This window comes from Vibrio sp. Y20_XG_PY13 (assembly GCF_024181925.1).
Taxonomy (GTDB): Bacteria; Pseudomonadota; Gammaproteobacteria; order Enterobacterales; family Vibrionaceae; genus Vibrio; species Vibrio parahaemolyticus.
In genome coordinates this window covers 114,302-171,972 of record NZ_JAMZAL010000003.1, presented here as the reverse complement: position 1 = coordinate 171,972, position 57,671 = coordinate 114,302, and the positions used below count along the sequence as shown (strand labels likewise).

The 57,671-nt window shown below is 46.5% G+C and carries 49 protein-coding genes (2 of these 49 running past the window's edge); 30 read left to right on the top strand and 19 right to left on the bottom strand.

What is annotated here, in order from left to right:
* Positions 1–144, top strand: partial view of a GNAT family N-acetyltransferase gene (locus NL646_RS09770; protein ID WP_253664152.1) — the 3' end only. It extends 390 nt beyond the left edge of the window; 144 of the gene's 534 nt are visible here — the last part of the coding sequence; its start codon lies off the left edge, out of view; it ends in the stop codon at positions 142–144.
* An 18-nt stretch (positions 145–162) separates the two neighbouring features.
* The gene (locus NL646_RS09765) at positions 163–597 is read left to right on the top strand and encodes a hypothetical protein (RefSeq protein WP_025520431.1); all 435 of its coding nucleotides are present in this window, start codon (positions 163–165) and stop codon (positions 595–597) included.
* Between the two features lie 90 nt (positions 598–687).
* Here NL646_RS09765 and NL646_RS09760 read toward each other — a convergent pair whose 3' ends face one another.
* A complete protein-coding gene (locus NL646_RS09760; protein WP_005466432.1) occupies positions 688–927 on the bottom strand; it encodes an RNA-binding protein in 240 nt (79 codons plus the stop codon).
* Positions 928–1,075: 148 nt separating this feature from the next.
* On the opposite strand from NL646_RS09760, the gene NL646_RS09755 reads away from it, so the two are divergent.
* Complete coding sequence (locus NL646_RS09755; protein WP_005477406.1) at positions 1,076–1,606, top strand: GNAT family N-acetyltransferase; 531 nt, start codon at positions 1,076–1,078, stop codon at positions 1,604–1,606.
* Between the two features lie 75 nt (positions 1,607–1,681).
* On the opposite strand, the gene putP is transcribed toward NL646_RS09755, so the two are convergent.
* The 4 genes from putP to NL646_RS09735 form a co-directional block, all read right to left on the bottom strand.
* Positions 1,682–3,175, bottom strand: a complete 1,494-nt coding sequence (gene putP / locus NL646_RS09750; protein ID WP_005484781.1) for a sodium/proline symporter PutP — start codon at positions 3,173–3,175, stop codon at positions 1,682–1,684.
* Positions 3,176–3,311: 136 nt separating this feature from the next.
* Positions 3,312–4,019 carry a 1-pyrroline-5-carboxylate dehydrogenase gene (locus NL646_RS09745; RefSeq protein WP_005467523.1) on the bottom strand — a complete coding sequence of 236 codons (708 nt, stop codon included), beginning with the start codon at positions 4,017–4,019 and terminating at the stop codon, positions 3,312–3,314.
* An 11-nt stretch (positions 4,020–4,030) separates the two neighbouring features.
* Positions 4,031–7,162 carry a bifunctional proline dehydrogenase/L-glutamate gamma-semialdehyde dehydrogenase PutA gene (gene putA, locus NL646_RS09740; RefSeq protein ID WP_005477456.1) on the bottom strand — a complete coding sequence of 1,044 codons (3,132 nt, stop codon included), beginning with the start codon at positions 7,160–7,162 and terminating at the stop codon, positions 4,031–4,033.
* A gap of 387 nt (positions 7,163–7,549) precedes the next feature.
* Positions 7,550–8,362 carry an AraC family transcriptional regulator gene (locus NL646_RS09735; protein ID WP_005468852.1) on the bottom strand — a complete coding sequence of 271 codons (813 nt, stop codon included), beginning with the start codon at positions 8,360–8,362 and terminating at the stop codon, positions 7,550–7,552.
* Positions 8,363–9,200: 838 nt separating this feature from the next.
* Here NL646_RS09735 and NL646_RS09730 point away from each other — a divergent pair.
* Positions 9,201–9,920, top strand: coding sequence for a PAS domain-containing protein (locus tag NL646_RS09730; RefSeq protein ID WP_025500833.1), 720 nt, complete (start codon positions 9,201–9,203; stop codon positions 9,918–9,920).
* A 76-nt stretch (positions 9,921–9,996) separates the two neighbouring features.
* Here the strand turns inward: NL646_RS09730 and pdxH are convergent, their stop codons facing one another.
* Complete coding sequence (gene pdxH / locus NL646_RS09725) at positions 9,997–10,632, bottom strand: pyridoxamine 5'-phosphate oxidase (protein WP_005464858.1); 636 nt, start codon at positions 10,630–10,632, stop codon at positions 9,997–9,999.
* Between the two features lie 459 nt (positions 10,633–11,091).
* Here pdxH and NL646_RS09720 point away from each other — a divergent pair, with 459 nt between their 5' ends.
* The 8 genes from NL646_RS09720 (at position 11,092) to NL646_RS09685 (ending at position 22,389) form a co-directional block, all read left to right on the top strand.
* Positions 11,092–12,942 carry an ATP-binding protein gene (locus NL646_RS09720; protein ID WP_253664151.1) on the top strand — a complete coding sequence of 617 codons (1,851 nt, stop codon included), beginning with the start codon at positions 11,092–11,094 and terminating at the stop codon, positions 12,940–12,942.
* Positions 12,935–14,161 (top strand): sigma-54 dependent transcriptional regulator, encoded by a 1,227-nt coding sequence (locus NL646_RS09715; protein ID WP_005500159.1) that lies wholly within the window; start codon positions 12,935–12,937, stop codon positions 14,159–14,161. The genes NL646_RS09720 and NL646_RS09715 overlap by 8 nt, the downstream gene beginning before the upstream one ends.
* 169 nt (positions 14,162–14,330) lie before the next feature.
* On the top strand, positions 14,331–15,722 hold the full coding sequence (locus NL646_RS09710; RefSeq protein WP_005464847.1) for an HlyD family type I secretion periplasmic adaptor subunit: 1,392 nt from the start codon (positions 14,331–14,333) through the stop codon (positions 15,720–15,722).
* Between the two features lie 114 nt (positions 15,723–15,836).
* Positions 15,837–16,520 (top strand): transglutaminase-like cysteine peptidase, encoded by a 684-nt coding sequence (locus tag NL646_RS09705; protein ID WP_005464869.1) that lies wholly within the window; start codon positions 15,837–15,839, stop codon positions 16,518–16,520.
* 5 nt (positions 16,521–16,525) lie between these two features.
* A complete protein-coding gene (locus tag NL646_RS09700) occupies positions 16,526–18,439 on the top strand; it encodes an EAL domain-containing protein (protein ID WP_005500162.1) in 1,914 nt (637 codons plus the stop codon).
* A 15-nt stretch (positions 18,440–18,454) separates the two neighbouring features.
* On the top strand, positions 18,455–20,569 hold the full coding sequence (locus tag NL646_RS09695) for a type I secretion system permease/ATPase (protein ID WP_253664150.1): 2,115 nt from the start codon (positions 18,455–18,457) through the stop codon (positions 20,567–20,569).
* A 505-nt stretch (positions 20,570–21,074) separates the two neighbouring features.
* Complete coding sequence (locus tag NL646_RS09690; protein WP_253664149.1) at positions 21,075–21,668, top strand: mechanosensitive ion channel family protein; 594 nt, start codon at positions 21,075–21,077, stop codon at positions 21,666–21,668.
* A gap of 136 nt (positions 21,669–21,804) precedes the next feature.
* Positions 21,805–22,389, top strand: a complete 585-nt coding sequence (locus NL646_RS09685; RefSeq protein ID WP_253664148.1) for a flavodoxin family protein — start codon at positions 21,805–21,807, stop codon at positions 22,387–22,389.
* A gap of 63 nt (positions 22,390–22,452) precedes the next feature.
* Here NL646_RS09685 and NL646_RS09680 read toward each other — a convergent pair whose 3' ends face one another.
* On the bottom strand, positions 22,453–24,078 hold the full coding sequence (locus tag NL646_RS09680) for an ABC transporter substrate-binding protein (RefSeq protein ID WP_253664147.1): 1,626 nt from the start codon (positions 24,076–24,078) through the stop codon (positions 22,453–22,455).
* A gap of 141 nt (positions 24,079–24,219) precedes the next feature.
* On the opposite strand from NL646_RS09680, the gene mpaA reads away from it, so the two are divergent.
* On the top strand, positions 24,220–24,930 hold the full coding sequence (mpaA, locus tag NL646_RS09675) for a murein tripeptide amidase MpaA (RefSeq protein WP_253664146.1): 711 nt from the start codon (positions 24,220–24,222) through the stop codon (positions 24,928–24,930).
* A 19-nt stretch (positions 24,931–24,949) separates the two neighbouring features.
* Here mpaA and NL646_RS09670 read toward each other — a convergent pair whose 3' ends face one another.
* On the bottom strand, positions 24,950–25,801 hold the full coding sequence (locus NL646_RS09670) for an SIS domain-containing protein (protein ID WP_025540278.1): 852 nt from the start codon (positions 25,799–25,801) through the stop codon (positions 24,950–24,952).
* 243 nt (positions 25,802–26,044) lie between these two features.
* On the opposite strand from NL646_RS09670, the gene murQ reads away from it, so the two are divergent.
* From murQ to NL646_RS09655, 3 genes are all read left to right on the top strand, one after another.
* Positions 26,045–26,947 (top strand): N-acetylmuramic acid 6-phosphate etherase, encoded by a 903-nt coding sequence (gene murQ, locus NL646_RS09665; RefSeq protein WP_253664145.1) that lies wholly within the window; start codon positions 26,045–26,047, stop codon positions 26,945–26,947.
* 28 nt (positions 26,948–26,975) lie between these two features.
* On the top strand, positions 26,976–28,430 hold the full coding sequence (gene murP / locus NL646_RS09660) for a PTS N-acetylmuramic acid transporter subunit IIBC (RefSeq protein ID WP_005500182.1): 1,455 nt from the start codon (positions 26,976–26,978) through the stop codon (positions 28,428–28,430).
* A 146-nt stretch (positions 28,431–28,576) separates the two neighbouring features.
* Positions 28,577–29,632, top strand: coding sequence for a porin (locus NL646_RS09655; protein WP_006740897.1), 1,056 nt, complete (start codon positions 28,577–28,579; stop codon positions 29,630–29,632).
* Positions 29,633–29,721: 89 nt separating this feature from the next.
* Here NL646_RS09655 and NL646_RS09650 read toward each other — a convergent pair whose 3' ends face one another.
* Both NL646_RS09650 and NL646_RS09645 read right to left on the bottom strand, forming a co-directional pair.
* A complete protein-coding gene (locus tag NL646_RS09650; RefSeq protein ID WP_025552528.1) occupies positions 29,722–30,387 on the bottom strand; it encodes a peptidase E in 666 nt (221 codons plus the stop codon).
* Between the two features lie 37 nt (positions 30,388–30,424).
* Positions 30,425–31,336 (bottom strand): LysR family transcriptional regulator, encoded by a 912-nt coding sequence (locus NL646_RS09645; RefSeq protein WP_253664144.1) that lies wholly within the window; start codon positions 31,334–31,336, stop codon positions 30,425–30,427.
* Positions 31,337–31,424: 88 nt separating this feature from the next.
* On the opposite strand from NL646_RS09645, the gene catC reads away from it, so the two are divergent.
* Complete coding sequence (gene catC, locus NL646_RS09640) at positions 31,425–32,084, top strand: type C chloramphenicol O-acetyltransferase (RefSeq protein ID WP_253664143.1); 660 nt, start codon at positions 31,425–31,427, stop codon at positions 32,082–32,084.
* A gap of 56 nt (positions 32,085–32,140) precedes the next feature.
* Here catC and NL646_RS09635 read toward each other — a convergent pair whose 3' ends face one another.
* From NL646_RS09635 to NL646_RS09620, 4 genes are all read right to left on the bottom strand, one after another.
* Entirely contained in the window at positions 32,141–33,820 is a 1,680-nt protein-coding gene (locus NL646_RS09635) for a DUF342 domain-containing protein (protein WP_020838336.1), read from the bottom strand.
* Between the two features lie 426 nt (positions 33,821–34,246).
* Positions 34,247–36,268, bottom strand: coding sequence for a tRNA(Met) cytidine acetyltransferase TmcA (locus tag NL646_RS09630; protein ID WP_253664142.1), 2,022 nt, complete (start codon positions 36,266–36,268; stop codon positions 34,247–34,249).
* Positions 36,269–36,392: 124 nt separating this feature from the next.
* Positions 36,393–37,367: a ParB/RepB/Spo0J family partition protein gene (locus tag NL646_RS09625; RefSeq protein ID WP_005464865.1), complete on the bottom strand. Its 975-nt coding sequence runs from the start codon at positions 37,365–37,367 to the stop codon at positions 36,393–36,395.
* Positions 37,368–37,374: 7 nt separating this feature from the next.
* Positions 37,375–38,592 carry an AAA family ATPase gene (locus tag NL646_RS09620; protein ID WP_005500197.1) on the bottom strand — a complete coding sequence of 406 codons (1,218 nt, stop codon included), beginning with the start codon at positions 38,590–38,592 and terminating at the stop codon, positions 37,375–37,377.
* 1,252 nt (positions 38,593–39,844) lie between these two features.
* Here NL646_RS09620 and NL646_RS09615 point away from each other — a divergent pair.
* Positions 39,845–41,815: a replication initiator protein RctB domain-containing protein gene (locus tag NL646_RS09615; protein WP_005477480.1), complete on the top strand. Its 1,971-nt coding sequence runs from the start codon at positions 39,845–39,847 to the stop codon at positions 41,813–41,815.
* 288 nt (positions 41,816–42,103) lie between these two features.
* Here NL646_RS09615 and NL646_RS09610 read toward each other — a convergent pair whose 3' ends face one another.
* From NL646_RS09610 to NL646_RS09600, 3 genes are read right to left on the bottom strand one after another with little or no spacing between them, the layout of a single operon-like run.
* Positions 42,104–42,571 (bottom strand): hypothetical protein, encoded by a 468-nt coding sequence (locus tag NL646_RS09610; protein WP_024700820.1) that lies wholly within the window; start codon positions 42,569–42,571, stop codon positions 42,104–42,106.
* Positions 42,571–43,503 carry an ATP-binding cassette domain-containing protein gene (locus tag NL646_RS09605; protein WP_005464829.1) on the bottom strand — a complete coding sequence of 311 codons (933 nt, stop codon included), beginning with the start codon at positions 43,501–43,503 and terminating at the stop codon, positions 42,571–42,573. The genes NL646_RS09610 and NL646_RS09605 overlap by 1 nt, the downstream gene beginning before the upstream one ends.
* A complete protein-coding gene (locus tag NL646_RS09600; protein WP_025535048.1) occupies positions 43,500–44,354 on the bottom strand; it encodes an ABC transporter ATP-binding protein in 855 nt (284 codons plus the stop codon). Before NL646_RS09600 ends, NL646_RS09605 begins: the two co-directional genes overlap by 4 nt.
* 362 nt (positions 44,355–44,716) lie before the next feature.
* On the opposite strand from NL646_RS09600, the gene NL646_RS09595 reads away from it, so the two are divergent.
* Together NL646_RS09595 and ribA are read left to right on the top strand one after the other, a co-directional pair.
* Positions 44,717–44,917: a PA3496 family putative envelope integrity protein gene (locus NL646_RS09595; protein ID WP_005477395.1), complete on the top strand. Its 201-nt coding sequence runs from the start codon at positions 44,717–44,719 to the stop codon at positions 44,915–44,917.
* Positions 44,918–45,161: 244 nt separating this feature from the next.
* Entirely contained in the window at positions 45,162–46,223 is a 1,062-nt protein-coding gene (gene ribA / locus NL646_RS09590) for a GTP cyclohydrolase II (RefSeq protein WP_253664141.1), read from the top strand.
* A 105-nt stretch (positions 46,224–46,328) separates the two neighbouring features.
* Here ribA and NL646_RS09585 read toward each other — a convergent pair whose 3' ends face one another.
* Complete coding sequence (locus NL646_RS09585) at positions 46,329–47,084, bottom strand: ABC transporter substrate-binding protein (protein WP_253664140.1); 756 nt, start codon at positions 47,082–47,084, stop codon at positions 46,329–46,331.
* Between the two features lie 68 nt (positions 47,085–47,152).
* Between NL646_RS09585 and NL646_RS09580 the strand changes: the two genes are divergently transcribed.
* From NL646_RS09580 to NL646_RS09570, 3 genes are all read left to right on the top strand, one after another.
* A complete protein-coding gene (locus tag NL646_RS09580) occupies positions 47,153–49,051 on the top strand; it encodes an ATP-binding protein (protein ID WP_253664139.1) in 1,899 nt (632 codons plus the stop codon).
* 100 nt (positions 49,052–49,151) lie between these two features.
* Entirely contained in the window at positions 49,152–49,361 is a 210-nt protein-coding gene (locus NL646_RS09575) for a DUF3283 family protein (RefSeq protein ID WP_005464888.1), read from the top strand.
* 134 nt (positions 49,362–49,495) lie between these two features.
* Entirely contained in the window at positions 49,496–50,212 is a 717-nt protein-coding gene (locus tag NL646_RS09570; RefSeq protein ID WP_005464874.1) for a YebC/PmpR family DNA-binding transcriptional regulator, read from the top strand.
* 76 nt (positions 50,213–50,288) lie between these two features.
* Here NL646_RS09570 and rodA read toward each other — a convergent pair whose 3' ends face one another.
* Complete coding sequence (gene rodA, locus NL646_RS09565) at positions 50,289–51,371, bottom strand: rod shape-determining protein RodA (RefSeq protein WP_005481706.1); 1,083 nt, start codon at positions 51,369–51,371, stop codon at positions 50,289–50,291.
* A 457-nt stretch (positions 51,372–51,828) separates the two neighbouring features.
* On the opposite strand from rodA, the gene NL646_RS09560 reads away from it, so the two are divergent.
* The 7 genes from NL646_RS09560 to NL646_RS09530 all read left to right on the top strand — a co-directional run.
* Positions 51,829–52,497 carry a hypothetical protein gene (locus NL646_RS09560; protein ID WP_253664138.1) on the top strand — a complete coding sequence of 223 codons (669 nt, stop codon included), beginning with the start codon at positions 51,829–51,831 and terminating at the stop codon, positions 52,495–52,497.
* Between the two features lie 9 nt (positions 52,498–52,506).
* The gene (locus NL646_RS09555; RefSeq protein ID WP_253664137.1) at positions 52,507–53,205 is read left to right on the top strand and encodes an ABC transporter ATP-binding protein; all 699 of its coding nucleotides are present in this window, start codon (positions 52,507–52,509) and stop codon (positions 53,203–53,205) included.
* A complete protein-coding gene (locus tag NL646_RS09550; protein ID WP_253664136.1) occupies positions 53,193–54,461 on the top strand; it encodes an ABC transporter permease in 1,269 nt (422 codons plus the stop codon). The genes NL646_RS09555 and NL646_RS09550 overlap by 13 nt, the downstream gene beginning before the upstream one ends.
* The gene (locus NL646_RS09545; RefSeq protein WP_253664135.1) at positions 54,454–55,227 is read left to right on the top strand and encodes an outer membrane lipoprotein-sorting protein; all 774 of its coding nucleotides are present in this window, start codon (positions 54,454–54,456) and stop codon (positions 55,225–55,227) included. The genes NL646_RS09550 and NL646_RS09545 overlap by 8 nt, the downstream gene beginning before the upstream one ends.
* Before the next feature lie 107 nt (positions 55,228–55,334).
* Positions 55,335–56,600 carry a hypothetical protein gene (locus NL646_RS09540; protein WP_253664244.1) on the top strand — a complete coding sequence of 422 codons (1,266 nt, stop codon included), beginning with the start codon at positions 55,335–55,337 and terminating at the stop codon, positions 56,598–56,600.
* Entirely contained in the window at positions 56,601–57,632 is a 1,032-nt protein-coding gene (locus NL646_RS09535) for a sensor histidine kinase (RefSeq protein WP_029833154.1), read from the top strand. It begins immediately after the preceding gene.
* Position 57,633: 1 nt separating this feature from the next.
* A protein-coding gene (locus NL646_RS09530) for a LytTR family DNA-binding domain-containing protein (protein WP_069489142.1) crosses the window boundary here: on the top strand, positions 57,634–57,671 show its start. It continues 754 nt past the right edge of the window; only the first 38 of its 792 coding nucleotides appear in the window; it begins with the start codon at positions 57,634–57,636; the stop codon falls past the right edge of the window.

The window sequence follows — 57,671 nt, the reverse complement described above, 5'->3', positions numbered from 1 at the left end:
GTGATGCATTTGGTGGACAATCTGCGTTCTAAATCGGTGATCCAAAAACTAAAGATCCCTTACGTCGGTGACAAAACATTGCGCATGCAAGGCAAAGAACGAAAGGTGTGTATCTACCAACTCACGTTCGTCGCTTCTGAATAAAGTCGAGGGATATGTCGGATGATCATCCATGAAACTTCACAAAATCTGCCCAAGAACAACCCTTTATTGCTGGGAACGGTATCGTTGTCGCTGTTCTATTTTTCCTACCTAGCAGACAAGCTCGTCGAGTTTGGACTCTTAGCACTCACGATAGTAGGATTTAAACTGATCTCAACGTACTTCACGCGCCGCGCGTTCAATCCTAAAACGCTATATATCGATGCAAGCACTAGCGCCTTGAAGTACAGCCAGGGCTCAACGGTTTACTTCCGTCTACCTCTTGATGACATTGTCAGAGTCCAAATACAGAAAGAGTCCTTCTCCAGCCAAAGTTTGATGATCTACACAGTCAACGACTCTTACCAAGTGCCGAATTCTGACAATTTCGATTCTCTGCAGTTAAAGGATTTAATGAAACAACTTGAAAAGAGGATTGATGATCAACGTCGTTAAAGCAAAAAAAGAAGATATTCCAGAAGTTTCCAATTTGGTCTCTAAATAGAAAGACAAAAAAGCCAGCAATTACGCTGGCTTTTCTCTGTGTTAGTCTTGTGCGACTTTCACGCGAATTTTGCTTTTTTCTACGTTCGTCAAATTCAGTGCTTCAAGAGCAGAAATTGCTTCTGCTTCGTCCGGCATGATGACAAAACCGAAGCCTTTCGACAAACCCGTTTCTTGATCAAGCACTAGCGAACACAGTTCTACTTTGCCGTACGCTGAGAATAATTTGCGGATATCTTGCTCGGTCATGTGACGAGCCAAGTTTCTTACTAAAAGTTTCATAATGAACCTAGTTGGTTTGATAACGGTTCGATTCTCTCAGTTTCTCTCTGGCAAACCAAGTGAATAATATGACGGCGGTGACTAGATCATTCTAAGTACATCTGTTTAAATGATTTTCCGTTCATTTTTCACCCATAGGATAGCCAGCATGGAAACGAAACGTCTCAAACTCATCCCCGCTTGTTTAGAACGAGCCGAAGAGGCGCATCAAGCTGTCGTTCGCAGCCAAAAGACTCTCGAAGTCTATCTGCCGTGGGTGCCTCATGTGCTGACATTAGAAGCGATGATAGAAGGGACAGAGAAAGCCATCGCAAACTTTGAAAACTTCGAAGAAGAGCTGCGTTACTACATCATTGAAAAGGAAAGCGATCGCTTACTGGGTGCGGTCGGTTTGATGATTCGAGATCCCGACGTACCATCCTTTGAGATAGGTTATTGGTTAGATGATGCAGCCGTTGGCAATGGTTATGTTGCCGAGGCTGTGCTCGAAGTTGAGCGCTATGCGTTTGATGATTTGGGTGCCAAGAGAATCGCAATTCATGCTGATAGCACCAACCAAAAGAGCCGTGCTGTAGCCGAGCGCTGTGGTTATGAGTTTGAAGGCGAACTCAGAAACGAACGTCTTACCACATCGGGAGAGCTGAGTAACACCGTGATTTACTCAAAAATCCGCGAGTAAGCCGCTTAGCTAAACCGATTTGAATACAATAAAAAAGCCCGCGATATTCGCGGGCTTTTGTCATCTTTGCAGTGGTTAGTCTAGATCAACCAACTTCTGCTTGTACTCTTGGTGTTGGTCTAGAACTTCTTGACCTGCACCGCCAGTCATCTTGCTAACCAACACGATAGCCAGTGTTGAGAAGATGATGCCCGGTACGATTTCGTAAACGTCGAACCAACCGCCAGTTAGCTGTTTCCAAACTACGATGGTCACGCCACCCACTAGGATGCCCGCTAGTGCGCCGTTACGGTTCATACCGCTCCAGTACAGGCTAAGTACTACTGCAGGGCCAAATGCCGCGCCGAAGCCCGCCCAAGCGTAAGATACAAGGCCTAGCACAGAGCTATCTGGTGTCATTGCTAGGAACAATGCAATCAAAGAAATCACGATAACGCCCACACGGCCAATCATCACCACTTCTTCTGAAGAAGCATCAGGTTTGATCACTTGCTTGTAGAAGTCTTCTGCTAGTGCAGACGAAGATACCAGAAGCTGTGAATCCGCTGTACTCATTACTGCCGCTAGGATTGCTGCTAGTAGGATACCAGCAACCACTGGGTGGAATACGGTGTTCACAAGCAACATAAAGATTTTCTCACCATCTTCTAGTTGCGTACCAGGGTGGCCAGTCACCCATACCAGACCAACAAGACCCACTAGCATTGCACCTGCCATTGAAAGCGCAGTCCAACCCACAGCGATACGACGCGCTGTAGTTAGGTCTTTGTTTGAACGTGATGCTTTGAAACGCGCTAGGATGTGTGGCTGACCAAAGTAGCCAAGACCCCATGCCGCTAGCGAGATAATCGCGATAGCTGACAGAGGCTCACCTTTCACATCGTTCCACAACGTCAGTAGTTCTGGGTTGATGTTGTGCATGTCTGAAGACAGTTGGCCAAAACCACCGTCCATAACAGCAATCGGAACGATCATCAGTGCTGCTGCCATCAATAGGCCTTGCACTAAGTCAGTCCAAGATACCGCTAAGAAACCACCGAACAGTGTGTAAGAAACCACACAAACTGTACCAATAACTACTGCAATGCTGTAATCAAGGCCGAATACGGTTTCAAACAGTTTGCCCCCTGCAACCAAACCTGAGCTGGTGTAGAAAAGGAAGAATAGAAGAATGAAAAACGCAGAGATGGTCTGAATCAGTTTTGATTTGTCGTTGAAACGACGTGACAGGAACTCTGGCAATGTTAACGCGTCAGTTTGGATGCTGTAAGTACGCAGACGTTTTGCACTGATGAACCAGTTAGCCCATGTACCAGCAAGTAGACCGCCTGCTAGCCAAAATGCCTCGATACCGGCTGCATACGCGTAACCTGGCAAACCTAGTAGAAGCCAGCCACTCATGTCTGATGCACCTGCAGATAATGCAGCAGGCCACGGACCTAGGCTACGGCCACCTAGGAAGTAGTCAGATGAATTGGAAGTCCTCTTATACGCGTAAACGCCAATGGCAACCATAATTATTAAATACGCCACAAAAGTGGACGTGATAGCAAAGCTATTTTCTATCATTTGATAGTCCTCGTTATAATTATTTCCTTCCTTGTCTTCTCTGACATTTTGCCATCGCAGCAATACGTCAAAGCAAGAGACACCAATCTGAACAAGCTCTCAGGCTGGTTATTTCAAATTGGTGTCACAAGTCAGGTTAGTGAGTTTCGTTCCCCAACTCGAGTAGAGTCGCGTTACCACCCACCGCTGTAATATTTATCGTTCGAGTACGCTCAGTAATAAAGCGCAACGAGAGATGCGGATCGTGAGCCAGTTTTGGTGACTCCAAATCCGTTTCAGAAACTAAGCCAACGATAGCACCATCGCGCTTAGCCAATTGAAGATTGAGCGCATGCTCAACCTGAGAATGCCCAACATAACCCACACTACGTACATCGCTTTCTAGCAACGGGGCAGACGCATCGTACGCAACTACTTGGACTAAGTTAGATGGGAAGTTTGTTGACGATACCGCTTGCTCAACCAGTCGGTTTAGCTCGGCATTGTCGCTGCAAATCACAACACTGTTACCTGCGATGAGGGCACAGGTGATCATTGCAAAAGTGCTGTACAGCGCGTTTTCAGTGTTTTCGATGTTGTTTTCACAAATCACCAAAGCCACACCACGACCAGCCGCGTACAGCTCGTTAGTTTCTCCCGTAGGGCCCACTAACTGATGAGGTTCTGCAAGCAGTGCAGACGCTTGTTGCAAGTGGTAAGACACTACTTTTGCCACAACAGCATTCTGCCCTTCTAGTGCAGATTTTAATGCCAACACATGTTCGCATTTGTAATCAAAATCGGTCAGATTCCACTGCTCCCAAGCAGAGAATGCATCTTTAAAATATGTGATCTGATGAACCATAATGCGACTCCTTATGCGTTCTCTGCTTGAGCAAGAAGATGTTGAGTAAAGCGGTACAAGTAGTGAGGACCACCAGCTTTTGGACCTGTACCAGACAAGCCTTGACCACCAAATGGCTGAACGCCAACAACCGCACCAACTTGATCTCGGTTGATGTAGCAGTTGCCCACGCGAGCGTGCTTTTCAATCCAGCGATAAGTGGTTTCGTTACGGCTGTGAATGCCCATTGTTAGACCAAAACCTGTTTGGTTGATCTGCTCTACCACGTTTGGCAGTTCAGACGCTTTAAAGCGAACAATGTGCAAGATAGGACCAAATTGCTCTTCTTTCAGAACATCAATGCCTGAGATTTCAAACGCACTTGGCGCAACAAAATCGCCATACTGACACGCTTCTTCCAGTTGCAGCTGCGCAACTTTCTTCTGCGTGCTGCTCATCTGTTCTAGGTGAGCAAGGAGTTTTTGCTTCGCATTGCGGTCAATAACCGGACCCACATCGGTTTTGTGCAAGTAAGGCAAGCCAACGTGTAGCTCTTTCATCGCGCCTTGGATAAGGGTGATGATGCGATCCGCAACGTCTTCTTGAACAAACAGCACACGAAGCGCAGAACAGCGTTGACCCGCCGATGCAAACGCAGAGCGAATCACATCACGAACCACCTGCTCTGGCAGTGCAGTACTGTCGACGATCATGGCGTTTTGGCCGCCAGTTTCCGCGATAAACGGTACTGGCTTCGCGGTACGCTCTGCCAACGTTACGTTGATGCGCTGTGCCGTTGCCGTAGAGCCCGTAAATGCGACACCTGCGATGGCGTCGTGAGAGGTTAGTGCATGACCAATCTCACCACCGCGACCAGGAAGTAATTGAATTACGCCAGCTGGGAAGCCAGCTTCCAGCATCAAATCAATCGCGCGAGCAGCAATCAAGCTGGTTTGTTCAGCCGGTTTAGCAACCACTGTGTTACCCGCAACAAGCGCCGCGGTTACTTGACCAAGGAAAATCGCCAGAGGGAAGTTCCAAGGGCTAATACAAACGAACACACCGAGACCTTCACGGCTAGAAATGCGTTTCACACCATCGAAACCTTCCAGTTCAAATGGTTGTAGGTTTTGCGCTTGTTTTGCGTAGTAACGACAGAAATCAACCGCTTCACGAACTTCATCAATGCTGTCGTGAATGGTTTTACCCGCTTCTTGATGACAAATCGCCACCAACTCCGCCAAGTTTGCTTCCATCAGGTCAGCAAGTGTTTCTAAACACTTCGCTTTTTGCTCAATCGCAGTGCCTTTCCATTCTGGGAATGCCGCTTGCGCCGCTTCAATCGCAGCGGAAACATGATCAAGAGTTGCAAAAGCGACTTGACCCACTTCAACACGACGATCGTAAGGCGCGGTAATGATCTCAGCGAGGTTTTCCTTGATCATGCTTTCGGCAAAACGTTCACCGTTGATCACAGGGCCCGCAACCCACTTATTGTTTAGGAAGCTTTCAACTTGCGCTTCAAATGGTTTTGCTTCGCTTTCGATATCGATGTTGACGCCGTAAGAGTTTTTACGCTCAGGGAAAATACCTGAAGGCATTGGGATCTTATCGTTATTCAGCGTCGCAAAACTGGTTAGCGCATCCACAGGGTGATGTGTCAGTTCAGAAATTGGGCAACGCGCGTCAACCAAACGGTGTACAAACGAGCTGTTTGCGCCATTTTCTAGCAAACGACGAACAAGGTAAGGCAGTAGATCCGCGTGGCTACCAACAGGAGCGTAAATACGAACAGGTTGACCGTATTTCTCCATCACGTGGTTGTAGAGCGAATCTCCCATGCCGTGTAGGCGTTGGAATTCAAAATCCTTATGCTGCGCCATCACTGCAATCGCAGTAACTGTGTGCGCATTGTGGCTGGCAAATTGCGGGAAGATATTGCCACGTACGCCTTCGCTTAATAGGAAACGCGCACATGCAAGGTAAGCAACATCGGTCGCTTCTTTGCGTGTGTACACAGGGTAGTTTTCGTAGCCCGCTTGTTGTGACCATTTGATTTCGCTATCCCAGTACGCGCCTTTTACCAAGCGAAGTGGGATCAAGTCACCTTGTTCTTTCGCAAGGGCATTGAGCCAAACCAATACTGGTAGAGCACGCTTCGAGTACGCTTGCACAACAAGACCAAACTTGCCCCAACCTTTGACGAGGTCACTGCGGTAAATCTTCTCGAACAGCTTTAGAGACAGCTCAAGGCGATCAGCTTCTTCTGCATCAATCGTGATCGCAACGTCGACTTCAATCGCGCGTTTTAGTAGTTGCATGAGCGTTTCGTACAGCTCAGTCATAACACGCTCTTCGTTCGCCACTTCGTAGCGAGGGTGCAATGCTGAAAGTTTGATAGAAACCGAAGGCGCAGGGCTGGTGTCGTTACCGTAAGTCTCGCGACCCACCGCTTCGATCGCCATTAGGTAATCTTTGAAGTATTTATTTGCATCCGCTGTTGTTAGCGCCGCTTCACCCAACATATCAAATGAGTAAGTGAAACCTTTGTCGCGCATCGGGCGACCATTTTTCTGCGCTTCTTCAATCGTGCGGCCGCGAACAAACTGGTGACCCATGATCTTCATTGCCTGATACATGGCTTTACGAATCACAGGTTCAGAGAATTTGTTAACCAGACGGTTTACAGCCTGACTTGGGCTCTGGGTGCCTTGCTCACCAAGACCGACCACTTTACCTGTCAGCATTAGACCCCATGTAGACGCGTTAACGAAAACAGAGTCTGAGTTTTTCAGGTGAGATTTCCAGTCCGCAACGCTTAACTTGTCTTTAATCAGCGCGTCTGCGGTTGCCGCATCCGGGATGCGCATTAATGCTTCTGCGAGACACATCAGCAAGATACCTTCTTGAGTATCGAGACTGTATTCCAGCAAAAGTGCATCAATCATCTGGATTGACTTCTTATCGGCACGAATGGCTTCAATAAGTTTGGTCGTTTGGTTAGTGATCGCCGATTTTTCTTCCGTTGTCGGCGTCGCTAGTGGCAATAATTGCTCTAGCCATTGAGACTCGTCCACCATATACAATGGCGAGATCAGTGACCACAACTTATCAAGCGGCTGCCCGATAAATTCCGGTGTCAACACGTTCGTAGCTGTAAACATGTGTGTTCCTCAATCTCACTCCTCGAAAACCGCTTCGAGGATCATCAATGGCTGGCAGTGTATTTTGAGGCCGATAATAATACTTGTCAAAAACTACGATATTTTTGCAAAAAACTCGCTTTTATAACAAAACATCCACATAGTCACATTCAAATAGATAATATTTTGTGTTGTAAATTTTAATTTTTGCATTTTAATCACAACAAAATATTAGGAATATCAATAAGATTATTCTTATAGCAACACCTTCTTTTGAGCATTGGAGGCCGTAACGCTCAATAAACCGTCAATTTGGCCTCAAATCTATAAAATTGAGAAATAGATCACAGGTAAAAAAGTACAAAAAAACCATGCAAAGAGCATGGTTTTGTCTTTTTCTGGGTAAATTTACCCAACCTGTTTCTTATACTGAGAGGGAGAAAGTCCCTGCAATCGAGTGAAGGTATGAGTAAAAGTGCTTTGACTTGAGAAGCCGGTAAACTCGGCGATTTGCCCTAAAGAGAGGTGACCTTGCTCGATTAGCTCACGAGCCATATCAATGCGCTTACCTAATACGTATTGATGCGGAGTAATCCCCATCTGATCTTTAAACAAGCTGTGGAATTGGCTTTCACCCAAGAAAACGCGCCCCGCAAGCTGAGCAACGCTGATCTTATGGCTGAGATGTTGTTCGATGTAGCGGTCTATTGCTTCTAGATCAAAGCGCGAATCTTTGCGGCTGGTTTCAAATGCAGAGATATGGCGCTGCATCAATGCAATCACGGTGTCATTACACGCGCGACTAAGCAGCAGATCGTCAGGATGGTTACGCATTTCCTGTACCAGCATCTGAATCAGCTTCTGAATTTGACCATCGAGTTGAAAGTAAAGGTGGGAACGTTCTAGGTTATTGATCTTCTGAAGCATCTCAGGGTCATCATTGGTCGGCTTCGGCATATTCAGCACTAAAATATCCGATTGATGAATCACGCCGCCGAAAGCATGATCAGAGCATGCTGTTACCACACAACCTTGCCCAGGACCGACTAAATTACCCTGCCCACGGACTTCGAATTCCGCTTGACCTTTCAACCCAATCACGATCTGCGTGTAAGCATGATCATGGCAATCCATATAAGATGGCAATGTGATCAGTTCTGCTGGTTTTGGCAGCATACTTTCTTTATATGGTGGGGCTTTCGGGTTATCTGAGTCACTCATTTCACGCGGTCATCTTAAGCGTTCGGCTTACATCGAGGCATGATATACCTTCTCGGTTGCCTTGCAAATCTCCACGGAGCCAATCGCGCAAGATCAAACCAACAAGATCAACTCCAACCACATGATCATAGTTCCGGAACGATGATCATGCGAGATTAACTTACGGTCAATGTACAACCAACTTTCTTAACAAAAACGGGCAGATAGAAAAGGCGGGCATTGGCAACAAGCTAAGTTCCTAAAGATCTTCACTACAAAAGTCTCGTATTTTTCTATGTATTCCTGCCGCGAATGGCTAAAAACGCATTAATCGATTGAATATAAACCACATAGAGGGATTTCCCCCCTTACTAATATGCCCCTGATTCAATACATTAGACCTCGAGCTCTAGGATGCATACGACCCTGAGCTCTCGGTATCTGATTGATACCTCTAACTTACTTAGCAGACCCTCGCTATGTAATTTAGAACCTCTTCTACACGTCGACAAGATTATATCTTGTGTTGCCAGCCCGTCTTCAGGCTGGCTTTTTTTTGTATCTCAAAAATGAAAACAATGGCATAAGCTGATATTATATCGGCCATCTCACCGTATCCTTACGTCAATCACCACGCTGAGTACTCTTGATCCATTTTTCTCCGCTCCCAGTGCCATCTGGTGCTATTTACCGAAAGCATGATCAAGGAATAACACCGCGTAGATGACGAAAGAATCCATGAAGTGAGCATACTGACCTGCATAAAGCAGGCAATGTATCCAAGTCATGTCTGAATGCTGGTGTAAACACAGCTTATGGAGAGATGGCTTGGGGCTAAATAGCAGTAGTGAGTCCTCTTGTGAATATTCCAGTCAATACCATAGAACAGTCGCTCCTCCGACAGCTACCGGGTTGTTGGGGATGCAAAGATAAAGATTCGGTATTCCGTTATGTGAATCAGGAATACGCCGAATTATTGGGCCATGCCTCACCAGAAGAGTGCATTGGTAAAACTGACTTCGAGATGTCGAGCCCAACCACTGAATGCGCACAAGAATTTCAACGCCAAGATAAACATGTGATCGAAACGGGTGAATCGTTGAAGATCCTTGATATTCATCCTTACCCTGACGGGCGTTGGCGCGCACATATTTTCACGAAAACCCCTTGGCGAGATGAACAAGGCAACATCCTCGGCACCATTTTTTATGGCCGAGAGTTAACCGACACCGCCGTGATCGAAGTGGGCTACTGGGTGTGTCGAGCCATCGGTACAGACATAAACCATCAATCCATTTTCCGTTTTTCGAATCTGAACCCGAAGCCAGAAAAGCTCACATGCCGCGAGCAAGAAACGCTATTTTTACTGCTTTACGGCAAAAAACCTCAGTTTATTTCTCAAGTGATGGGCATCTCCACAAAAACGGTAGAAGGGCACGTCGCACGTCTAAGAAACAAGTTTGAAGCGAATAGTAAGAACGAGCTGATCGATAAAGCAATGGAGGCAGGCTATGGATCTGTTGTACCCAAAACGCTGCTTAAACATCAGCTTTCTGTTGTTTTGAATGGAGAGCGCTAACGCCACGCCGCTTTATCTTTATAAACACAAACACCGCCTTAAAGGCGGTGTTTTGTTAGGCGTTAAATAAGATGCCCTATGGCGCGAGACGGTCGATATCCCATTCACCATCGTGTTGAGAGAATAGGAAACGGTCATGCAGACGATGCTCACCGCCTTGCCAAAACTCAATGCTTTGCGGTTTAACTCTAAAGCCGCCCCAAAATGTTGGCATTGGAATTTCACCTTTGGCAAATTTCTGTTTGAGCTCAAGGAACTTACCTTCCAGCACTCCACGAGCAGAAATACGGCTACTTTGCTTACTCGCAATGGCCGCCAACTGGCTATCTTTAGGGCGGGAAGTAAAATACTTCATGTTTTCCATCGCAGTCAGCTTTTCAGCCACACCAGTAATGTGAACTTGGCGCTCTAATGGATGCCAAGGGAAATGCAGGCTGATGTTGCTGTTATGTTCAAGATGCTGCGCTTTGCGACTACCTAAGTTGGTGTAAAACACGAAGCCATCTTTATCGACGTTTTTCAATAAAACGATTCGTTGAAATGGCATGCCGTTTTCATCCACGGTCGCCACTGTCATCGCAGTAGGATCAGTCAACCCCGCCTTAATCGCTTGCTCCAACCAAAGGTTGAATTGATCAATTGGATCAGCTTTCAAATCTTTACGACGTAGGCCACCTTTCGTGTACTCACGACGAATATCAGCAAGTTCCATCTTTACTCCTTCACTCGTTTTTGTCGATTGTGCTCCCGAAGCTACTGAAATACAAGGACAGCAAACATAGATGTTGAAAAACCGATGGTAACCTCTAGGTTCAGGCAAAAAGCGAGGCCCGGCAACACTTCTAACGAGACCAAAGACCAACGGCAGGGCAAGTTTTTCCACCCAAATGATAAGATTGAAGCGACGAAAAGTAACATGAAGTCATCCAAAATAACTTCGCTTCGTTTGCTCTCCAACAGGACAAGATTGACTATTTGACCTCAAGTGAGCATAAACTGACCGCTATGTCACACAACGAACCAATCGCTTACTTGGCAAACAACCGTTACGTATTTATTAGTACGGAATACTACTTCTAAAATGCAGTTCGATTCCTAGTTAACGTTACCGCTCACAGCATCGTTTAATACCTTTTGATAACATGGCATTAAAAACTCCGGTGAGCTAATTGTGAACTTACTCAATCCCAAAGCCCTGCGCCATTTTCTATTGCTGTTGTTTGTTATCGGCATTCTAGGGCTTGCTCTTACGCATCACTACGCAACTCGCTATCAACACGATCAATGGCAACAAAAACTCAAAAGCCAAGCGGCTCAAGTCTCACAAGAAGTCGACTACGAACTGGCGAAGTTTGAACAAATTCCCAATTTGCTTAGCCATGACCCACGCTTGCTTGAAGCCGTTGAGAAAGGTGCACCGTCGACAGAACTGAACTTACTGTTGGCGCAATGGCTGAAGCAAAGTTTGGCCGATACCATTTATGTCCATGATAAAACAGGCTTGGTTATCGCTTCGAGTAACTATCAACAGGCGGATACGTTTGTCGGTTCGAGTTTTAGTTATCGCCCTTACTTTAAAAATGCCCGTCGTGGTGAGCCAGCACAATACGTGGGGTTAGGAGTACGCTCTAACAAACGGGGTTACTTCTTTTCCTCTCCACTATGGTTGAACGGCGATGTCATCGGCGTCATCACGGTAAAAGTGAATTTGGAGCAGTTGGAACAGCGCCTTGCACAAAGTGGCGCAGACGTTTTGGTGACCGACAAACACAACGTAGTGTTTATGAGCAACCTACCCGATTGGCGCTATCGCGCACTGTTTCCACTCTCACCAACGGCCATCAATGAACTGACTGAAACTCGCCAATACGGTGACACGTTGCCCGAATATTACGGCGAACTTACCGCGCAAAGTGACGAAAGTGAGTTTGCGGATAACCAATTATTGCTGTCACCAAACTACCTCGCGTACGCGACACATTTGTTGGATAAAGGTTTTCGCGTTGTAGCGTTAATCAATCACCACACCGTACTGACGGCAGTATTGCAAGCAGATGTAGTCTATTTGATTTTATACGCGCTGATTGCCCTGATCGCATTGGCATGGTTTCAGATGCTGGTAAACAAGGCACGCCTTGCCAATCTCAATGTGAGCTTGGAAGAAAAAGTCATGCAACGCACGCTTGTACTAAGTGAAGCAAACCACAAGTTGCAGCAAACGGTTCGTCAGTATGAACAAAGCCAGCAAGAGCTAAGACAAACTCAGCAAGAGCTGACTCAAGCCGCCAAACTTGCTTTGCTGGGAGAGTTGTCTGCCAGTATCAACCACGAGATAAACCAACCACTTGCCGCGCTGAGAACTTACACCGAAAACTCCCAGCGCTTGTTGTCGATGGAACGCTACCCGATGGTAGCAGACAACTTAAGCAAAATGCTCTCGCTGAATGAAACCATTGCCGAGGTCATTGCTAGGCTAAAAGTCTTCACCCGTAAAACTTCTCATGAATCTCATAATGAAGTGTCGATACTCCACGATGCGGTGCACAATGCCACCAGCATATTGAGCAATAAATTGATCAAGCAAGGCGTCACGCTCAAAGTACCGACGATCGACCACGAGGTAAGACTCGCCATTCACAGCGTTGAACTAGAACAAGTGCTCATCAATCTGTTCCACAACGCTGCGCAAGCGATGGATGGCTATTGTATTGATCCACAAATTTCCATCGCGATTCAATGCCACGATTCGAGCTGCGATATTCTGGTGTCAGATAACGGCCCGGGGATGTCTGACGAGGCACTGGCGAAAATCTTTGACCCGTTTTTTACCACCAAACCAGAAGGGCTCGGACTGGGTTTGACCATTTCAAAACGTATTTTAGAAAGCTATCACGGAGCGCTCAGCGCCTATAACCACCAAGGGACGCAATCGGGTGAGTCAGGCGGCATGACCTTTGTGGTCACCGTTCCGATGGCAAACACCAGTACCACCAAACCAGTAACGGAAAACGACCATGCATAACGCAGTTATCTTTGTTGATGACGAACCACACATTCGTGATGCCGTTTCACAAGCACTACTTATCGAGGGCATTGAAGTCACTTGCTTTCCCAATGCCGTTGAAGCACTCAGAGTTATCGATGCCAATTCTCCAGCCATCATCATTACGGATATTCACATGCCGGTCATGGATGGCTTAGAGTTTATGCGTACGCTGCTGAGCAAAAATCACCACTTTCAATTCATCGTTCTAACTGGGCATGGCGACGTTAAAACGGCGGTCGAAGCAATGAAAAGCGGCGCGTACGACTTTCTGGAAAAACCATTTTCAACCGATCAACTGATGAAATCACTGAACAACGCCAGCGATAAGCTGAACTTGTTGCAAGAAAACATCTGGCTAAAGAAAGAGCTCGACATGCAAACCCATGTCGGCCCAAAAATGATTGGTCACAGTAAAGTCATGGTGAGTATTCGCCGAGCCTTAATCAGCGCACCGACGAACCAACCTCTGATTTTCGTGGGACAAGACGGCACTGGCCGCCGATTAGCTGCGCAATTTGCTCACGATATTCACGCCACACCAGACAGCGAGCTGATTGCAGCATCAGGTGAAGACCTTTACGAACTGTCGCTAGATGCACTCGACAAAGCCATTGAACACCTGACGGAAGACTCAAATCGTTGCAGTTTGTACCTGCACAGCGCAGAACATATCTCGCTCGCACAGTGGCAATGCCTGTTTAACCACCCGAAATTGGAGCGCGTATTTGGTGCGACGACCAAGGTTGATGCCGATGTTAAAACGTTCGCAACGCTCATCCACTTACCAACGCTGGATGAACGCAAAGAAGATATTGGCCCACTTTACAAACACTTCGTACGTCATGCAGCAAGCCGTTATCAGCTGCAACCACCGCACATCAGTTTGGACGAAGTACGCCGAATTACAGAGCTTTCTTGGCCAGAAAACGTTAAACAACTGCGCCAATTTGCGGAGCTGCGCGCTCTCAAACCTGAGACTTTTCGCATGGAAGATTGGGACAGTGAAAAGAGCATCGAAATTCAGAGCATGACTCAACGCACAGAACACTTTGAATACTGTCTGTTATTTGATGCATTGCAGCGACACAGAGGCAGACTTAAAGAGGTTCAACTAGAATTACAGGTGTCACGCAAGACCTTGTACGACAAACTAAAAAAACATCAGTTGGACAAATCGAAGTTTAAGGCTCAGTAGCAATACCTCAAAATCTCTTCAGCCTTTCAGCAAGAACGGGCTGAAGCCAGACGGGTAACCTGAGCGAATGTCCTCTGTTACTTATTTTTATTAGCCGGAATGCTGACATGATCGGGTAATAATAATAAGATCAAAAAGATAATCCGTATTTATATAAGCAGAGAATGTGATGAGCCGAGACAACTACAACAAACTCAGCAATGATGAGCTGGATTTTGTCGATGACAAAACTGCCGCACTGCTTCTCAACACCCCAAATAGCGCCCGACTAATGTTGTGGGTTATGGTGTTGTTTTTTGTTGCAGCCATTGGTTGGGCATCGTGGGCACAGATCGACCAAGTCACCGTCGGTCAAGGTAAAGTAATTCCCTCTTCTCAAATCCAAGTAGTTCAAAACTTGGAAGGTGGTCTCGTCAAAGAAATTCTGGTGAAGGAAGGCCAACTGGTGAAAAAAGGCCAGCAACTTCTGTTGATCGACGATACTCGTTTTCGCTCGGACTACCGCGAACGTGAACAACAAGTTGCCAACCTGACCGCCTCGGTATTACAACTTTCTGCTTCTATCAACAGCGTTGCCGTCAATCGCGATTTTAATATTCAAGATTGGGAAAAAAGCGTCGTTCTCGATTACGGCAAACTGACTTTCCCACCGGTATTGGAAGAGACGCAGCCACAATTAACTCAGCGTCAAAAAGCAGAATACCGCGAAGATTTGGATAACCTACGCAACCAACTGTCGGTGATCGATCAACAAGTTGAGCAAAAACAGCAAGACTTGGTCGAAATTGAAGCGCGAGTGCGCAACTTACGCCAAAGCTACCAATACGCGAAGAAAGAACTGGATATCACCCAACCGTTGGCGGATGAAGGCGTTGTTCCGCGTATTGAGCTACTCAAATTGCAGCGCCAAGTGAACGACACTCGCCGTGAAATGACATCTAGCGAACTGAAAATCCCAGTGATCAAATCCGCCATCAAAGAATCCATGCTCAATCGCATCGATGTGGCGTTGAAGTTCCGTTCCGAACAACAAGAGAAACTCAATAATGCTCAAGACCAACTGTCTGCATTAGTTGAATCGGCAGTTGGCTTGGAAGACCGCGTAAACCGCACGGTGGTTGTCTCTCCGGTGACAGGCAAAATCAAAACGCTGAACGTCAACACCGTGGGCGGCGTTATCCAACCGGGTATGGACATCGTTGAAATCGTACCAACCGAAGACACCTTGTTAGTTGAGGCGAAAATCGCCCCGAAAGACATCGCTTTTCTACGCCCGAACCTAAATGCCATCGTAAAATTCACCGCGTATGACTTTACAAAATACGGCGGCTTAGTGGGTGAACTGGAGCACATCAGTGCAGATACCACCCAAGACGAGGAAGGCAACAGTTTCTACATCGTGCGTGTGCGCACAGAAAAAACCAGCTTTGGTCAGGATGCCGATTTACCAATCATTCCAGGAATGACAGCATCGGTCGATATCATCACAGGGAAGCGAACCGTTTTGGAGTATCTGCTTAAGCCGATCTTAAGCGCCAAAACCAACGCCTTGAAGGAGTAACTGATACAAAGGCACTCACAATGTGCAGTTAAGCTCGATAAGTGGTTAAATAAAAAGCACTTATTTCTCACCAACGAGCCCATTGGAAGAGTACACTTGTGATGTGAGTCGAATATGCGATCCAATTTGAAGCGTAAAGTTACATTATTAATCAGTTTAAGTTGTTTTTCGTTCCAAATTGGTGCGTTAAGCACAAAAGAACAACGATGGGTCGATGCGGTCACAGCGGTGTATGGCGAACGCGCCGGATTGCGCGTAAATACATGGCGACAGAACATCGACCTTTTTAAACAATTGGAGACTCATGAACAGCTCGTGGGCGTTAACGATTTTTTCAACCAACTCTATTTCGTTGACGACATAAAACTGTGGGGAAAGACAGACTATTGGGCTACGCCACTCGAATTTTTAGGGAGCAACGGCGGCGATTGTGAGGATTTCACCATCGCTAAGTACTTCTCGTTACTCGAGCTAGGAATACCAGATTCAAAGATGCGTTTGATCTACGTAAAAGCCATCGAACTGAATCAGTTTCACATGGTATTAGCCTACTACCCGACCCCAAGTTCTGAGCCGCTCATCCTCGACAATATCAATCCAGAAATTGTCCGAGCCTCTAAACGTAGCGATTTGCTACCGATATACAGTTTTAATGGTACAAACCTGTGGTTGATGAAGTCCTCTGCTGGCACTGGAGAGCTAGCGGGGAAAGCATCACGTTTGAGCCTTTGGAATGACTTACGCTCGCGCGAACGTAAGTTGCAGTTAAATAAACCTAAAATTAACTATGACGAGTGAGAAACATGACCCTATATAAGAAGCTTGTAGTGGGAATGGTTACGGTCTTTATACTCTTGATGGCATCAGTATTCGTAATCGAATTCAATACTACTCGAACGAGCTTGGAACAACAGCAACGTTCAGAGGTCAACAACACCATCAACACCGTGGGTTTGGCGTTAGCACCTTACCTAAAAGATAAAGACAAGGTTGCCGTTGAATCGGTAATCAATGCATTATTTGACGGCAGTACCTACTCAGTGGTGCGTCTCACCGCGTTAGATTCTGATTACCAGATCGTACGCTCTTACCCAGTAAAACCAAGCACTGTTCCGCAATGGTTTATCGACATGAATCTGTTCAAAGCGATTCACGATAAACGCGTGGTCACCAGTGGTTGGATGCAACTGGCCGAAGTCGAAATCATCAGCCACCCAGGCGCGGCGTATGAACAGCTATGGCAAGGTTTTATCCGTTTGCTATCTGCGTTTAGCGTCATCTTCCTAGCGGGATTGATTGCGATTTCTTACATTCTGCGTCGTTCTCTAAAGCCACTGGCTGCTATCGTGAAGAAAATGCACGACATCGCAAACAACCAGTTTGGTGAGCCACTCACTCGCCCTAAAACCAAAGACCTGATCGCGGTCGTGGATGGCATCAACATGATGTCGGCACAGATTGAGTTGTCATTTAAAGAACAGGCCAAAGAAGCACAACGTCTACGTGCTCAAGCATACCTAGATCCTATCTCCAAACTAGGTAACCGCTCGTTCTACATCAACCAAGTTGACCAATGGTTGGCAGAACAAACGCAAGGGGGTATCGCGCTACTCCATGCAGAATATATTGGCGACATTTACGAGACAAAAGACTACCAACGCGCTGATGCCCACGTGAAAGAGTTGTCTCAACGTCTGAAAAACACCATTGATGTACCGGGAGCCACCATTGCTCGTCTTTCTAGTGATGAATTCGGTCTGCTTTTCCCGCACATGGATGAGAGCGAACTGCGCATTCTCGCGGACAGCATCGTCAACTGTGTCAATGGCCTAAACACTGATCCAACTGGCTTAGCAAAACCAAAAGCATCGCTTGGTGTGGCACACAGCAAAGATCAGAAAACGCGTTCTGAAGTCCTTTCTATGGTGGATAACGCACTATCGAAAGCCAAAGCACAGCCAGACAAACCATACGGCTTCATTGGTAGCGATACGCCATCTAACTTGATGGGTAAGCAGCAATGGAAAGCGTTGGTTGAAGAAGCAATCCACAGCGATTGGGTGAAATTCCGCTTCCAAGCTGCGAAGAATACTTGGGGCAAAGTGTTCCATAACGAAGTGTTCTCAAGCATCGAAAAAGATGGCGAGACTTACCGTGCTAACCAATACTTATTTGCATTGGAACAGTTGGATGCGACCAACATCTTCGACCAATACGTGATTGAGTCGATGATTAAGATGCTAGAAAGCGGCGAGCTTAACGATCCAGTCGCGATTAACATCGCACAAAGCAGCTTGTCTCAGCCATCGTTCATTCGCTGGACAACCAACATGTTGGAGAAACACTCGAAAGTGGCGTCTAAACTTCACTTTGAGATTCCTGAAGAATGCTTCATTGATCATCCGCACCATACCGCGCTGCTTTGTAACGCAATTCGTCAGTCTGGTGCTGAGTTTGGTGTCGACAACTATGGTCGTAACTTCCAGTCACTGGAATACATCCAAGAGTTCCGTCCGAACTACGTGAAGCTGGATTACTTGTTCACACACAACTTACACGACGAAAAACAGAAGTTCACACTCACGTCGATCTCTCGTACCGCTCACAACTTGGGCATTACTACGATTGCATCGCGTATTGAAACTCAGATCCAATTGGATTTCCTCACCGAGCACTTCGTAGAGGTATTCCAAGGATTCATCGTCGACAAGGAATAATAAGGTTCACCAACGATGAAAGACCCTTTACTGAATTCGCTCATCTACGTTAGCCGTTACTATGGGTTAGCCAACTCGCCGGAAGCTCTTGTGAATGGGCTTCCGCTGTCAGATGGTAAATTGACCCCGTTCCTGCTACCAAGAGCGGCGGAAAGGGCCGGATTGGTTGCCAAGGAAAACCGCGCAGAGCTGGAGAAAATCTCCAGCCTGATTCTGCCGGCAATCTTAGTTCTTAAAGGTGGTGACTCTTGCGTTCTCAATAGCATCAATATGGAGACACGCGAAGCAGAAGTCACAACCTTAGAAAGTGGAATGGTGCCAATCTCCATTCCATTAGAAGACCTACTTGAGCAGTACACTGGTCGCTACTTTTTAGTTAAAAAGCAATTCCGTTTCGACGAGCGCTCTCCCGAAGTGCTCAAAACCAAAGAAGGTCACTGGTTCTGGTCAACCTTGTGGCAATCTAAACGCATCTACCGCGATGTGCTTATCGCTTCTCTTTTGATCAACATCTTCGCCATTGCCGCACCAATGTTCACTCGTTTGGTGTACGACAAAGTGGTGCCAAACCTCGCGTTTGAAACCTTATGGGTGTTGGCAAGCGGTATCTTCGTCGTGTTCATTTTCGACTTTTCTCTCAAGTCACTTCGTAACTACTTCATCGATGTGGCGGGTAAAAAGTCGGATATTCTGATCTCCTCTAAACTGTTTAGCAAAGTAATGGGGATTCGAATGGAATCCAAACCGCCGTCAGTGGGTGCATTTGCACGTCACTTGCAGGAGTTTGAATCCATCCGCGAATTCTTCACTTCCGCTACCGTCAGCGCGTTGATCGACCTACCATTTGCGATTCTGTTTTTAATCATCATTTGGTTGATGGCGGGCAATTTGGTATTTGTGCCGATGGTAGGTGTTCTCATTCTGATTATCCACTCACTACTCATCCAAGGCCCTCTACGCCGTTCTATCGAGGAAGGCTCACGTCTGGCTTCTCAAAAATACGCCAACCTGATTGAGAGCTTGGCAGGCTTAGAAACGGTGAAAATGTTGAGTGCTCAAAGCCAGTTCCAATACCGCTGGGAAGAAGCAGTGGCGCACATGGCAAACTGGAACATCAAGAGCCGCCGCATTACCGACAGCATCCAAAACGCTGCGGGTTTCGTGCAGCAAAGTAGTAACGTCGGGATGATCATCTTAGGCGTTTACTTGATTGCAGAAGGTGACTTAACCATGGGTGGTTTGATTGCCGCAACCATGCTAAGTGGTCGTGCGATTGGGCCTTTGGTTCAGCTATCGCTACTTTCAACGCGTTATAACCAAGCCAAATCGTCGATGACCATCATCAACCAAGTGATGGAAATGCCGGACGAGCAGGAAGAAGGCAAACGCTACATTCACCGCCCTATTGTACAAGGTAAGATTGAGCTAGAACGCGTTACTTTCCACTACCCAGACTCACCAGTCGCGTCAATTCGAGATTTGAGTTTGACGATTAATCCTGGCGAGAAAGTGGCGATTATCGGCCGTATCGGTTCGGGTAAAACCACGTTAGAGCGTCTCATCATGGGCTTATACCAACCGACAGAAGGTCATGTTCGCATTGATGACACCGACATCGCGCAGCTTCATCATGTCGATATTCGCCGCAATATCGGGTGTGTGGCGCAAGATTCCAATCTGTTCTTTGGCTCCATCCGCGAAAACATCACGCTAGGCCGTCCATTAACCGATGACCGTGACGTGATGGATGCAGCCAATCGTGCGGGTGTGACCGCCTTTACGCAATCGGACCCAGCAGGTTTGGAGCGTCAGGTTGGTGAAGGGGGCGCAATGCTTTCTGGCGGTCAACGTCAGGCGGTGACGATTGCTCGCGCGTTCCTTGGACGTCCTCCGGTACTCTTGATGGATGAACCAACCAGTGCAATGGACAACCGCTCAGAAATGCACATCAAGCATCAATTGGCGCAGTTAAAACCGAGCGAAACGCTGATTTTGATTACACACAAAACGTCGATGCTCGACATCGTAGACCGCGTGATTGTAATGGAGAAAGGCAGCGTAATTGCAGACGGTCCAAAATCTCAAGTGCTGAACGACTTGAAGCAAGGTAAGGTTAGAGCAGTTAGCTAATCTCTGAAATCAAGAAAGCCATTATTGAAATACAAAGCCCCGTTGAATCGAATGTTTCACGGGGCTTATTTGATCGGCAAACCAAGATAGTTCAGCTCTTCAAGCACAACCCAAATAAGCACGAACCCCACGATCACCACCAGCATCATGATCGCCTTTTCATCTTCTTCCATACGCCCGCGCCTCTCCTACCAACTTCTTTCAACCACTACTAGGTTAGCAGGACGAAGGTCATATTCATCAAATTTATGACGCGCTTCACTTGGCGTAATTTCGGATATGGGATGAAGCTCAAACATTGAGCACATGAAAGAGACGCTGACTCTGGTTGAACATTAGGCATGGTAACGAAATACTACCCATCGCAGTCTTTCATTACGCTATTTCAGTAACATGTAAGGCGTTTTAATGCTGATACAGGGTAAACAGAGTAGAAAAATTGTGATTACTTACAGCAGAAAATCAGCTATAAAAGCCGCTTTCTAAATATCGTCGAGTTGAAGAAATGAATGATTGGATCCTATTAGAACAAGTGAGCCAGTATTTCACTACAGGCTCCCTCGGTTACAAAGTGTTGATGGGCATTTTTGTCCTGATCGCTTATCGTATCCTGAAGAGAATCGTCAATCGAGCCATCTTAAACTTAGCAACCTCAAAGGGCGTAAAAAAGGCCCGCCTGAGTTTTATTCAGCGCTGTTTCAATGTCGCGCTGCTGTTTTTGACCGCCTCTGTTTTTGCCATTATCACCGGTATAGGCTATGGCGATGTGTCATTGTTCCTATCGTCCATTTTCGCCGTATTGGGTGTGGCGTTTATCGCGCAGTGGTCAATTCTGAGCAATATCACCGCCAGCTTTTTGATCTTTTTTGTCTTCCCATACCGAGTGGGCGATCGTATTAAAGTCGTAGACAAAGACGAAGACATCAGTGGCGAGATTCAAGAAATCAGCATGTTTCACGTGTTAATTAAGCACGACAACGGAAACTTGATTACTTACCCAAACAACCAGATTTTGCAAAAAGCGGTACTAAAGCTGGCGAAAAATAAGCCAGAGCCAAGTAAAACAAAATCTCGGATTTATACTCGAAGAAAGAAATAATCCACTAAAAAGCCGATGTATCTACATCGGCTTTTTTAATGCACTTCTTTTTAAGTTTTAGTGTTGACCTAAACCAAACTTGAGGTTTTAGCATGCTCAACATTACACATTAATCAGAAAAAAGAAGGAATCTTTCATGTCCAAAATTGCGATTATTTATTTCTCTAAAACCGACGTTACTGGTCAACTTGCTCGCGCGATTGCCGCAGGCGTTGAACAACAAGGCATTAAGCAGCAAGGTGAATGTGAAATCCTCTCTCACCGAATTGAAGGCAGTGAGATTATTGAGGGACGTTTTGTGAATCCTCACTTAATGGATGAGCTTGCTGAGTGTGATGCGATCATCTTTGGCTCACCGACCTATATGGGCGGTGTAGCAGCGCAGTTTAAAGCATTTGCCGATGCAAGCAGTGAATCTTGGTATTACCAAAAATGGGCGGGCAAAATCGCGGCTGGCTTTACCAGTGGTGGGGCAATGAATGGCGACCAATCTTGCTCACTGCAATACCTTCAAACCTTCGCTTACCAGCACGGTATGATGTGGGTCGGATTGGATAAGATCAGCAATTCTGGGGAGCAAAATCTGAATCGCTACGGCGTGCAAGGTGGCATTGTTGCTCAAGGTGGTGCAGATGGTCTGTTGCATGCCTCTGATGTTGCAACGGCGGAGTATCTTGGCAAACGAGTCGCAATGCTAGTTGACAAGCTCTCCACTCGCTAACAATAAAAAGAAACCCCGTAAAACACATCTTCGGGGCTTCGTATTTATCGCTTGTTTTGAGCGCTACTTCTTGATGTAGAGATCTTTCGAGTAGATGCGCCCTTCTACGTTGTTTTTGGCAAAACCGCCAACCGTAGGGCGAACCAAACGCGCTTGCATGTAGTAATAGATTGGCGCAATGGGCATATCTGCCGCCAGCAACTGTTCTGCTTGGTCATAAAATCCTTGGCGCGCTTTCTCATCGGTTGCAGCCAATGCACTGTTCATCGAGTTGTCGTACGCTTGGCTACTGTAACGTGCAAAGTTACCCGAAGAACCTGAACGCAATAAACTCAAGAAAGTGGACGCTTCGTTGTAATCACCACACCAAGACGCACGCATCACATCGAAATTGCCTTGTTTACGCGCCACTAAGTACGACTTCCACTCTTGATTTTCTAACTCAACGTTTGCACCGAGATTCTTGTGTAGCATCGAGGCTATTGCAACGGCGATAGATTTATTTGCCTCACTGGTGTTGTACAGCAATTTGAAATCCAAAGGTTTGCCATCACCGTATCCCGCTTCTTTCAGCAGTTCACGTGCTTTCTCATCACGTTGTTGTTGACTCCAGTTACTGTATTCTGGCGGCGTTGCATCAAACCCTGCGGTGTACTGATGTGCGAAAGTATAAGCAGGAAGGTTGCCGACTTGCGTGACACCATTCGTGATCACATCGCGCATGATGGAGTACGATACCGCTTGACGCACTCGCGCATCATCAAATGGTGGACGAGTGGTATTGAACGCGTAGTAATACGTGCACAGCAATGGCACCACCGTGTAAGCCTGCTTGTAATCTTGTTTAAGCTTCTGCGCCATATGAGTCGGCACATCTGACGTGATATCCACCTCACCTACCGCATAGCGATTGATCGACGCGTTTTGGTTTTCAAACGGAATGTAAGTCACTTTGTTTAAATGCGTATCTGCGCTGTCCCAGTAATTTGGGTTCTTGACCAGTTCAATGCGCTCATTCACGACCCACTTATCCAACGTGAATGCACCGTTGCTAACAAATTGGTCTGGATCGCTCCACGGCTTGTCGCGGTTTTCCACTGTCGCTTGATGCACTGGCATCATGGACGTGTGCCCGGTCATGGCAACAAAGTACGGAACTTGACTGTCCAACTCAAAACGTAAGGTGTATTTATCCACCGCCGCGATACCGAGATCGTCCAAAGGCTTTTTACCCTCTGCCACATCGGCGATGTTTTTGATCTTGGTGAGTTTGAGATACCAAACATTTGGAGAAGCGGTTTTCGGATCTACTGCTCGGCGCAGTGAATAGACAAAATCATCCGCCGTCACAGGCTCGCCATTCGACCATTTCGCATCTTTGCGTAGGTGAAAAACAAAGGTTAGGTTGTCCTTGGTTTCCCACGATTCCGCCACACCGGGAATGATGTTTCCGTCACGATCTTGAATCACCAGCCCTTCAAATAAATCACGAATCACGTGCATTTCTGGCAGACCTTCGGCTTTTGCCGGATCAAGCGTTGCCGCCTCTGCGTCATTCGCACGTACCAAATGTTGCTCTGCGGCGAGTTGAACGCCGTTAGGTAAGGTATCTGCAACGACAGATGCAGAAAGAAAAGGGGTGAATAAAGAGGAAATCAGCAACGCCGTTGAATGTTTTTTAAAATCCATATCGTTTTTCGTTCTCCTAACGCGTCTTGTGAAGCAAGCGCCACAATTAACATTTCAACCGTTGACGAGTTTAAACGGTTCGGTTTAGCTAGGTTTAATTAGCTTAGATATTGATATTACTTCATCAATCAGGAGATTACGGTGAGTCTAATTCCAAGAACGGAAAGAGCGGCATTTTTAATTCGGCCAACAACATACGGTCATTCCGTGCTTGGTGCGCCATTACTGTATTTTCCGGCGCAAGTCGAAAGTGCTTCGCGAGGTTTGATTTTGGCAGGCACTCACGGGGATGAGACAGCCTCGATTGCAGGTTTGTCCTGTGCGCTAAGAAGCTTGCCAGCTAAAAACTTACGACATGATGTGATTCTGTCAATGAATCCTGACGGCAACCAGCTAGGCACACGTGCAAATGCAAACCAAGTGGATCTCAATCGCGCGTTTCCAACCCCAAATTGGACTGAGCATGGCACCGAGTATCGATGGAGCTCTCACACCCCCGTTCGAGACGTAAAGGTGAAAACAGGCTCTAAAAACCAGCTAGAGCCAGAAGTTGGCGCATTAATTAACTTGATTGAACTGCGCAGGCCAAAGTTTGTGGTGTCATTTCATGAACCGCTTGCGTTTGTGGATGATCCCAAACATTCCAACCTTGCCAAATGGCTCGGCGAGCAGTTTCAACTGCCAATCGTTGACGATGTCGACTACGAAACACCCGGCTCATTCGGCACTTGGTGTAGTGAACGTGATTTACCTTGCATCACGTTGGAATTGCCCGCGATTTCTGCCGATCTCACCATTGAAAAGCATCTGTCCGCTTTTATTGCTTTACTGATGCACGATCCGGATCTTTAGTCCGCTGTTGGTTAAGCGATCATGTGAGGATCTGTTTGATGTCGGTACTGATATCGCTGATCAACTGACGTGCACTTTCGTCTCTTTGCTGAACCAAGATGATAAACAGCAAATCGGTGATCACGTTTTGCGCGGTGCGCGAAGCAATGGATGAGCTGCGATGTTCCGTTTCATTGGCAATCGTATCAAACGTAACATCGGCAATACCGCGCAAGCGACTTCTCCCAGGAGCAGATAACGCAATCACCTTCGCGCCCTGCTCTTTTGCCGCTTCTGCCGCGACGAGAATTTCTTTGCGTTCGCCCGAATACGAAATCGCTATCTGCACATCTTCTGAAGAGAGGGTACGAGCAACAGCAATCTGCACGTGGCTGTCTTGTTCGGAAAGCGCCGTAATACCGAGTTTAAGCAGTTTAAAGCTTAAATCCTTCGCGGTCAGGGCTGAGCCCCCAATCCCGACCACTTGCACTCGACGCGCTTCGCTCAACCATTTCACCGCTTGGTGACAAGCTTCATAAGACAGCGCATTGGTGGTTTGAAACATAGCATCTGTTTTTGCTTTCACCAGTTTCTGTGAAATAACCGCGATGGGATCATCTGCCAAAATATCACTGTGCAACGGTGTCGACTGCATCGCATGCTTACGGCCAATCTCTTCATTCAGAGCTAACTTAAACTCGCTGTAGCCTTTAAAGCCAATACGCTGAGTAAATTTCACAATGCTCGATTGACTCACTTTTACTTGCGCCGCAAGTTCTTGGCTGGTGAGCTGCGCCGCCTTTTCTGCGTTTTCAACAATCCAATCGCCGACCAAACGACCACTTTGCGAAAGCTGAGTACGCCTCGCGACTATCTTATTGATAACTGACACAACAAAAACCTCAAAAAAATTCAAATAAATTATTCCAAAACAAAAATAATTGGAGTTTGATTTAACTCCATGATTATTCTAACCAAGCCAGTTTATACTGGATGTAATGGACGTATATTTTCTCTCATTATTCCAAATTTCTCCTGCACAAAGAATAACCTCAAGTGTGATTTTTATCACCAAAACAGAATATTTTATTCCATAGAATCGCCCTCAGATTGAACATGACGAAGAGTGTAAAACATGAAAATTGATTTAAGCCGATTGGTGACAGAAAGCCGTAATCCAGCCAGTGCAGAGATTGATACGCTTTCGACCATCGAGATGCTACAAGTCATTAATGAAGAGGATCAAAAAGTCGCGCTCGCGGTCAAAGCAGTGCTATCACAAATTGCAAAGACGGTTGATGCAATTACTGCAGCGTTCGCCAATGGTGGCCGTTTGGTTTACATGGGAGCTGGCACATCAGGCCGCTTAGGAATTCTTGATGCGAGCGAGTGTCCTCCTACCTACGGCACGCATCCAGACATGGTGATTGGCTTAATTGCTGGTGGACACCAAGCGATTTTGAAAGCGGTAGAAAACGCAGAAGACGACGTGAAAATGGGTCAAGACGACTTAAAAGCGCTTCACCTCACCAAGCATGACGTGGTTGTAGGCATAGCTGCAAGTGGCCGCACGCCTTATGTGCTAGGTGGTTTGGAGTACGCTAAATCCATCGGAGCTACGACCGCATCTATCGCCTGTAATCCAGAATGTGCCATGGCAAAAGCGGCCGACATCGCGATTCTGCCGATTGTTGGCGCAGAGGTTGTCACTGGCTCTTCTCGCATGAAAGCCGGCACCGCACAAAAACTGGTGTTAAACATGCTCACGACAGGTGCAATGATTCGTAGCGGTAAGGTATTTGGCAACTTAATGGTGGATGTAGAGGCCACCAACGCCAAGCTCATCCAACGCCAAACCAACATTGTTGTAGAAGCAACTGGCGCGTCAAAAGAAGAAGCAGAGCGAGCATTAAATGCCTGCGATCGACACTGCAAAACTGCCATCTTAATGATTTTGGCCGATTTGGATGCCGAACAAGCCAAATCACGCCTCGCCGCGCACAACGGTTTTATTCGCGCAGCACTAAATAATAACTAAATAATCCGAGTTCTGAAGGATAGACCCTATGGCAAAAATAACTTCAAACACAGTATCGCAGTTGCTGTCCGCAGTGGGTGGCAGCAGCAACGTAAGCAAATGTGGTAACTGTATGACGCGTTTGCGTTTATCGCTCGCCAACAATGGCTTGGCTGACCAGTCTGTTATCAAGCAAATTCCCGGTGTAATGGGTGTGGTGGAAAGCGATGAGCAGTTTCAGATCATTCTCGGTCCCGGAAAAGCTCAACAAGCGGCTGAGATGATGAATCAATTGATCGACAGCTTAACCTCTGGTGACAGTGAAGAACCAGATATGCCGCAACAAGATCTTTCTGCCGTCGCGGCCGAGCAAAAAAAGCAGATGAAGAGCAAACAAACCAGTGCGGTTCAGCGTTTTTTAAGCAAGTTTGCCACCATCTTTACGCCGTTGATCCCTGGCTTTATTGCAGCTGGTTTGTTGCTAGGTTTTGCGACGTTATTGGAACAGATGTTTGTTCTCGACCAGACACCAAGCCAGTTTATGTTGGATTTGATCGCCTACATGAAAGTCTTTGGTAAGGGTCTGTTTGCTTTCTTAAGTATTCTGATTGGTTACAACGCGCAGCAAGCGTTTGGCGGCTCTGGTGTTAATGGTGCCATTCTCGCCTCTTTGTTTGTGCTGGGTTACAACCCAGAGGCTACATCCGGCATTTACTCTGGCATGAACGAGTTTTTCGGCTTTGCGATTGATCCGCGCGGCAACATTATCGGCGTACTTTTGGCGGCGATCATCGGTGCGCAAGTCGAGCGTAAGGTTCGTCAATACATGCCAGATGATCTGGACATGATCTTAACGTCCGTTATCACTCTATTGATCATGGGTGCGGTAACCTTCTTGATCATCATGCCGATCGGCGGCGAGCTGTTTAAAGGGATGTCTTGGTTGTTCCTCAACTTGAACGATAACCCATTAGGCGCTGCAATCTTGGCAGGTTTGTTCTTAATTTCTGTGGTATTTGGCATCCACCAAGGTTTCGTTCCAGTGTACTTCGCATTGATGGAAGCACAGGGCTTTAACTCGCTATTCCCTATCCTGGCGATGGCTGGTGGCGGTCAGGTTGGCGCGTCAATGGCGCTGTATTTCAAAGCCAAAAAAGACGCTCTACTGCGCACTCAAGTTAAAGGCGCTATTATTCCGGGTCTTCTAGGCATTGGCGAACCATTGATTTACGGCGTGACATTACCACGCGTAAAACCATTCGTTACCGCTTGTATTGGTGGCGCTGCGGGCGGCTTCTTTATCGGCTTAGTTTCTTACCTTGGCTTGCCAGTTGGTCTTAATACGGTGTTTGGCCCGTCCGGTATCGTGGCGATTCCTCTCATGACATCTGAAAATGGCATCTTCCCGGGCATGATGGTGTTTGTTGCCGGCCTGCTTATCTCTTACATAGTCGGCTTCCTCGCGACTTACTTCTTTGGCTGCAAAGACGTCGATTTAAGCTAAATCATTCTTCCCCTATAGGAATGGACTAGCTCGCGCCCTTGGCAAACAAGGGCGCATCCTCTCTACTTCACGACAATTTTTCTTATTCCGTTACTCGGAAGGGGCTTTGTCGTACCTAAAACAATAGAAATGAAAGGTCGTTAATCATGAAAAAGCACATTTTGACTCTACTTCTCCCAACATTGATGGCATCAAATGCAATGGCAGCGCAGCTGTATCAAGCGGAAGATGGGTCAGTTTTAAATATTTACTCTCGTCTTGGTTTCAATGTCACCAGTAAAAATGATGAGCATGGCGATGCAAATGGCGAGTTTGATGGTCGTATTGGTTTAAACGGTTCACAAACCATCAACGAGTACGCGTCGATCATCGGCCAAGCGCAATACCAAGTGGGTGCCGCTGAATACGCAAACCAAGTAAACGACAAACCGTCTCTGACCGCACGTTATGTATGGGCAGGTATTGATGCGAAAGATTATGGTCGCATTACTGGTGGTCGCGTGGCATCTGGATTGATTATGTTTACCGACATTGGTGATGTGTTCGCCTCTTCCGATGTTTCTATGGCGCGCCAAGCGAACAAAGTCGACAAAACCGCGACGCAAGTTTTCCGTCAAGATGGTACGCTGCAATACCAAAACAGCCTAGGTAATTTCGACTTTTCTGTCGCGTACATTTTAGGAAACAACACTTCTGAGCTCGACTACGGTTACAACGCTGCACTGCGTTATACGCTAGACATGGGGAATTTGGGTACCTTGGCGCCAGTGGTGGCGATGCAGAAAAATAAAGGTGATGCACGTGAAAGCAACGACACCGATTACACATTCTGGGGCGCAGGTACGCGTTACTACTTAGGTGATTTGATGTTGGGTGCGTTGTACTCGGAAGATGAACTAGAGGGCTATTACTCACAAACCAGCACCGACAAAGTGATGGAATTGACGGCGGTTTACAGTGTAAATGACAAATGGGCACTGCGTGCTGGTTATCGTTCTTTAGAAAACAGTGATGGTGACGAGCTAGAGCTGAAAGATACAACGCTAGAAGTGCAATACAAACTGACGCCTCGTTCTTCTATCTACACAAACTACGTTGATCGTAACGGTTCGCGTGGCTACAGCAATGGACAAGAAGTCTCGTTTGGCGGTGCGCACGCAGACGAAAGCTACTACCACTTAGGTCTGCGTTACGAGCTGTAAGCATGATACTTAATGTGAGTTAGCTGAATCCATGAGCTTCTTCTGTGTCCGGTCAGTAGTTATTGCCTTTAATGCTGATTTGAAGAAGCTCACCCTCGCAATATGTTTTCTTCGTTACCTATTTTAACCAACACGCCTGCATCAGGAAAGCTGGTGACAGTAGCTAACAATTTTCCATCGACAAAGTGCAATGCCGCATAATCGTGAATGCCATAACAAGTGATGCTCGGTTGAGAACGAGCAAAGGCTTGGAAAACCTCGAACTTCTCACCTACATGAGAAAAATGCGCCGCAGCCAAACCGTCAATTAATCCAAGACAACGCATAACTTGGTATGCTTCGGGATCACTGTCTGTCACCGCAAACTCAAACCAACAAATTGCACCAGCGCTCATGCCACAAATGATGATGCCTTGTTCATAACACTGCTTGAGTATTCTATCGATTCCCCATTCGCGCCAAATGGCCAACATCGAACGCGTATTACCGCCACCGACGTAAATGATGTCTTGTTCAAATAGCGTTTCTTTCCAACCAGCATCAAACTTAAACAGCGGAAAATGGGTTACGTTTTCACTAAGCTTCGCATTGTAAAAACGTTCAATAACTTCATCGGCGTCTCCCGTGGCTGTCGGTAGAAAACAAATGTTTGGATTCTCCTTACCAGACAAAGACAAAATGTATTGATCGAGCGGGCTCGGATTCTCTCCCATCATCCAGCCACCACCACCAATCGCAATACAGTGTTTTCGCATTCCTTTGCTTCCTCAATTGTTGCTAAGTTTGTTGTCGCTATTCGCCGACAGAATATATGTTCCTAAAGTGATCAATGAACGCTCGCGTTCTTCTTGGTAAGTGCTCACGTTTTGGGTAAAGCAGATAAAGCGGCAAAATCGCATCCGTTTGCCATTCTGGCAGCAAACTCACGAGTTGTTCTTTTTGTGCAGATTCGAGTTTAGCCAGTGCAAATTCATCTAACATGGCTACACCACAGCCAGCCAAAGTAGCATCCAACATGGACTGAACAAGATTAAAACTCAGCGTACTTTCTAACTCAATGCTGCACTGCTGCTGAGTTTGCTTATGCGTAAACGTCCACTTGTCTAACACCAAGTCACGACTTTTATAAAGGATGTGCTCTAAGTCACCAAGCTCCTCTGGCGTACTTACATTTGGTTTATCAGCTAAATACGAGCGATGAGCGATCGGTTTACAGTGTAAAGTGCGTAGCTGATGGCCGACGTATCCCTCTGGAGGAGTATCGGTAAAGTAGAATGCGATATCAAACCCGGCCTCAATCAAGTCGAGAGGTGTCTCTGTGAAGATCACTTCGACGCTCACTTGTGGATGTTGCAATCGAAACTCGATCAATGTTTGGCTGAGTATCGCAGCTCCGAAAGAAGCGGACGCCGCTATTCTCAATTTTCCCGATACGATCTCGTTTGCCATGACTTGCTCATTGATCTGCTCTGCGCCTTCGAGCAGTTGCTTTACCTGCTGATAAAACCGCAAACCATCGTAGGTCAAATTAAACTGGCGCGTAGTTCGCTGAATAAGCTGCACCGACAATATGTCTTCAAGCTGTTTAAGTTGCCGACTTACATGCGCATTCGAACAATTCAGTCGCTTTGCTGCGCCAGCAATACTTCGCTCCTCGCACAAAGCGACGTAAAGTGGTACGTAGCTGAGCCATTTTATTTCCATACAGTAATTCTGAATCTCTAAAATCAAACTACTGGAAATAATAGAAAGCCTCTAAACTCTGAACAACCTAAATTTGAAAGGATGAGTTATGAGTGTTTTCGACACGTGGTTAAAAGGTCAAGTCATTAAAGATCACATCACTAATCCCAATATCATCGTTGGCGATTACAGCTATTACTCGGGCTTCTATCATCAAAAAAGCTTCGAAGAGCAAGCAGTACGCTACTTGTTGGGTGACCCCGTCACACTTCAAGAATGGCAAAGTAGAGAACCCGATAGCATCGACAAATTAATCATTGGCAAGTTTTGTTCCATCGCTTCTGGAGCCACCTTTATGATGGCAGGAAACCAAGGTCATCGCATTGACTGGATTTCGGCCTTCCCCTTCTCTCCTGAAGAATTTGGAGAAGGCGTGCAAGACGGTTTCGAGCGTGCCGGAGACACGGTGGTGGGGAGCGATGTTTGGATTGGCAGCGAGGCGATGATCATGCCCGGAGTAAACATCGGCGATGGAGCCGTCATCGGAGCACGCGCAGTAGTGACGAAAGACGTCCAACCTTATTCGGTGGTGGTTGGAAACAACCAAGTCGTACGTCAACGATTCAGCGATAAAGAGATTGAAATGCTACTCAATATCCAATGGTGGAACTGGCCAATAGAACACATTAAACAAGCAATGAAAGTAATGTGTAGCAGCCAAGTCGGTGCGCTTGCGGACTACTATCAAGAGCACATTGTCGATTTGTAGATAAACAAAAGCCCACACATCTTGTTGCGACGTGTGGGCTCAGTGAGTAAGAAAGCTTAAACCGCAGCGACGTCCTCTTCTTCCAAGTTCGCCGAGACTTTAATTTCGTATTGATTGAAACGGAACGAACAACCGCCATGAGTACGCTTTGTCGTTACTTGCTCGTCGCCAAACTGCACCGTCACGCGAGTGAAGACACGCTCTTTGGCTTCGACAATATTTTCTTCTAACGCGACTTCAAAGTCATGTTCCGTTTGTTCTAGCTTTTGCTTTATCGCTTCAAGCTGCTCGTTGTTTTGTGTTTTCATCACATCAATCTGAGCTTGTTCTTCGTCGGTACGTTCGGCTTTAGGACGTTTCTTAAATTCGAGCTCTTTACGAATCACATCCATCGTGCCTTCTTGAGCGCGTTTGTATTGATCTTTGAGCTCTGCTAATCGCTCCTTAAATGCAGAATAGCGCGCGAACGCTTCTACCTTAGTGGCGGTGTCGCCTTCTACGCCCAATTGTAAGCACACCACTTTGTCACCGACTTTTGCATCTCCGCCGCTGAGCGTACCGTTCCTACCGTTCGCATCCAGCACCGTCAGATTGCGCCCACAAACAATATCGTTATTCATGCTGTGCACCGCCAACTCAATATCTTCGCCAGCTTGCAAATCACAATATTGGGCGTAGCTGGCACGAATCGAACCTTTGGCTTTGACGTGACAACTCTTTGGCTGGCCATCACTCACGGTGTGGCCAATGATCCCTTTACCAACTTGAATGTCGTCTTGCGCTTGTACGTCAGCCGATTCAATGAAGCCGCCTACAGTAATAGAACCCGTCGCTTTAACAATCATGCCGGATTCAATGTTGCCACCGATAATCACATTCCCTTTGAATTTCACGTGACCTGTATTCACGCCAACGCTATTGAGACAGAGTGCGTTATCAACTTCAATGGTTTTGTCTTTAATTAGAGGCGTACCGGATACCGATGCAATCAATAGGTTTGGGTCGTGCTTGCTTATCTCGGTGCCCTTGCCTGGCTTCATTGGGCTGTCTTTCCCGGCTTGTGGAGGAATCACTCGCCCTTGAACAGTAAAACCAGGCGTACCTTTGGTCGCAGGCGTGCGGCGCATCACCTCATCGCCTACGTCAACCGCGATAGTTTCACCGAGGTTACGTAAATCAATTTTGTCGCTAGCAGATTGGCCGTCTTTGGGTTTGAGGATGCGTTTGGTGATGTCTTTAACGAGAGGAGTAAAAAGAGCGTCTTTGCCTTTGATAGGTTGCTTACCAACCGCTACAGGTTGAGAAAAAGTTTCGCCGGGTTTGAGCTGAGTGCTGACAACCAACACTTTCTTCAAAGCCAGTTTGTTGATGCCTTTCGAAACTCGCGCTTGAGCAAGGGCTTGAACAATCTCGGGGCCACGTAAACCTCGGCCTCCGTACGCACCGACAACGTTCATACTGGCGAGCATGTCATTATTCGATAATTCGACCTCAACTTGCGCGTTGCGTTTTTCCGCAATGACGATGCCTTCGTAAGCTTCGGCTTTACGTTCTTTGGCGCAGTTAATGAATCTCACGACTTCCCCCTCAACAACAAACATCCTTTCAGCGTTCATTGCGACGAGCTGCTCGTTTAATTCATTTTGATTTAGCTCACCCCCGAGGTCCACTTCTCCCGGAAGACGGGCTATCACCTTGGTCTTATCTTCAGATAACTCAAGACACAGCTTCCACATACCCTTACCACTTTGCTTCCCATCAACACTTTCAGTCTAACCAAAAACATTTTCTGAACAAACCTCGCACTTCGAAGAATAGGGCTCAGGTCACTAAAGGTCGAAGCCTTGGTATTATTGAGTAAATTAAGTATTAGGCATGGTGATTCATCCGCGTAAATCATTCCACTCTCGTTTCACTTCATGCTCCACTCTACAGCATGAGAAAGTTGTAGCTTGTAGTTATAGTGCTTCAATACAATAGAAGTGGCGACGCCACTCCTTCCCTTTTATTGGCGATTTTGTTTACAGCTCAACATTGAACTTAGTCGGTCATGAGTTTGCTTTTTATCATTCATCAAAAACAAAAAAGGAGTGAATTTACAGTGTAAAGTCACTCCTCTCAGCTCGTCTCTATTTACAGTGTAAATCCATAAGGCGTTGCGTTTACACTGTAAATTGACTCAACAACTTTTCTAACTCATTTCTTAACTGTTGCTCAACTTGCTTTCTTCCCGATAATCCAAATTGTTTGGCACAAATGCCCCAATCATGGTTTAAGAACACTTTACTTATCATCAAATCAGAAACAGGCGCTAAACCATATTGACGCAGCCACTGTTGTAACCACACAAAAATCGATTCATAGCTTGCACCACCCTGCGCATAGCTTTGAAGCAATACTCGCTTAGTCGGATGTAAGGTTTGATGTTGAATCGGTTGACGCAACAAGCTTCTAGCCAGACTCGGCTCTAACTTAGGATAAACAAGGGAAAGGCTCGCAGACAAAAACTCATGAAACAATGCTTGTGCGTCATCAATCCAAGTTTGTGATTTATTCGCAAGTTGGCGAACCATCAACAATGAATAACAACCGCTGGCGGCATCGCGCATAGTTCCTAAACGAATGGATTGATAACCAGCTTGTTGCCAAAACTGAATCAACTCATCCGTCGCACCAAAACTTGTCGATAGGTAATCCACATGGGCACCAACACTTTCCTCGAGTAGTGTTAGCATGTGCTTGCCAATGCCCGAACCTTGTAGATCAGGATGCACCGCAATTCGCATCACTCGTGAAGTAATAAGCCTGCCTACCTTTACCAAACCAAGTTGATTGATGATGGTGATTGGCGTCAAATGCCCTTTAGGACGACGTTGACCAAGTTGAACGGCTTCAATTAACTCGTCATCAAGACCGCCCTCCTCAACCGTGAGAATGACTCCGATGATATTTTGTTTATCCATCGCGAGATAAACGGAGCTGTTGTCATCTCGTAGTAAATGGAGCAAATCATTCGGTGAGGTTTGATAATGAGCGTTAACCAGTAAAGCAAAGCATTCGCGTAGCAAGTTGGGCTGGTGAACCAGTGCTTGCTTGTCCACTTTGTTCAACGATACGTTCGCCATGCCTTCAATGGATTGCGGCGATAATTCCGCGTTCAAGATAAAAGCGTCATACAACCACATTTCTAACTTATCATCTGCGCTCCAACGAATTGGCTGCTGCATGTGATACGTCTTCATGCCAGGTCGTTGTTGTTGCAACCATTCAATGAACTTCAACGTGAAGCCACGTCCGCAGCCTTCATAGCCATGAATCGTGCTAGAAAAGACCAAACGATGATAATGCTCGGTGATTTGTTTGAGCATCGGGACGGGAATCGCAGCCGCTTCATCAACTAGCAACAAATCACACTCAGGCAGCGAAGACAACAATTCGTCAGGCGCAATAAACTGAATATACCCATAGCCGACTTCCAAACGGTCTTTCTTCATCTGTTTGGCAGATGTAAGTAAACGGTGCGCGTGCTGATAGACTGGCTCAACAGCGTTAATAGAAGGCGCGGTAAGTAATATACGCAGCGGCTTGTGTTGCAACAACTGAGCACAAGCGATACCTAACGCGCTGCTTTTACCTCTACCGCGATCAGCCGTGAGCACAAAAGGACGCTTACGATGCCCACTCACCACTTTCTCGATTAATGAAACAGCGTGAGTCTGCTCTATGTATTCTGTATTTCTCTGCGCAATAGCAAACTCAGAAACCTGGGGAATGACTTTCCCCTGCTCAAGCACTATCAGCTTTTGCCATTGGGTCTGCATCCATTGCTCAGCGAAATGTTGTGGCTGAGCAGTATTTGTCACAACAAGTAGCATTCCACCGCCAACGAGAGAGCCAATTGCCGCCGTAAAGCTATTAGCATCGAACTCTTTTCGCGCGTCAAACAGCAGCACATCACATTCTCTGCCGAGTAGTCGATTTCCCTGCTTCATTCCAACACAAAAGGCACTCTCGAATGACCAATCCCCAACACAGAACCAACGTTGTGTGGTTTGAGTTTGAAGAAATGCAGAGAGAATGGCCTCTTGCCAATCGGCCTCTCCTTGCAAAACAACGCCTGAGCGTTGAAAAGCATGTTGAGATTGGCGTTGAAGTGAAGATAGAAATTCAGATTGTGCGTGCATGGGGTCTATCCGATGTTGAACTGCCGCCATGTTATCACATCTGCTATTCGGAGCATGCTTCCACACGCTCAAGATCGCAGACATAAAAAAACCGCCCGAAGGCGGTTATCGTTAAAGCTTAATTTTATTGCATTTTGCTTTGAACAAAAGTAAGGATTTCTTCCATCAAGCTGTCGTCGACTTTCTTCAGATTGAGAGCAAGATTGCTGCCTTTACGACTGTAGCTTGCTCGACCTTTGACAAGGTCAACTTTTTCAGCTTTTTTTGCAGGTTTAGCTGGTGCTAACTCTGAGATCCAACTTTCGATGCTTTCCGTCACTTCTTTGGTCAAACGAGCCACGCCTTGTGCCTTGCTACGTTGCCACAAGTAACCTTCAGATGTACGGCATTTATCCAACAAGTTTTGCTGCTGCTCAGCGGTCAATGTTGAGAACTGTTTGTGCAGTTTAACGATGGTTGGACGACCTAAATCGCCAACATTTGGATACGCTTGTAGCAATTCTAGCGGCAATGCCGCGGCTTTAAGCGCACCACTTACCAATGCCTCACTGCATTGGAACATTTTCGCTAGCGCTTTTTGGTCTTCGGCTTCACCACTTTCCAGCTTAGCCTGCATCTCTTTGCCTTTTTCGTAAAGCGACAGCGGTTTGTGAGCATTCGCGACGTCAGATAGGAATTTCGCGTGTTCAGTGTTGATACCATCACCAACGTAAACCAAGAAATCCTTACCCGCCAAGATACAAGACATACGACGGCGGCTACCGTCTAGCACTTCAATTTTGCCATCGTCAGTGCGACGACCAACAGCTGGGTACTGTTGACCACGCTCTTTCAGTGTCACCAAAACATCAGATAAAGCATGCTCATTCAAGAATGATTGTTCACGGGCATTGTCCGCGAACACACGCGTCTCGCTTGCCACTTTATCTGCGGGAATACGAACTAATTCAAACTGAACCGTGCCCTCACCCGCCACTGCCAACTCGATGGTTTGCGCTTTTTCTTTTGCTGCCGTTTGCGCTTCTTGTGGAGTCGCTACTCGACGTTTATTCGTTTTACCAAATAATTTCGCGTTTAATTCAGACGTTTTCAAAGCCATTTACTGTTTACCCCTGATTTAATGACGGCCAGTTAGAGTGCAATACGCGCTCCAATTCCAATGCGCTTTTGTGAACCGCATCTTGAGCAGTTGCAAGTGTCTTCTTGCCGCCTTCGAAATCACTTACGGTTAAATCAAACACAGTGCTGTAGGTGTCTGCACACGTTTCAAATGCACGGCTACGTGGAATGGTTGCCATCATCACTTGGTCACCAAGCAGATAGTTCATTTCCGTCAATACCGAGACTTGCTTCTTGTTGTCGTCTTCGAACATGGTTGGCATTAGACGAACAAACTCTAAGCCATTCCAATCTTCTGGGAACATCTCATAAACCGTAGGCAAATGCTGGAAGAAGTTAACCGTAGATGCCCAGTCTAGACGTTTTGCCGCACAAGGAATTAACAGTGCATTGGACGCGTACATCGCATTCCAAACCAGAGGGTCAACGTGCGGACCGGTATCAATCATGATGATATCGAAGTCATTCGCAATCTTGTCGATAAGCTGTTCTTTCAATAGACGAACGATATCAAGTGATGGGTCTTCAGACAGCGTTTGCCACGCTTCTGCGTTAAACATAGCATCTTCTGGGAATGCGGAGATTGACTTCAAGTTCGGATATTGCGTCGGCAACAGCACGTTCTTGTGTAAAAATTCGCGGTCGATCTCAACTCCATCAGGCACGTTGCCTAACATGATGTCCACCGCTGAATAAATGTTGTCGTGCTCAGCCACACTGATTTGCGGGTTTAAAAACAGACGTAATGAACCTTGAGGGTCCAAGTCAATCAAACAAATGCGGTAGCGTTTATCTAGGTTAAGCGCCAAACAAGCAGCCAAATGTACGGCCGTCATTGATTTACCCGTACCACCTTTTTGGTTTTGTACGTTGATAATCCATGGTTTATTGCCGTTATTCTTCTTACGCTCATAGAATTTTGGCACTTCAGCCGCATCCATCAGCATGTGTGCTTCTTCTAACGTAATGGAGTAATGATTCGCGTTGTTTTTAGTAAATTGGTGGCCTGCGGCTTCCATCTTACCGATCGCTTCATCCAGTTTACGACGAGTTAAACCAGAGCGAGTCTCCATCATCGCCTTAGACATTGGTGGGAAGTAGTTGTCACTTCGCTCTTCCAAAACAATCTCAATACGGTCAGCTTGAACTTGTTGCGTCAGCTCAGCTAACTCTTGAAGATTTTCAATCGTTTTTTCTCTTTTCATGCCAAATTCCGTTGGAAGGATATCTGCATCTAATTGTACAGCAGTAGACTTCAAAAACAACAAAAAGGTGCACATTCATTTTGAACAACCATCACATAAAAAACCATCAAAATTGGCTGTTTTATGATTTAAGAAGAAAAATATATCAATTTTTAATCGATTTATTCCAAATAAAGGAGGTTAGTTCTTCTCAAAATTAAAAGTGTTACATTGTCACTTATTTACATTGTAAATCTATTTTATCCGGAACGATTATATAAGTGGGCTAAATTACGGATTATGTGATTTCAATCGACTTAAATCATTTTACATACTGATTGTGGAGGAAAAGAGAGGAAATAGTGTCGCGTCACGACCTTGATCATGCATCCGAAGCAAAATCAGCGAAAAGACAACGAATAAGAACGGAACCATGATCAAGGAAGACTCTTGATCATGTTTTCGAAGATAACTGTAAATACGAAAGCATGATCATGGCAGATAATGGACGAATGAAGGTAAATCAAGGCTTGAGTACATGGATCCATTTCTCGGAAAAATGATCAAGCAAGTAGGTTTCTCGGAAGCATGCTTTTTAATGCGCTATTTACGGCTGAGTGCAGACGGAATGGGGGATTGAAGCATAAATGCGCCTCTCAACCTTCGGAACGATGAAATACAGTATCGGCAAACAAGACATAGTGTCTTTCATGATCATGCTTCCGTTAATTCTGATAATCATGCAATCTTTGAGGCGAAGGACCCAAATTGACGTCATTTTAATCGTTTGGCTAATTTGGCAACAATTGAAGGTAAAGAGAGACGAAATAACCTTAGCTTGATCATTGATCCGTAACCTCGAAACACTCACAATAGCAGAGGATCGACAAATCAAGATCGAGGTAATCACGGATTTCTGTGGATAACCTGTACAGACATCATGATCATCGTTTCATGATTGTTTTGATCATCTTTTCAGGAACTTAATGATCATGCTTGCGGAATGAAGTGATCATGCTTTCAAGGTTTTGTTGATCATCGTTTCGATAAAGCTATGATCATAGTTCCGAAACACCTTCAAAAAATACTCATTAATAACAGCAGCTTAGGCTCGTAAAAATAACCAGATCAATAGATCATATAATCAATTAAGATCAGAATAATCAAAAAGATCAGTTATTTAAAAAACAAGATTTTTTCTTTATTTATGATCTGTTTTTCTTTATTCTTCGGAACCATAGCACAACTACGGCTAGTGTGATCTGGATCTAAAATGACGGCTGATGAAAAAATTCTGATTAAAGCACCAAGAAGCCATAAGGATGGCCATCTTTTTGAGGTACATGAATCCTCTGCTGATTGGGTAGAGCAGTACCAACATTTCAAAGGGGTGACCAAAAGCATCTTAGAGTTGCTTAATCTGATCTCATTGCGAGGTTTCAGCAGCAAAGATGGACTTGTTTCAACAACTGAGATTGTTGAAGCCACAGACGGTCAACTGACTCGTGCTGCACTTCAGCAACGTTTACGAGCGGCTGTCAATATCGGCTTGTTTACCCAGACTCCAGTACGTTTTGAGGAAGGCCTAGCAGGCAAAACCATGCTGCATAAGTTTGTAAACCCAAACCAGCTCATTTCGGTTTTGGGGGCAACAAGCTTAGTCACTGACAAAGTTCGTCAGAATGAAAAGCAAAAACGTTCTAAGGCACTCGCACAAACCCAAGTGAACAAGCGCTTGTTGAATGAGCACGGCTTAAATACGCCACCAATGATGAAGGATGAAGCGGATCAATTTGTCGTTTCACCAACGAATTGGGCGGGGATCATTGACCAAGCTCTCGCACCACCTCGCACTCGTAAAAGCTATCAGAAATCCATGGTGTCGATCTCAGGCACCAAAGCGGTGATTGAAACGCGATCTTCCAAAAATATCATGACAGTCGATGATTTGATGACGCTGTTTGCGTTGTTTACTCTGACAGTGCAATACCATGATCATCATAAAGATCAATATCAAATGGATGCCGCGCACGTTCCGAATAAAACGCCGCTCTACATCACCGATATTTTGTCATTACGTGGCAAAAAAGACAGTGGCCCAGCGCGTGATTCCATCCGTGACAGTATCGATCGTATCGAGTTTACCGATTTCCAACTGCATGAACTCACTGGCCGATGGCTCAGTGAAAATATGCCCGAAGGCTTTAAGAGTGACCGCTTCCGCTTCTTAGCCCGTACCATCACGGCTTCAGAAGAAGCGCCCGTTGAAGGCAGTGATGGCGAAATTCGTATTAAACCCAACTTATACATCTTGGTGTGGGAACCGTCGTTCTACGAAGAACTACTAACACGCGATTATTTCTTCTTGTTCCCACCAGAAATCCTGAAACAGCATACGTTGGTGTTCCAGCTGTATTCGTTTTTCCGTAGTCGTATGGTGCGCCGACACACAGATTGCATGCTGTTGAGCGAGTTAAATCAGAAGCTTGCACGTAACATTGAATGGCGTCGATTCTCAATGGATCTGATCCGTGAGCTGAAACGCTTGTCAGACGGCAAAGGGACAGACGATCTTTTTGTTGTGAACTTATGGGGCTATCACTTAACGATCGAAACTATGATCGAGAATGATAAAGTGATGGATTACCAGATCGACATCAAATGTGACGTCGAAGAGGTGCTGCGTTACTCACGTGCTCGTACAACCAACGCAGGCAAGCGCAACATGGCGCCTACGCTGCCAAACCCGCTTCGTAATGAGATGGTAACCCGACAGCAGCTTGAAGCGCTCTCAGGCATCATTGACGGCGAATTTGAGCCTATTCAGCGCAAAACCCCGTCTCCGCGTGGAAATTTGGGGCGTCGAGTGAAGCAAAGAAAGCACCTTGTCGAGATCAACGCAGATGAGATCACCATTACTCTGTCGAAATACACCTCTCCAGAGGCGCTAGAACGCAGTATAACGGCGTTGTCTGCAATGACAGGGCACTCGTATGCCTCAATCAAAGAAGAGTGTTCTGAGTACATTGAGAAGCTAGATTGGCTGAGAGTAGGGGATGAACCGATTCCTTATGAGACTCTGAGCAAAACTGTAGAGCTGTTTAACACTCAAAACGAGGTTAAACATCTCACGATTGAACGTTTGATTGCTGGTTTAGCGGTGCGCCGTAAAGTTTGCCGACAAGTGTTTGATGGTCACATGGATGAGATGGTGTTCCGTGCTTTGGATGAAATGGCGATTTAATATGATCTCGCGCAAGCAGGGGTGAGTAATAGCCGTGACTGATTGATTTAAAATGTAACAATGTCTTTCGATGATAGAAAACAGACTCAACTCTAACAAACCACTGACATTAGATGTCTGAGCGAAGACTAACATTTATCTCGAATAGACAACCTTTTGTCCTTTCTGATGATTAATAGATTGGCTCATATTGTTACATTCATTCTGAATAGACTTCGCGAGTTTCTCCTCAAGAAACTCGCTTTTTTTTGCCTAATTTTCCTGAACACTCTTGATCATTCTTCCGTATTAATGTCGCAGTCCTTGATCATGTTTCCTTGTTTCATTCCAGTTAAGTGATCGCATTAAGGCGACATGTGATTCGATCAAGTTATTGGCTTGTTGTTGCCATTGGCTTTGATCTTGCTGTTGATTGCAAAATTCCAACGCCAATACGGTCAAATGCTGTAAGCGTTTTAAGCACCAATCTTTAAGCAGAATATCACTCATGGGTTGGCATGCCGCTTGTTCGAGCTTCGCGCTTGCATAGAGCAGAGTTTGGTAAGCTTTGTGATGGTCTTGATACCTGGCGTATTGAAATACTCTCAAACATCCATCTAGCCAGCAGGCGATGGCTTTACTTTGTTGATCAGACAGCTCAGGACCAAACACGGTATCAGGAGCTTCGTACAAGATCGCTTCTAACACGTCTACTTGATCATGCTTCCTAGTTTCATACCAATCCGAGATTTGATCTTGCCAGGAGGTCAGTTCCATCATGCAGCCTCAATCCATTGTTTAACAAAGTGATTCGGACCAACTTGATCATATTCATCAACCACAACACTGCTGCGATGACGGATCTCATCGGCGTCTATTGAGTAGTTTGGTTCATTTTTCACCAAGTTTCCAAATGGCAGATCAGGATCGGGCACGGCTGAGATCAACAACTTAGTGTATGGGTGCTGTGGATTTTTCAAGATCGCGTGCGTGTCACCCCATTCAACGATTTGCCCTTTATACATCACCGCTGTTTCTTCAGCGATGTAGTGCGCGGTGGCGAGGTCGTGGGTAATGTACAAAAAGCCAATCCCAAGCTCTTGCTTCATACGCTGCATCAAGTTCAATACGCCCAAGCGAATTGACACATCCAGCATCGATGTTGGCTCATCGGCCAAAATTATTTGTGAACCGACGGCCAGTGCGCGTGCGAGATTTACTCGCTGACGCTGACCGCCGCTGAGTTCGTGCGGGTACTTGTTTAACGTCTCTTCTGGCAATTCCACCAGCTTGAGAAGTTCCTCCAATCTCGCCGGGATCTCGCGGTCATGCTGCACCTGCTTGTGGATTTTCAACGGGCGAGTTAGATGATGACGAATTGTGTGGGTAGGGTTCAGCGATCCAAAAGGGTCTTGAAACACCATTTGTACCTTACTGCGATAATCTTGAATATCGTGTCGTGAGGTGATGTCATTGATATTGGTGCCGTTAAATAGAATTTCCCCTTCGCTCGCCGGGTAAACCTTTGTGATTAGCCTTGCACACGTGCTTTTACCGCAGCCTGATTCGCCAACGAGAGCCAATGTTCGCCCGGCGTAAAGATCAAAACTGACGCCTTGCAACGCTCGAAAAGTCTCTTCTTTGGCAAAGCCACCGCCCACAGTGAACTCTTTGATCACGTTTTTCATTTGAATGATCGGTTGACTCATGCTGGTGCTCCTTGTTGCTCTGGCTGCTTGTGAACATCGTGAATATTGGGGAACGAGGCCCACAATTTTTGCGTGTAAGGGTGTTGTGGGTGATTGCGGATCTCGTAAGCGTGATTGACTTCTACGATCTCACCATGGCGCATGATGGCGATGCGGTCGCACAATTGGCTCATCAAGGCTAAATCGTGGGTGATGAAAAGAACTGAGAAACCAAATTCTTCTCTCAGCTGATAAATTTGCTGCAGGATCTCTCGCTGCACCACCACATCAAGCGCTGTCGTTGGTTCATCCATAATAATGAGCTTAGGGTTTAAAGACAGCGCAATGGCAATAACCAGCCTTTGGCGCATTCCCCCAGAGAACTGGTGCGGATATTCACCCAGTCGATCTCGAGGGATGTTCACCAAATCGAGCAGTTTTTCGGCGCGATCTTTGGCTTGTTCGTTGCTGAGTCCTTGATGATGACGTAGGACGTCCGCAAACTGCTCTTGAATGGTCAGTACCGGATTAAGCGAGTTCATGGCACTTTGGAATACCATGGCGATTTCGCTCCAACGCAGCGCTCCTAGCTCCTTATCGGACAAACGTAAGATGTCCTTACCTTGGAACAGAATTTGTCCGCCAGAGATAAACGCGGGCGGCTTGTGCAGACGATTGATCGAAAAAGCGATGGTACTCTTTCCGCATCCAGATTCCCCAGCAAGGCCGAATACTTCGCCTTTTCCAATATCAAAGCTGACCGATTTCACCGCATTAAAGTCACCATTGTCGGTGATGTAGTCCACGCACAAATCTCGGATCTGGATGACCGGATCGCTGTGAAAGGCGTGACTTAAATTAATCTCACTCATTAAAAATACCCAACCAATGCAAAGGATAATTATTATCATTATCGTATGTGCAAATGAGAAGAAAGCGTAATCGACCGAATAGGTGAAGTGACTCGAAACTTGAATGAAAGAAAAAGTCGAATTTTGGTTACGAGAGTGTGATAAAAAAAGACAAAAATGAGAGCTGGATCAGCACACTTTTCTTAGGGGGAATTTTTCAAATTTAATCGTAAATTTGGCCTTTGGCAAAAGGTAAGTGATGAATCTATTAACGAGTTGATGAAAGGTCGGGAGGGGTCACATTTCCCCACTGTTTTTCTTACCTCCGCACAGTGGGTTTGCTATAGATTAGCTGTCCAAAACATGGTGTGTTCGGAGGAAATATGTCCATTAATTCTATCGACCATGAAGAGATGACCAACATCGCTCACAAGTGGGAATTACCCGAAGAAGAAGAAACCGTTGTGAAGCCAGAGAAAACAATGAAATCAGCAGAAGCCAGACGTCGCATTGAGGCACTGCGTGAAATCCGCGAAAGCGGGTTAAGCATTGAAGAAGCAAGAGAACTTGGCTTGATTCACTGATTCTCTCAATTCGGTGTACCACTCCATAGGGTAGCCAGCTGGCTGCCCTTTTTATTTGCTAACCCCATCATTTAACCGAAGTTTCTTGCTCGTTTTGTTTGTTCTCCAACCTTATTTTTATTCAGTCTGAAGTCACTTTGCTTGCTTACTATGGTTTGACAAATGGTAGAGGCGTTACTAAAAGATATATCAGTAGGATATGCCTTTTGTTGACTATCCATATCATCTAAGCAGGAGCGCGAATATGGTTGATCAGATCCTTTTCTACGAGCCCGATGAGCCGCACGGCTTCCTCTCCAACTTCTGTCATGCCCCCGTCGAAATATCTTCCCAATCTTGGCCCACCAGCGAACACTACTATCAAGCTCAGAAATTTGTTGATGACCAACTGCAAACCAAAATTCAGCATGCCCAATCGCCGGATGAAGCGTTCGCGTTAAGCCGTCAGTACGAGCATCTCGTTCGCAGTGATTGGGACAACATGAAGCTCTCAGTCATGGCGTTCATTGTGCGAGAAAAATTCCTCCAAAACCCGAAACTTGCTCAGAAACTGATGCGCACGGGCAATGCTTGCCTTACCGAGCATTCGCACAAGGACGCATTTTGGGGAGATGGGGGAGACGGTAAAGGTTTGAACCACCTAGGAGAAATTTTGATGAACGTACGCGCAGAGCTTCGACATGTCGAGCCTTACAATTTGGTTAAGTTCATCGACAAAGCCAAGCTGCCAACTCAGTGGGGCACATTCATGATGCACGGCTTCATCGAGACGGCTACAGGGAAGGAGCATCTCGCGCTTGTGTATGGCGACCCGACGTCTCAGTCTGCGCCATTGATTCGGCTCCATTCTGAATGTCTCACTGGGGACGCACTATTTAGCACCCGCTGCGATTGTGGTTTTCAGTTAAATCGTGCGTTGCAAAACATCGTCGAAGAGGGCAGTGGCGTGCTGCTCTATTTGCGTCAGGAGGGACGTGGCATCGGTTTAATCAACAAAATTCGCGCCTATCACTTGCAGGATGATGGTGCGGATACCGTCGAGGCGAATGAGCGTTTGGGGTTTGCTGCTGATATGCGAGACTATGCATTTTGCAAAGGGATGTTAGAGCATTTAGGGATTGACGAAGTGCGTCTGATGACCAACAACCCCCGTAAGCTTGCGGCTTTGAAAAACGCGCACATCAATGTCGTTGAGCGTGTGCCACTGCAAGAAGGTCGCAATCCAAGCAACCAACACTATCTAAAAACCAAAGCAAACAAATTAGGGCACATGTTTGATCCCCATTTTGTTGATCAAACGGAATGATCGTTTCTGGCGGGTATCAAATCGAATAGACAAAAACGCCAGCTTGAGAAGGCTGGCGTTTTAGTGGGGATCTCAAAAGCTGCACCAGTAAAAGGGCTAGGCGCGTTAAAGATAGTGTTTGACGATGTTATCGATCTCTCCCGAGGCTTTTAGATCCGACAGGCGTTGATTAATAAAGTGTTGTACTTCAGGTTTCATCTCTGGAGAAAAGGCCAGATAGATCGAATAGTCGGGGATCACAGCGCTAAAAGATTGAATCTCAAATTGTTCGAGTGGCAGTTCCAGACGTTTTAAGTTGTACATCACCCGCGATTCCATCTCGACAAACGCCGTATCGCCTGGCGTTCTCTGAATTACGCGATATGCGGAGTCGTAATCTTTAACGCGCATCTCGTTGACGGTTTTATCTTCAAAAAACGGCATTAAGTTTGGGTAGTCGAAACCTAGCAGCAACACGATGGAACGACCTTTGATGTCTTGCATGGTATTGAATTTAAAAGGCGCATCACTGCTGGATACCAACACGTGTTTTACAGTGTAAATAGGCTCTTTAGATAAGTTTTCTGACTGAACTCGGCCCCAATCAGGGCTGCCGTATGTCAGCCAGTTTTCTTCCCCACCCGCTTCTAATAATGAAATCATGCGCTTAAACGGATAGGTGTGAAAATTCACCTTATAATCTGAGTTGGCAAAAATCGCGTTCACAATATCCGTCACGATCCCGGCATGTTGTTGTCCTTGTTGTTCGATTTGAAATGGCCTTGCTTGGTCGGCGATAACGTAATAATTCACCTCTTCAGCGGCGGTCGCTGCACTGACTGCCATACAACTAAAAGCCAATACACGTAGAAGTCCTTTCATCCTATCCTCGATTATTATTTGCTCACGACTATATTTAGAGTAGCGCAAGATTATCGGAGTGATTTCATATGGATGTAAAAGAGCGAACTCAACGCCGGTTTAGTATCGGTAACCAGCTTATGCTGGCGGTTTTAACGTTGAGTTTGATCTTTACGTTAGTCATTTCTGCTATCAGTTTATACCGTGATTTTCAAGAAGAGTTGTCCCATCTCGACACCGACTTAAAACAAGTGGAGTCGAGCTACCTCTCCAGCTTTTCAGCCAGTTTGTGGGTTGAAGACCGTGAGCTGTTACTCACCCAAGCGCTGGGAGCGATGCGTTTGCCATCGGTGGATTACCTACGCATTGCTACCAAAGACGAAGTTATCATCGAGCTCGGAACAGAAATCAAGCAAGATGTGGTTGAGAGGCGTTGGCCGATGCAGTTTAGTGTGGGGGAAAAAACTTTTGAGCTCGCAGAGCTGACTGTGCAGTCTGACCTTAGCGCCGTCTATCAAGATTTATGGCAACAGTTCTTTTTTCTGCTCACGACAGAAGCGATAAAAATTTTGCTGTTGATGGTTGGGGTGTTGTGGGTTGCCTTCCGTTTATTGGTGAATCCTTTGCAGTTGCTTTCCGGTGCGGTGAGTGATTTTAGCGGCGGTAATGCGCCGAGTACGGTCACGCTGCCCAAACGTTGGTGTTTTGATGAAGTCAGCTTGTTGGCGCAAAAATACAATCGAAGCGTGCAAAAAGTGCGAGAGCATCAAGCCGAGTTAGAAGCCGAGCGAGATAAGGCGGAAGTCGCCAATCGCAAGAAAAGTGAGTTTCTCGCGACCATGAGCCACGAGATCCGCACCCCTATGAATGGCATTATTGGTGTGGCGTCGCTGCTTAGTGATACTAAGCTCGATCCGCAGCAAAAAGAATTTGTGGAGATCATCGATAACTCATCGCAATCGCTCATGACCATTATTGATGACATCCTCGATTTCTCCAAAGTCGAAGCGGGGAAGGTGGAACTCGCCAGCGAGACGTATCATTGTCGCCAGTTATTGGAGGATGTGATCAGCTTACACACAGTAAAAGCGCAGCAAAAGAATTTGCAATTGCTCAGTGATATCGACCCTAAGTTGCCCGCTGAAGTACAAGGAGATGAAGGGCGTCTGAAGCAGGTTCTCAATAACTTACTTAGCAACGCGGTCAAATTCACCGAGCGTGGTCATGTCAAATTACTTGTCTCATTGCACGAGCAAAACAACGATATCGCCCAAGTTCGCTTTCGCGTTGTGGACTCGGGGATAGGTATTGCCAAAGAGCACCAGCAAGCGGTGTTTGAACGCTTTCAACAGGCCGATGGCAGTACAACTCGCAAATATGGTGGTACAGGGTTAGGTTTGGCGATTTGTGCCCAACTCGTCCACATCATGGGTGGAGACATCAAGCTAACCAGTGAACTTGGCTTGGGAAGCTGTTTCGATTTCACCATTCCTTTAACGGTGGTGAGCGGTCTTCCAACATATACCGATCCGCTCAATGTGCTCGATTTTCCTCGAACAGAGGCGAATGAGGCAACGAACAAAAATCCAGATACGCCGTGGGTTTTGATTGTCGAAGATACAGAAGTGAATCAGAGGGTTGTTCGCATTATGCTGGAGCAGCTAGGGCTTAAAGTCAGTGTCGCGAGCCATGGTGAAGAAGCATTGCAGTTATGCCGCGAGCACGCCTTTGATCTCATCTTTATGGATTGCCAAATGCCAGTGATGGATGGGTTTATCGCGACAGAGCAGATCCGTGACATGAATGAGTGGGGCGCTCACGTGCCGATCATCGCATTAACTGCCAATGTCGTGAAAGAAGATCAGCAGCGTTGCTTTGAAGCGGGCATGAACGAGTTTGTTGCTAAGCCTGTGACGAAGGCGCGATTACAGCAAATCTTTGAACAATATTTGCCAAAAGCCCTCAAAAATATCGCCACACCCAAGTGAGTAACTTGAAATTGATCAAGTTAAGTGCGTTTCTATTCTGCAATTGTAACTCTGTATGCTATAGTGCGCGGCTAGTATTTAAAGTACCTTGAGGCTGTGAATGTCGTTTAATCTATCCCTGTTGCCGCCTGATGAAAAAAACAAGATCGAACTGGATAAACAAGCGTCGTTTTTGGTTTGGAAACTCAGAGAGGCCAAATCTGGCCCTGAAGCAATAGAAGAACAGCTGTCTAAGATTAACGATGCTGATGAAAAAGTCTTTTTTCAACAGGCAGTCGAAAAGTACAAACGAGTAATGGGTGTCGCATGATGCGAACCGTGGCTCGGTGTAAACCGTAGCGGCGAATGAGGTTTCCTCCCCATTCCTTTGCAGAGTGAAATGGACAATGTTTCACTCTTTGCTAAAATCCTTCGCATTAAATTTGAACTTAGAGAGACATCCCGATGGGAAGAAGTTTTGAAGTGCGCAAAGCCTCTATGGCGAAAACTGCAGGCGCAAAAATTAAAGTTTATTCCAAATACGGTAAAGAAATTTACATGTGTGCGAAAAACGGTGGTAGTGACCCAGACATGAACTTGTCTCTGAAACACCTAATCGCAAAAGCGAAAAAAGACCAGGTTCCTGCGCACGTTATTGAAAAAGCACTAGACAAAGCAAACGGCGGCGGTGGTGAAGACTACGTACCTGCACGTTACGAAGGCTTTGGTCCTGGTGGCACAAGCGTGATCGTCGACTGTCTAACAGACAACGGCAACCGTACTTTCCAAGATGTTCGCCAATGCTTTGTAAAAGTTGGCGCGAAAATTGGTGTGGAAGGTTCTGTGTCTCACATGTTCGATCACCAAGCGGTATTCCAATTCAAAGGCGAAGACGATGAAGTGATTCTCGAAACGCTAATGATGGAAGACGTAGACGTAACTGACGTTGAACTGGAAGATGGTGTGATCACAGTATTTGCTCCTCACACTGAGTTCTTCAAAACGAAAACAGCGCTAAACGCAGCATTCCCTGATCTGACAATTGATGTGGAAGAAATCACTTTCGTTCCTCAAACTCAAACGCCAGTAGCGGGTGAAGACGCAGAGAAATTCCAGAAGTTCCTAGACCTTCTAGATGACTGCGACGACGTTCAGCAGGTATACCACAACGCTGAGCTATAATTTTTAGCTTTCGTTGTTGTAAAAAAGGCTTCCCGAGGGAAGCCTTTTTTGATCGTGCTGATGGTTGCGAGTAGCGCTAAGTATTACGGTATTTGGAGTAACACAGAGACATGATTACGCCAAAGCAGATGCCCTGTGTCAGCATGGCTGTTCCGCCGTAACTAAAGAATGGGAGCGGGCTTCCCATTACTGGCAACAATCCACTCACCATTCCAGTATTAATAAAGGCGTAGAGGAAGAAGCTCATCGCCAAGGTGCCACTGACTAAGCGACTAAAAAAGTGCTCAGATTGGCATGCTAGCAACATCACCCGTGCTGTAATAAATAGGTATAGCGCCAGCAATACCACACAGCCAATGAACCCCCATTCCTCCGCATAGGTTGAAAAGATAAAGTCGGTATGACTTTCTGGAATAAAGCCCAGTGTTCCTTGTGTGGCATTCATCCAACCTTTGCCTTTCATACCGCCCGAACCAATCGCAATCAGCGACTGAATGATTTGGTAACCAGAGCCAAGTGGGTCAGATTCTGGGTGTAAGAACTGAGTCACACGGCTTTTTTGGTAGGCTTCCATCACGAAAAACCACAGAATCGGGGCGAGCGTTAGAACGCTCACCACAAATCCACCAATGATTTTCCAGCTCATACCCGCAAAAAACAACACGAACAGTGCGTAGATCACGGTAAAGATCGCACCATCCAGATCGGGTTGCAGAGCGATCAACCCGGCGGGAACCAAGGTAATCATCAAACAAAGCGCGATTTTACGAAAGTCAGGTCTGCCGCCTTCCAGATGCAGCATCCAAGCGATCATGATCGGAATCGACAGCTTAATTAATTCCGAAGGTTGAAAACGAAAAAAGCCGATATCTAGCCATCGTTGTGAACCGTTAGTGCTGTCACCAAACAGCGCGACGGCCAGCAGTAACGACACTGCGACAAAATACAAGTATGGTGCCGATCGTTGATAACTGGCTGCTGGAATGGATGACATCACCAGAATACACACCAGTGTCAGTGCGCAGCGGGCTAAGTGTTTAAAGAGCATGGATTCATCGAAGCCACTGGCGCTCCATAGCGTCAGCGAACTCAATAACATGATCGGAATTATCGCCATCAAAAGTGGCAAATCGATTCTTGGAAAGAAACGCTTGTTCATTTACTACAACCTAAAAACGCTCTCAAAAGAGCGAAAACAACCAGAACTCAAGAGAGTTCAAACTATTCCGATGCTAAGAATCCAATAGGTCGGGTATGTTGGCTTTCTTAGATTTGTTGAAAGTGAAAGCACAACAGGCCTGTTCACAGATGTGGCGCAAAGGAGTGCGAGAAAGGAGGTGCAGCATCATCTGTTGTGGTACGTCGACTGGGAATGTTGTGAAGAGGATAAATACACCAGCCTTGATATTTTCGCCACTCTTTTTATCGTACTTAGTGTTGAATCCAGCAATAATTGATAACTCGCTCGGATGTTATTGTGTTTTCACTCAAAACCATTTATCGCCGCTCACGCCCATTTACTCCCTAAAAATACCATTGGTCGCATCCTACAGCTGACTATGAAGCGATGGCGTAATCTGAAACCATCAAATCACGTTCAACTAAGGACAGTCACCATGATGGTTTTCAATCTTCATTTATCCAGAGCCACAACCTTGCTCGGCGCGGTATTTGCAGCGTTTACCTTGAGTAGCAGCTTGGCGTTGGCAAACCCTACTGAGCAGTTACTAACCCGTTTTAACCAAGCCGCACAGGGCGACACGGGTTTGGTGGATACTGTACATAACGAGCTTGCACAATTAGTTCAAAAGCAAGGCGCTACGCCTGTGACATTGGTTTACCTTGGCAGCAGTGAAACCTTGCAAGGGCGCGATGCGTTTATGCCATGGAACAAGATGAAGTTCACTGAGCGCGGGCTTGCCACCATTCAGAAAGGTTTGGATTTAATGGCAAATCAACCTATGCCGATTCAAGAGCAGCAGCGTTTACAAGGGCTACCAGAATATCAATTGGCTACTGCGATGGCGGCCACCACTTACACTTCGCTTCCGGATATGTTTAATCACTTTGAGCGTGGGTACGAGCTGTACCTGACTCTGCTTGATGAACCGAGCTTCAATCAACAACCGTTCGCGGCAACGGCTTGGGTTTACCTTTACGCTATTGAAGCAGCGCTGCGTGCAGAGGACATGGAGCAAGCGCAGAAATGGTTGGCGAAAATGGAAAGTTTCGATAGCACTCACTTAGAAACGCAAACTGCCAAAGCGTTACTGGCTAAACATTAAGGAGGCGTCATGATCGTTTTCAGTCAACTTAGTCGCGATTACACCCTTGGCAGCCAGACCGTACGCGCGTTGCAAGAAGTCTCTGGTGAGGTGTTTGCCGGTGAAATGGTGGCGCTGTGTGGGCCTTCCGGCTCAGGAAAAAGTACCTTACTCAATGTGCTTGGCATGTTGGATTCTCAATATCAAGGTCAGGTAACGTTTGCTGGTCAACCTTACCCGAGTGGACAAATGCAGGCTGCGAAAATGCGCCGTGAAAAGCTGGGTTTTATATTTCAAAAATTCAACTTGGTGCCAGTGATGACGGCTTTGGAGAACGTCGCTTATCCGCTGCATCTCAACGGTTTTTCAAAAACTGAACAAACCGAACTTGCCTCACAAATGCTGGAACATGTGGGGCTGGGCGCATTTATCCATCACATGCCCGATAACTTGTCTGGTGGTCAGCAGCAACGGGTAGCGATTGCTCGCGCTTTGGTTCACAAACCTGCATTAGTGATTGCCGACGAGCCAACAGCAAGCCTCGATAGCCAAACCGCAAACAAAGTCATCGATATCATGAAAGGGCTTGGGCACGAGTTTGGTACCACCTTCATTGTCGCTACTCACGACCCTCGCATGGCATCACGCTGCGATCGCACCATCGAGCTGGTGGACGGCAAAATCATCCAAACGCACGCCAGTGTGGAGGAGGTCTCATGGGCAAGCTAATCCCCGTTTCGGCTCGCCTTGCTTGGCTGAACCTACAACGTAATCGCCGACGCAGTTTGTTGTCGATGCTGATCATCGCCATTGCCGTTTTTGCGCTGACCAGCGCAGGTGGTTTTGGCCTTTATACCTACGACAGCTTGAAAGAATCCACCGCGCGTGACACGGGGCATCTGACATTAACCACGCCGGGTTATTTCGCTAAAGAAGAAGAGATGCCATTGAGTAATGGTTTGAGCCATGCCGATGCGATCACCAAACAGTTGATTGGTTTGAGTGAGGTGCGAGGCGTACAGCCACGAGTGGAATTCAGCGGTTTGATCTCTAACGGCAGCAAGTCCTCGATTTTTATTGGCATCGGCGTTAACGAACGCGAGTTCGATATGAAAGGGCCGTTTTTGGACGTGCGTGATGGGCAGACGCTTTCCAACATTCATGCCTCTCGCTACGACGCTTCTGAGCCAGAAGTGATGCTTGGGGTGGATCTCGCCAATAATCTGAGCGTCAACGTGGGTGATTGGATTACCTTACTTGCTACTACGACAGATGGTGCTTTGAACGCTTACGACTTTAAAGTTCGCGGTATCTACTCAACTGGCGTTCCTGAGCTGGATAAACGCCAACTTTATGTACACATCAACAGTGCTCAGTCTCTGCTGGGGTCGGACAAAGTCAGTGCGCTGTCAGTATTTCTGTTCGACACCAGCTTAACCAACAAGGTTGAACAGCAAGTCGCGACGATTCTAAACAAACAAAAACCGAGCTTTGGCGATCAAGAGGTTGAAATTACGCCTTGGCAAGTGCGTGCGTTCTTCTATCTAAAAGTGAAAGATTTGTACGACCGTATTTTCGGCATTATGGGCGCCGTAATGGCTCTGGTCGTGTTTGTCGCGTTGTTCAACACCATGACTATGTCTGTGACCGAGCGTACTCGTGAAATCGGCACCTTGTCCGCATTGGGCAGTTATCCCCGAGAAATCATCGCCGGATTTTTACGCGAAGCGGGTTTACTCGCGGTGATTGGCAGTTGTATCGGCGCCTTGTTTACCGCGCTGGTGACCATTTTTTTGATGATGGTGGACGTACAAATGCCGCCACCGCCAGGACGCACAGAAGGCTATCCATTGACGATTTACTTTTCTTGGGAGCTGGTGGCTGCTGCAGGGTTATCAGTATTGCTGATTTGTTTGGTCGCGGCGTTTTTCTCGGCGCGTAAAGGCGTGAACAAGCCAATTACGGAGGCACTGATTTATGTTTAATTTCAAACCATTGCTAACCATCACACTATTGGCTGTCAGCAGCGTTGCGAGTGCTAGTGAACAAGTACTGGATGCACAACAAGTTGCGCAATTGATTGAGAAAGCCGACAGCTACCGCTTGCAAGATGATTCTTCTAAAGTGGTGTCGCTGGTGCGTTTGTATCAAGACCAAGAGTTGGACAAAACGCGTCTCTACCATGTGTACACGCGGCCAAATCGTGAATCGCTGGTGGTGTTCAAATCGGCGGTCGAAGCGGGGCAGAAGATGCTGATGATGGGCGATAACTACTGGCTGCAAATGCCTAAGAGCCGCCGTCCGATTCGTATTACTCCAATGCAAAAGCTGCTTGGTGAAGCCTCAATTGGTGATATTTCAACGTTGACGTGGAGCCAGGATTACCAAGGCGAGTGGAAAGCGACGGAAACCCTCACGATAAATGGACAGAGCATCGCGGCTTATCGCCTTGCCCTAACGGCCAAAACCAAGGGAGCGAGTTATCAGAAGATCGATTTGTGGTTGTCTGAGCAAGATGCGTTCCCGATCAAAGCGGATCTTTATTTGCGTTCAGGCAAGCTTGCCAAGCAAGCGCAATACGGACGAGTGACCAACCGCGGCGAAGATTACGTCAGTGAGATGACCCTGCTCGACAGCATTCAACCGAGCAAAAAGACGGTGATTGAGTATCAAGAAATCGTCCCGTGGCAGTTGGATAACAAATTCTACAACCCGAGTTATTTGCCGAAAGCCAATACATCGGAGCTGTAATTTAAGGTTATTAACGCCATCAAGGATGTTTTATGAAAGTGCGATTCTTTAACGCCATCATCAATGTAAACAGCGTTGCGATTAGCTTCATTGCCGCTTCATTCTGGATGGTTGCACCTGTTGCGGCCAATGATGAGTGGAGTTTTGAATGGGATTGGGCGGTAAGTTACGAAACCGCCAAGCTGCGAGATAGCGCGTTTATGGAGGCGCAAGGAAGCGCGCGTGACTCGCTCAATGCTTTACTTGATGTGCAAGTGAATTATCAAAACATCAGTGGCTTATTCACCTTGTACAGCCAAGGTTTGTATCTCAATCAGCAAGGTGAGCATGAATGGTGGGGCGAGGCGGATAATCAACTTCTTATCCGAGAACTGGCGTGGCAGGGCGAATGGCAAGTTGGTGATACCACTTTGGATGTCAGCGCAGGCAAGTTGCGCGTTGATTGGGGCGTAGGTTATGGCTATCGACCCTTAGATCTGTTCAAACCATATCGACAAAATCCGGTCGGCTTGGTGGCAGAGGAGGGAGCGGGTGTGTTTTCACTTTCGTATTACGACATGTCAGGTGTATGGACGGTGATTGCAACGGACTCGAGTTGGGGGCAACAGGAGCAAAGCGCGCTTGATCAAGCCGCGGAGCAGCGTGGGTTTGGGATTCGCCGTTATGCGTTGGTGGGCGATACGGAGTACCAACTCATAGGCTATTACGATGATGTGCGTCGGGGTTTATTGGGTGCGAGTGCCATTGCCGTGTGGGATGAATCTATAGCCATGCACAGCTCGTTGCTGTGGCAAAAGCAGAGCGTTGGCTATCAGTTTAAAAATGAAGGGCTGCCGAGCGATCGTTATCAACCCGTGACGGTGGAAGAACAAGGCAGCGCTTTCCAAGCGTTGGTGGGATTAAATTGGGCGAACCAAGCCGGACACAATGTGATCGCCGAATATTGGTATGACAGCCGAGCATGGTCGAAAAGCCAATGGGAGCAAGCAATCGCACGTGGTGAATGGCTCTCCCAATCGTCGGATACGACTCTACTTGCTACTAGCTACGCCCAAGGGTTTCAACACGCCAATATTGTTCAGCACAATCTTATGTTGCATTTGCGCTGGGATCTTGAAGCGTGGACAGCGTGGCGCGGAAGAGCGGATTTGGAGTGGCTTAGCGATGTCACTCCAACGTTGGACGTCATGTACTCGCCGCAAGATGGCGGTGTGATTGTGACGCAATGGCTGAATTACCAATGGATTGACACTGGCGATCAAAGTGTAGAAGTGGAAGTTGCCGCACGCTTTTTAACCGGAGAGGACCATTCTGCTTACGCACAAATCAACGATAAGCATATGATTGTATTTAACATCAAAGGGAAATTTTAAATGTGTTCAGCTAAGTCAATGGTAGCAAGTGGATGGCAGCGCAGTGTGGTTGTCACCTCGTTGTTTTGTTTGTTTATCTCGGGAATGACGCTCTCAGTTTGGGGCGGTCCGTACTACGTGCATGTGCTGGTGAGCTTTGGTTTTGGCTACTCTGCGCTGTTCTTCTCGTGGTTGATCGACAAGTTGTTTCCGACCATACCACGCATGCTAGAAATTGCGCTATCACTGACCGCGTGTTTGTTGTTTGGTGTAATTAATGCGCAGTTTTGGCTCGGTGAATACTTCGGTATTTCGGGCATGTTGCCTGTCTTACTGATGGGCCTGCTGTTTAGCGGTATGTGTTATTTTTATTTTCATTCACGCGAAAAAGAAGCCATTGCACAGCGTGAGCTAGAGAGCATCAAACGTGAAAACGCCGAACAAGAACGAGCCCTTTTACTCAGCCAGCTCAAGCAGATGCAAAGCCAAATTGAGCCGCATTTTCTGTTTAATACGCTTGCCAATATCAGCGCGTTGATGTCGCAAGACGTCGATAAAGCCAAACAAATGTTGGATCAACTCACGGCGTTATTGCGTGCAACGCTAAAAAGCTCGCGTGAGGAGCACACCACGGTTGAGAATGAAATCGCCTTGATTGACGCTTATCTGGGTATTCAAAAAATTCGTTTAGGCGAGCGATTAAGCTACACAATCGAGGTACAAGAAGGGTTAGGAAATACAGAGTTGCCTCCGATGATGCTGCAACCTTTGGTAGAGAACGCCATTATTCACGGCATCGAGCCAAAACGTGAAGGTGGCGAAGTCCAATTGCTGATAAAGCAAGAGAAGCAGCTGTTGCAAATTGAAGTGAAAGACACTGGCGTGGGGTTGAGTCACGTCAGCAATCACTCTGGTTCGGGGATTGGGCTGAGTAACCTTAAACAGCGCATGGATGCCTTATTTGCTGGCAAAGGTCAGGTGTCGATAAGTGAATCTTCCGAAGGTGGTGTGAGTGTGCGTTTGAGTTGGCCAATGACAAGTAAGGAACAGTGAAATGAATACAGGGTTTACTGCCATTATCGCCGATGATGA

Excerpts from the sequence above, each read along its gene's own strand:
- NL646_RS09605 (WP_005464829.1), bottom strand. The coding sequence starts at position 43,503 with ATGAGTCAACCGATCATTCAAATGAAAAACGTGATCAAAGAGTTCACT.
- NL646_RS09620 (WP_005500197.1), bottom strand. The coding sequence starts at position 38,592 with ATGAAAAGAGAAAAAACGATTGAAAATCTTCAAGAGTTAGCTGAGCTG.
- NL646_RS09615 (WP_005477480.1), top strand. The coding sequence starts at position 39,845 with ATGACGGCTGATGAAAAAATTCTGATTAAAGCACCAAGAAGCCATAAG.
- NL646_RS09630 (WP_253664142.1), bottom strand. The coding sequence starts at position 36,268 with ATGCACGCACAATCTGAATTTCTATCTTCACTTCAACGCCAATCTCAA.
- putA (WP_005477456.1), bottom strand. The coding sequence starts at position 7,162 with ATGTTTACAGCTACGAACGTGTTGACACCGGAATTTATCGGGCAGCCG.
- NL646_RS09575 (WP_005464888.1), top strand. The coding sequence starts at position 49,152 with ATGTCGTTTAATCTATCCCTGTTGCCGCCTGATGAAAAAAACAAGATC.
- NL646_RS09745 (WP_005467523.1), bottom strand. The coding sequence starts at position 4,019 with ATGGTTCATCAGATCACATATTTTAAAGATGCATTCTCTGCTTGGGAG.
- NL646_RS09595 (WP_005477395.1), top strand. The coding sequence starts at position 44,717 with ATGTCCATTAATTCTATCGACCATGAAGAGATGACCAACATCGCTCAC.
- pdxH (WP_005464858.1), bottom strand. The coding sequence starts at position 10,632 with ATGGAACTTGCTGATATTCGTCGTGAGTACACGAAAGGTGGCCTACGT.
- NL646_RS09635 (WP_020838336.1), bottom strand. The coding sequence starts at position 33,820 with ATGTGGAAGCTGTGTCTTGAGTTATCTGAAGATAAGACCAAGGTGATA.
- NL646_RS09545 (WP_253664135.1), top strand. The coding sequence starts at position 54,454 with ATGTTTAATTTCAAACCATTGCTAACCATCACACTATTGGCTGTCAGC.
- murP (WP_005500182.1), top strand. The coding sequence starts at position 26,976 with ATGGCAAAAATAACTTCAAACACAGTATCGCAGTTGCTGTCCGCAGTG.
- NL646_RS09715 (WP_005500159.1), top strand. The coding sequence starts at position 12,935 with ATGCATAACGCAGTTATCTTTGTTGATGACGAACCACACATTCGTGAT.
- NL646_RS09685 (WP_253664148.1), top strand. The coding sequence starts at position 21,805 with ATGTCCAAAATTGCGATTATTTATTTCTCTAAAACCGACGTTACTGGT.
- NL646_RS09625 (WP_005464865.1), bottom strand. The coding sequence starts at position 37,367 with ATGGCTTTGAAAACGTCTGAATTAAACGCGAAATTATTTGGTAAAACG.
- NL646_RS09610 (WP_024700820.1), bottom strand. The coding sequence starts at position 42,571 with ATGGAACTGACCTCCTGGCAAGATCAAATCTCGGATTGGTATGAAACT.
- NL646_RS09690 (WP_253664149.1), top strand. The coding sequence starts at position 21,075 with ATGAATGATTGGATCCTATTAGAACAAGTGAGCCAGTATTTCACTACA.
- NL646_RS09650 (WP_025552528.1), bottom strand. The coding sequence starts at position 30,387 with ATGCGAAAACACTGTATTGCGATTGGTGGTGGTGGCTGGATGATGGGA.
- NL646_RS09555 (WP_253664137.1), top strand. The coding sequence starts at position 52,507 with ATGATCGTTTTCAGTCAACTTAGTCGCGATTACACCCTTGGCAGCCAG.
- NL646_RS09700 (WP_005500162.1), top strand. The coding sequence starts at position 16,526 with ATGACCCTATATAAGAAGCTTGTAGTGGGAATGGTTACGGTCTTTATA.
- catC (WP_253664143.1), top strand. The coding sequence starts at position 31,425 with ATGAGTGTTTTCGACACGTGGTTAAAAGGTCAAGTCATTAAAGATCAC.
- NL646_RS09680 (WP_253664147.1), bottom strand. The coding sequence starts at position 24,078 with ATGGATTTTAAAAAACATTCAACGGCGTTGCTGATTTCCTCTTTATTC.
- putP (WP_005484781.1), bottom strand. The coding sequence starts at position 3,175 with ATGATAGAAAATAGCTTTGCTATCACGTCCACTTTTGTGGCGTATTTA.
- NL646_RS09570 (WP_005464874.1), top strand. The coding sequence starts at position 49,496 with ATGGGAAGAAGTTTTGAAGTGCGCAAAGCCTCTATGGCGAAAACTGCA.
- ribA (WP_253664141.1), top strand. The coding sequence starts at position 45,162 with ATGGTTGATCAGATCCTTTTCTACGAGCCCGATGAGCCGCACGGCTTC.
- NL646_RS09695 (WP_253664150.1), top strand. The coding sequence starts at position 18,455 with ATGAAAGACCCTTTACTGAATTCGCTCATCTACGTTAGCCGTTACTAT.
- NL646_RS09580 (WP_253664139.1), top strand. The coding sequence starts at position 47,153 with ATGGATGTAAAAGAGCGAACTCAACGCCGGTTTAGTATCGGTAACCAG.
- NL646_RS09645 (WP_253664144.1), bottom strand. The coding sequence starts at position 31,336 with ATGGAAATAAAATGGCTCAGCTACGTACCACTTTACGTCGCTTTGTGC.
- NL646_RS09535 (WP_029833154.1), top strand. The coding sequence starts at position 56,601 with ATGTGTTCAGCTAAGTCAATGGTAGCAAGTGGATGGCAGCGCAGTGTG.
- murQ (WP_253664145.1), top strand. The coding sequence starts at position 26,045 with ATGAAAATTGATTTAAGCCGATTGGTGACAGAAAGCCGTAATCCAGCC.
- NL646_RS09760 (WP_005466432.1), bottom strand. The coding sequence starts at position 927 with ATGAAACTTTTAGTAAGAAACTTGGCTCGTCACATGACCGAGCAAGAT.
- NL646_RS09755 (WP_005477406.1), top strand. The coding sequence starts at position 1,076 with ATGGAAACGAAACGTCTCAAACTCATCCCCGCTTGTTTAGAACGAGCC.
- NL646_RS09585 (WP_253664140.1), bottom strand. The coding sequence starts at position 47,084 with ATGAAAGGACTTCTACGTGTATTGGCTTTTAGTTGTATGGCAGTCAGT.
- NL646_RS09705 (WP_005464869.1), top strand. The coding sequence starts at position 15,837 with ATGCGATCCAATTTGAAGCGTAAAGTTACATTATTAATCAGTTTAAGT.
- NL646_RS09560 (WP_253664138.1), top strand. The coding sequence starts at position 51,829 with ATGATGGTTTTCAATCTTCATTTATCCAGAGCCACAACCTTGCTCGGC.
- NL646_RS09655 (WP_006740897.1), top strand. The coding sequence starts at position 28,577 with ATGAAAAAGCACATTTTGACTCTACTTCTCCCAACATTGATGGCATCA.
- NL646_RS09765 (WP_025520431.1), top strand. The coding sequence starts at position 163 with ATGATCATCCATGAAACTTCACAAAATCTGCCCAAGAACAACCCTTTA.
- NL646_RS09540 (WP_253664244.1), top strand. The coding sequence starts at position 55,335 with ATGGTTGCACCTGTTGCGGCCAATGATGAGTGGAGTTTTGAATGGGAT.
- NL646_RS09735 (WP_005468852.1), bottom strand. The coding sequence starts at position 8,362 with ATGAGTGACTCAGATAACCCGAAAGCCCCACCATATAAAGAAAGTATG.
- NL646_RS09710 (WP_005464847.1), top strand. The coding sequence starts at position 14,331 with ATGAGCCGAGACAACTACAACAAACTCAGCAATGATGAGCTGGATTTT.
- NL646_RS09600 (WP_025535048.1), bottom strand. The coding sequence starts at position 44,354 with ATGAGTGAGATTAATTTAAGTCACGCCTTTCACAGCGATCCGGTCATC.
- NL646_RS09550 (WP_253664136.1), top strand. The coding sequence starts at position 53,193 with ATGGGCAAGCTAATCCCCGTTTCGGCTCGCCTTGCTTGGCTGAACCTA.
- rodA (WP_005481706.1), bottom strand. The coding sequence starts at position 51,371 with ATGAACAAGCGTTTCTTTCCAAGAATCGATTTGCCACTTTTGATGGCG.